40 protein-coding genes, 3 tRNA genes and 1 riboswitch are annotated in these 45980 nt (G+C 69.9%); of the genes, 17 read left to right on the top strand and 26 right to left on the bottom strand.

What is annotated here, in order from left to right; translation table 11 throughout:
• Positions 1-152 precede the first annotated feature (152 nt).
• Positions 153-449, top strand: a complete 297-nt coding sequence (locus VG296_RS15565; RefSeq protein ID WP_325566435.1) for a type II toxin-antitoxin system VapB family antitoxin — start codon at positions 153-155, stop codon at positions 447-449.
• A 34-nt stretch (positions 450-483) separates the two neighbouring features.
• On the top strand, positions 484-1227 hold the full coding sequence (locus VG296_RS15560) for a LytR C-terminal domain-containing protein (protein ID WP_325566434.1): 744 nt from the start codon (positions 484-486) through the stop codon (positions 1225-1227).
• 68 nt (positions 1228-1295) lie between these two features.
• Here VG296_RS15560 and VG296_RS15555 read toward each other — a convergent pair whose 3' ends face one another.
• The 7 genes from VG296_RS15555 to VG296_RS15525 all read right to left on the bottom strand — a co-directional run bounded on the left by VG296_RS15555 (position 1296) and on the right by VG296_RS15525 (position 4485).
• A complete protein-coding gene (locus VG296_RS15555) occupies positions 1296-1877 on the bottom strand; it encodes a hypothetical protein (protein ID WP_325566433.1) in 582 nt (193 codons plus the stop codon).
• Entirely contained in the window at positions 1877-2203 is a 327-nt protein-coding gene (locus VG296_RS15550; protein WP_325566432.1) for a hypothetical protein, read from the bottom strand. The genes VG296_RS15555 and VG296_RS15550 overlap by 1 nt, the downstream gene beginning before the upstream one ends.
• Positions 2204-2268: 65 nt before the next feature.
• Positions 2269-2353, bottom strand: a tRNA-Ser gene (locus VG296_RS15545).
• Positions 2354-2363: 10 nt separating this feature from the next.
• Positions 2364-2804, bottom strand: coding sequence for a nucleoside deaminase (locus tag VG296_RS15540; RefSeq protein ID WP_325566431.1), 441 nt, complete (start codon positions 2802-2804; stop codon positions 2364-2366).
• A 41-nt stretch (positions 2805-2845) separates the two neighbouring features.
• Positions 2846-3430, bottom strand: coding sequence for a hypothetical protein (locus VG296_RS15535; protein WP_325566430.1), 585 nt, complete (start codon positions 3428-3430; stop codon positions 2846-2848).
• A 64-nt stretch (positions 3431-3494) separates the two neighbouring features.
• Positions 3495-4019 carry a tRNA adenosine deaminase-associated protein gene (locus VG296_RS15530; protein WP_325566429.1) on the bottom strand — a complete coding sequence of 175 codons (525 nt, stop codon included), beginning with the start codon at positions 4017-4019 and terminating at the stop codon, positions 3495-3497.
• A 172-nt stretch (positions 4020-4191) separates the two neighbouring features.
• Positions 4192-4485, bottom strand: a complete 294-nt coding sequence (locus VG296_RS15525; protein ID WP_325566428.1) for a hypothetical protein — start codon at positions 4483-4485, stop codon at positions 4192-4194.
• Between the two features lie 95 nt (positions 4486-4580).
• Here VG296_RS15525 and upp point away from each other — a divergent pair, with 95 nt between their 5' ends.
• From upp to VG296_RS15510, 3 genes are all read left to right on the top strand, one after another.
• Complete coding sequence (gene upp / locus VG296_RS15520; RefSeq protein ID WP_325566427.1) at positions 4581-5222, top strand: uracil phosphoribosyltransferase; 642 nt, start codon at positions 4581-4583, stop codon at positions 5220-5222.
• Between the two features lie 273 nt (positions 5223-5495).
• Positions 5496-5705 (top strand): hypothetical protein, encoded by a 210-nt coding sequence (locus VG296_RS15515; RefSeq protein ID WP_325566426.1) that lies wholly within the window; start codon positions 5496-5498, stop codon positions 5703-5705.
• A 12-nt stretch (positions 5706-5717) separates the two neighbouring features.
• Positions 5718-6515 carry a PH domain-containing protein gene (locus VG296_RS15510; protein ID WP_325566425.1) on the top strand — a complete coding sequence of 266 codons (798 nt, stop codon included), beginning with the start codon at positions 5718-5720 and terminating at the stop codon, positions 6513-6515.
• Positions 6516-6615: 100 nt separating this feature from the next.
• Here VG296_RS15510 and VG296_RS15505 read toward each other — a convergent pair whose 3' ends face one another.
• Positions 6616-6876 carry a DUF6295 family protein gene (locus tag VG296_RS15505; protein WP_325566424.1) on the bottom strand — a complete coding sequence of 87 codons (261 nt, stop codon included), beginning with the start codon at positions 6874-6876 and terminating at the stop codon, positions 6616-6618.
• A 5-nt stretch (positions 6877-6881) separates the two neighbouring features.
• Positions 6882-7622 carry a dienelactone hydrolase family protein gene (locus tag VG296_RS15500; protein WP_325566423.1) on the bottom strand — a complete coding sequence of 247 codons (741 nt, stop codon included), beginning with the start codon at positions 7620-7622 and terminating at the stop codon, positions 6882-6884.
• Positions 7623-7807: 185 nt separating this feature from the next.
• Between VG296_RS15500 and VG296_RS15495 the strand changes: the two genes are divergently transcribed.
• Entirely contained in the window at positions 7808-9904 is a 2097-nt protein-coding gene (locus VG296_RS15495) for an LppU/SCO3897 family protein (protein ID WP_325566422.1), read from the top strand.
• Here the strand turns inward: VG296_RS15495 and VG296_RS15490 are convergent.
• Both VG296_RS15490 and VG296_RS15485 read right to left on the bottom strand, forming a co-directional pair.
• Positions 9901-12186 carry an FdhF/YdeP family oxidoreductase gene (locus VG296_RS15490; protein ID WP_325566421.1) on the bottom strand — a complete coding sequence of 762 codons (2286 nt, stop codon included), beginning with the start codon at positions 12184-12186 and terminating at the stop codon, positions 9901-9903. The two genes, VG296_RS15495 and VG296_RS15490, sit on opposite strands and share 4 nt — an antisense overlap.
• A 138-nt stretch (positions 12187-12324) precedes the next feature.
• A tRNA-Arg gene (locus VG296_RS15485) sits at positions 12325-12397 on the bottom strand.
• A 412-nt stretch (positions 12398-12809) separates the two neighbouring features.
• Here VG296_RS15485 and VG296_RS15480 point away from each other — a divergent pair.
• The 5 genes from VG296_RS15480 (at position 12810) to VG296_RS15460 (ending at position 19184) form a co-directional block, all read left to right on the top strand.
• Positions 12810-13787: an RIO1 family regulatory kinase/ATPase gene (locus VG296_RS15480; RefSeq protein WP_414641098.1), complete on the top strand. Its 978-nt coding sequence runs from the start codon at positions 12810-12812 to the stop codon at positions 13785-13787.
• A gap of 113 nt (positions 13788-13900) precedes the next feature.
• Positions 13901-14488 carry an NUDIX hydrolase gene (locus VG296_RS15475; RefSeq protein ID WP_325566419.1) on the top strand — a complete coding sequence of 196 codons (588 nt, stop codon included), beginning with the start codon at positions 13901-13903 and terminating at the stop codon, positions 14486-14488.
• 69 nt (positions 14489-14557) lie between these two features.
• A tRNA-Ser gene (locus VG296_RS15470) sits at positions 14558-14647 on the top strand.
• Between the two features lie 293 nt (positions 14648-14940).
• The gene (locus tag VG296_RS15465; protein WP_325566418.1) at positions 14941-18078 is read left to right on the top strand and encodes a PAS domain-containing protein; all 3138 of its coding nucleotides are present in this window, start codon (positions 14941-14943) and stop codon (positions 18076-18078) included.
• A gap of 242 nt (positions 18079-18320) precedes the next feature.
• Positions 18321-19184: a hypothetical protein gene (locus VG296_RS15460; RefSeq protein ID WP_325566417.1), complete on the top strand. Its 864-nt coding sequence runs from the start codon at positions 18321-18323 to the stop codon at positions 19182-19184.
• 42 nt (positions 19185-19226) lie between these two features.
• Here the strand turns inward: VG296_RS15460 and VG296_RS15455 are convergent, their stop codons facing one another.
• The 3 genes from VG296_RS15455 to VG296_RS15445 all read right to left on the bottom strand — a co-directional run bounded on the left by VG296_RS15455 (position 19227) and on the right by VG296_RS15445 (position 21523).
• Positions 19227-20057, bottom strand: coding sequence for a DUF1906 domain-containing protein (locus VG296_RS15455; protein WP_325566416.1), 831 nt, complete (start codon positions 20055-20057; stop codon positions 19227-19229).
• 151 nt (positions 20058-20208) lie between these two features.
• A complete protein-coding gene (locus VG296_RS15450) occupies positions 20209-20949 on the bottom strand; it encodes a class I adenylate-forming enzyme family protein (protein ID WP_325566415.1) in 741 nt (246 codons plus the stop codon).
• 115 nt (positions 20950-21064) lie between these two features.
• Entirely contained in the window at positions 21065-21523 is a 459-nt protein-coding gene (locus VG296_RS15445) for an SseB family protein (RefSeq protein ID WP_414641096.1), read from the bottom strand.
• Positions 21524-21585: 62 nt separating this feature from the next.
• On the opposite strand from VG296_RS15445, the gene VG296_RS15440 reads away from it, so the two are divergent.
• From VG296_RS15440 to VG296_RS15430, 3 genes are all read left to right on the top strand, one after another.
• Complete coding sequence (locus VG296_RS15440; protein WP_325566413.1) at positions 21586-23415, top strand: acyl-CoA dehydrogenase; 1830 nt, start codon at positions 21586-21588, stop codon at positions 23413-23415.
• A gap of 116 nt (positions 23416-23531) precedes the next feature.
• Positions 23532-25244, top strand: a complete 1713-nt coding sequence (locus VG296_RS15435; protein ID WP_325566412.1) for a TIGR03767 family metallophosphoesterase — start codon at positions 23532-23534, stop codon at positions 25242-25244.
• Between the two features lie 31 nt (positions 25245-25275).
• Positions 25276-26577, top strand: a complete 1302-nt coding sequence (locus VG296_RS15430) for a M18 family aminopeptidase (protein ID WP_325566411.1) — start codon at positions 25276-25278, stop codon at positions 26575-26577.
• A gap of 33 nt (positions 26578-26610) precedes the next feature.
• On the opposite strand, the gene VG296_RS15425 is transcribed toward VG296_RS15430, so the two are convergent.
• Together VG296_RS15425 and VG296_RS15420 are read right to left on the bottom strand one after the other, a co-directional pair.
• Entirely contained in the window at positions 26611-28359 is a 1749-nt protein-coding gene (locus tag VG296_RS15425; RefSeq protein ID WP_325566410.1) for an NHL domain-containing thioredoxin family protein, read from the bottom strand.
• 45 nt (positions 28360-28404) lie between these two features.
• The gene (locus tag VG296_RS15420; protein WP_325566409.1) at positions 28405-29202 is read right to left on the bottom strand and encodes a carbon-nitrogen family hydrolase; all 798 of its coding nucleotides are present in this window, start codon (positions 29200-29202) and stop codon (positions 28405-28407) included.
• A 17-nt stretch (positions 29203-29219) separates the two neighbouring features.
• Between VG296_RS15420 and VG296_RS15415 the strand changes: the two genes are divergently transcribed.
• Positions 29220-29762, top strand: coding sequence for a DinB family protein (locus VG296_RS15415; protein WP_325566408.1), 543 nt, complete (start codon positions 29220-29222; stop codon positions 29760-29762).
• 57 nt (positions 29763-29819) lie between these two features.
• On the opposite strand, the gene VG296_RS15410 is transcribed toward VG296_RS15415, so the two are convergent.
• From VG296_RS15410 to VG296_RS15390, 5 genes are all read right to left on the bottom strand, one after another.
• The gene (locus VG296_RS15410; protein ID WP_325566407.1) at positions 29820-31205 is read right to left on the bottom strand and encodes a dihydrolipoamide acetyltransferase family protein; all 1386 of its coding nucleotides are present in this window, start codon (positions 31203-31205) and stop codon (positions 29820-29822) included.
• Between the two features lie 21 nt (positions 31206-31226).
• Positions 31227-32204 carry an alpha-ketoacid dehydrogenase subunit beta gene (locus VG296_RS15405; protein WP_325566406.1) on the bottom strand — a complete coding sequence of 326 codons (978 nt, stop codon included), beginning with the start codon at positions 32202-32204 and terminating at the stop codon, positions 31227-31229.
• 100 nt (positions 32205-32304) lie between these two features.
• Complete coding sequence (pdhA, locus tag VG296_RS15400) at positions 32305-33486, bottom strand: pyruvate dehydrogenase (acetyl-transferring) E1 component subunit alpha (protein WP_325566405.1); 1182 nt, start codon at positions 33484-33486, stop codon at positions 32305-32307.
• A 110-nt stretch (positions 33487-33596) separates the two neighbouring features.
• The gene (gene hisC, locus VG296_RS15395) at positions 33597-34709 is read right to left on the bottom strand and encodes a histidinol-phosphate transaminase (RefSeq protein ID WP_325566404.1); all 1113 of its coding nucleotides are present in this window, start codon (positions 34707-34709) and stop codon (positions 33597-33599) included.
• A gap of 71 nt (positions 34710-34780) precedes the next feature.
• The gene (locus tag VG296_RS15390; RefSeq protein ID WP_325566403.1) at positions 34781-35557 is read right to left on the bottom strand and encodes a nuclease-related domain-containing protein; all 777 of its coding nucleotides are present in this window, start codon (positions 35555-35557) and stop codon (positions 34781-34783) included.
• 124 nt (positions 35558-35681) lie between these two features.
• Here VG296_RS15390 and VG296_RS15385 point away from each other — a divergent pair, with 124 nt between their 5' ends.
• Positions 35682-36512: a metallophosphoesterase gene (locus tag VG296_RS15385; RefSeq protein WP_325566402.1), complete on the top strand. Its 831-nt coding sequence runs from the start codon at positions 35682-35684 to the stop codon at positions 36510-36512.
• Here VG296_RS15385 and VG296_RS15380 read toward each other — a convergent pair.
• The gene (locus tag VG296_RS15380; protein WP_325566401.1) at positions 36478-38400 is read right to left on the bottom strand and encodes a DUF262 domain-containing protein; all 1923 of its coding nucleotides are present in this window, start codon (positions 38398-38400) and stop codon (positions 36478-36480) included. The genes VG296_RS15385 and VG296_RS15380 overlap by 35 nt on opposite strands.
• A 168-nt stretch (positions 38401-38568) precedes the next feature.
• Entirely contained in the window at positions 38569-41139 is a 2571-nt protein-coding gene (locus tag VG296_RS15375; RefSeq protein ID WP_325566400.1) for an MGH1-like glycoside hydrolase domain-containing protein, read from the bottom strand.
• Between the two features lie 508 nt (positions 41140-41647).
• Here VG296_RS15375 and VG296_RS15370 point away from each other — a divergent pair.
• Positions 41648-42649, top strand: coding sequence for a helix-turn-helix transcriptional regulator (locus VG296_RS15370; protein WP_325566399.1), 1002 nt, complete (start codon positions 41648-41650; stop codon positions 42647-42649).
• 416 nt (positions 42650-43065) lie between these two features.
• Here the strand turns inward: VG296_RS15370 and thiC are convergent, their stop codons facing one another.
• The 3 genes from thiC to VG296_RS15355 form a co-directional block, all read right to left on the bottom strand.
• A complete protein-coding gene (gene thiC / locus VG296_RS15365) occupies positions 43066-44655 on the bottom strand; it encodes a phosphomethylpyrimidine synthase ThiC (RefSeq protein WP_325566398.1) in 1590 nt (529 codons plus the stop codon).
• A riboswitch (TPP riboswitch) is annotated at positions 44652-44760 on the bottom strand. (Overlaps the previous gene by 4 nt.)
• 64 nt (positions 44761-44824) lie before the next feature.
• A complete protein-coding gene (locus tag VG296_RS15360) occupies positions 44825-45037 on the bottom strand; it encodes a hypothetical protein (RefSeq protein ID WP_325566397.1) in 213 nt (70 codons plus the stop codon).
• A 255-nt stretch (positions 45038-45292) separates the two neighbouring features.
• On the bottom strand, positions 45293-45856 hold the full coding sequence (locus VG296_RS15355; RefSeq protein WP_325566396.1) for a MarR family winged helix-turn-helix transcriptional regulator: 564 nt from the start codon (positions 45854-45856) through the stop codon (positions 45293-45295).
• Positions 45857-45980 lie beyond the last annotated feature (124 nt).

Raw genomic sequence — 45980 nt, 5'->3', positions numbered from 1 at the left:
CCGCTGGCACGGTAGCGCCTCGGCGCCCCCGCGCGGTACCCGTTGGTGGGATAGTCGGCCATTCCGGTTGCGCACGAGCGGCGGCGCGCGGGATTCTGGCAGCCGCATAACTTGGACACCCGCACGAGCGAGCAGGTCGGCAGGATTAGACAGTGATCTTCAAGAGAGTCGGCGAGGGACGGCCGTACCCCGACCATGGGCGCACGCACCGCGCCTGGGCCGAGGTGTCGCCGCGTCAGATCCGGCTCGACCAGCTCGTCACCACGAAGCGGCAGCTCGATCTCGACGCGCTGCTGGCCGACGACTCCACCTTCTACGGCGATCTGTTCGCGCACGTGGTGAAGTGGCACGGCGAATTCTTCCTCGAGGACGGGCTGCATCGAGCCGTGCGTGCCGCTCTGCAGCAGCGCACAGTACTCCATGCGCGCGTACTTGACCTCGATCTGTGAATACTCTGAGCGACCGTCCGGGTACTTTCGGTGCATGGACTCGAATCCCCAGCCCGAAGACCGCCAGAACCCGGACCCGGAGCACGCCGAGGGGCCGGCATCCGAACACGCCGTACGCTCGCCCGGCGAGATCGGCGGCAAGAAGTTCCGGGTCGGGGTCGACGACGCCTACGTACCCTTCCGCAACCGGACCAAGAGGCGTCGCAAAACCCTGGCCCTCGTCCTCGGCGGGCTGCTGATCCTCGGGGTCGGCGCGTACGGCCTGGTGAACCTGGTCACCGCGCCGGAGCAGAACACGGCGGACGCCTCGTGCAAGGCGGGTTCCGCGCACGCGCTCGGGGCCGACGCCCAACTCCCGGCGGTCGCGGCCGCGCCTGCCGCCGCGGGTTCGGCGACCGGAGCGGCGAAGTTCACGCTGAACGTCTACAACTCCACCCAGCGGCACGGCCTCGCCGCGCACACCGCGACGGAACTCAAGCAACGCGGCTTCGTCATCGGCCAGGTCACCAACGACCCGCTGAAGGCGAACCTGGCCATCGCGGCCCAGGTGCGCGGCGGGAAGTCGCAGGCCGCCGAGGAGCGCCAGGTGGCGGCCGAGGTTCCGGGCGCGCAGATCCAGACCGACAGCCGCAACGACCCGAGCGTCGACCTCGTGCTCGGCACCGGCTTCACGTCGCTGGCCAGCACCCAGCAGGTGACCTCCGCGCTTCAGGCCGCCGCCGTGGCAGAGGCCAGCGCGTCCGCCGCCGCCGATGACGCCGCCCACTGCGCGCACTGACGACCGAGGCTGACGGACGACGGGCGGCAGGCGGCAGGCGGCAGGCGGCAGGCGACGAAAACTCAGCGCTAGCGGTAACCCCGCTTCAGGAGGTATTTCGCCCCTGAGGCGAATCCCTCGGGGCTGAGCACCTCGAAGCCGAAGGCGTCGGCGAGCCGGTTGGTCGTGTTGAACGCGGTGCAGACCGCCAGCGCGTCCTCGACCTGCCGGGGCGTGACGCCCGCGGCCAGCACCTCGCGCATGTCCGCGGAGCTCACGGTGCCGGCGGCGATCAGCTTGCCGAGCATCCGCAGCGTCGCCCGGAGCGGCTCCTCGACGGGGGCCGAGTCCAGGTCGTCGAGCACGGCCACGACCCGCGGCGTGTCCTGATAGGCCTGGCTCGCTGTCGCGGTGTGCGCGCCGATGCAGAACGCGCTCTCGTTCACCTTCGACACGTAGGCCGCCATCAGCTCCCGGTCGGCGACCGACCAGGCGGACGGCCCGCGCATCGCCTCGTGCGTGAACTCCTTCGCCCGGGAGCCGTAGAAGTCGGGCCGGTAGAAGACCAACTTGGCGGCGTCCGGCACCGGTTGCCGAGAGAACAGCCGGATGACCGTGAACAGCAGCTTGGTCGACGGGCTGTACCCGCGGTTGAGGACGTCGAGCCGCATCAGCCGACCTTCCCTTCGGCCGTTACTTCTGCCAGGGTCGCCAGTCCCGCCTCGTACAGCCGCGTGGACTGGCCGACCGCGGCGCATACCACCAGCTCGAAAAGCTGGTCCTCGCTGAAGCCCGCAGCCTTCGCCGCGGCGAAGTCCGCCTCGGTCACCCGCGTCGGCCGTGCGACGACCTTGCCGACCAGCGCGTCCAGCGGCGCGGCCAGGCCGACATCGCCGAAGGCGCGGACCCGCTGCTCCGCGGACGCGCTGCCCTCGCCGTTCAAGACGCGTTCCACGAGGGCCCGATATGTCGCCTGCTTGATGTCCTGATCCGGCATGCTTCCAGGATGCGGCAAACAGCACGGAGCCGGTAGTCAGACGGGCTGACTACCGGCTCTTGGAGCGGTGACGGAGGGATTTGAACCCTCGGTGGCTTGCACCACAAACGCTTTCGAGGCGTTCTCCTTAGGCCGCTCGGACACGTCACCGGGGAGAACATTACCCGATGGGTCGCCGTGAGGCGAAAAACTTATCAAGCAGGGCGCCGGCCTCTGCGGCGAGGATTCCGGAGACCACTTCGGGGCGGTGGTTCAGGCGTTGGTCGCGCGGGAGATCCCAGAGCGAGCCGACGGCGCCGGCCTTGGGATCGGCGGCGGCGTAGACGATCCGGTCGACGCGGGCGAGCACGGCGGCGCCGGCGCACATGGCGCAGGGCTCGAGCGTGACGACGAGGCTGCATCCGGACAGCCGCCAGCTGCCGAGCGCCCGGCCCGCCGCACGCAGGGCGAGCACCTCGGCATGGCCGACCGGGTCGTTCTCGGCCTCGCGCACGTTGCGGCCGCGGCCGAGCACCCGCCCGGCCTCGTCCACGACCACGGCGCCGATCGGCACGTCGCCGCCCGCGGGGGCGAGGGCGGCCTCACCGAGGGCCACCCTCATCCACCCGGCGTACCGCTCGGCCAGCCAGGACGGCAGCGCGCTCAGCGGACCGCCTCGAGCTCCTCGGCCGCGCCGAGCCAGCCGGCGATCTCGGACAGCGCGTCGGCCGGGGTCAGCCGTCCGTCGCACAGCGAGATCAGCGCCTTCGCGGTCCGGCCGAAGTCCGCCAGCAGCGCCGCGTCGCCCGCGGGGCCGCTCGGCGTGCTGGGGCCGGTGTACTCCTCGTCCTCGAGTTCCACCTCGGCCTCCTCGTCGAGGTCCGCGTCCGCCTCGACGGCCGCCACCTCCTCCGGAATCGCGGCGAGGGCCGGCTCCACCACCGGCGAACCGTCCGGGCCGACCGGCAGCAGGCTGCCGGCGGTCAGCAGGTCCGCGTAGCCGGAGCGGCTCACGCCCGCGAGGTCGGAGGCGAAGACCCGCGGGTCCTCGTCGAGGTCGAGCCGGACGACCGCGAACCAGGCGTCCTCCCGCTCCAGCAGGACGACGGCCGTGTCCGGCTCCTCGTCCTCGCAGGCCTCCCGAATGAACTCGACGAGGCCGATGCCGTCGTCGACCTCGTCAAGGTCGACGTCGCGCGCCTGCCACTCGTCCGTGTAGCGCGCAAGCAGAGCTGCGAAATAGGCCACGGTCTGCCCACTCTCCCCTCTCTCCGACACGTACTCACGTACTGTTCGTGCTGCTCGTTGTAGTTCAGTATCCGTCTGCCGGGCCGAATCCCGGGTTTGCGCAATCGGTGAACTGGCGTGCGAACCCGATGCGTCCAGCCAAGTGTGCCACCAGATCGGTCAGTCTCAGTGCTCGTTCATCCAACAGCTGCTCGCAGGCCAACTGGAGTTCCAGCGGTTCGAGCCCGAGGTCGGCGAAGATCGCGTCGTCGCCCGCCGGACCCTGACTATGATCCTTCGTCAGCCCGAGCCGCTCGAGCACCTGCGCGGCCACCGGGTCCTCCTCGGCCGCGGACCGCTCCGAGATGAACAGCAGCTCCTGCCGGCCGACCAGGCGCAGGGCGATGAAGTACTCGTCGCCGAGGCCGAGCAGGCCCAGGGTCGGGCCCTCGGACTCCTGCTGCCGGACGGCGGCGACGAACAGGTCGAGGTCCTCGGCGACGTGCGGGGGCAGCGGGGCGGCCGCCCAGCGCCCGTCCTCCTGGTACACGGCCACCGCGAAGTCGACGAACTCCTCGTCGAACGGCGCCTGCTGCCCGGCCTGTGCCATGCCCGTCCTTCCGGCCTCCCGACGCCGGCGGCCGCCACGCCACGCCTCATCACGTGACGTCACGGCGCGGCCACGTCGTCTGCTCACTGCATCGTCGCAGAAAGAGGCGCCAAGCGGCACTGGTTCGGGCGCGCGGACTGTTACCAGCGCGGGCGCAGATCAGTCGGCCGGGTCAGTACCGGAAGGTACGGAGCAGCCGGGCGTGCAGCTCCGCGTTGCGGGCCTTGCGCGGCGCGACGCGCTTGCGCAGCTCCTTGGCCTCGGCGAGTTCGGCGAGGAAGACGGCGCGGCGCAGCCCGCGATCCTCGGACTGCTGCGGCGTGTCGGAGCCGGTGGGGGGGTTCGCGGCGGGCCTCGGCGGATTCTTGGCCGGGTTCGCGCCGGAATTCGACGGGGGATTGCCGCGGGCCGCCGCCCGCTGCCTCGCCGCCTGCTCGGCCGGACCTGTGCCACGTCGCTCGCTCATGGTCACCCCGATTCCTTCCTCAAGACCCTACCCCTGCTGACCGGGACGGCAACCCGAAAAAGCCTTCGCCGCCGGGGCCGCATACACTCTTCGGCATGCGTATCCACGTCGCCGACCATCCGCTGATCGCCCACAAGCTCACCGCACTGCGCGACCAGCAGACCGACTCACCGACTTTCCGCCGGCTGGCCGACGAGCTGGTGACGCTGCTCGCCTATGAGGCCACGCGGGACGTCCGGGTATCCCCGTTCGAGATCGTTACACCTGTGGCGCCCACCACAGGCGTGCGGCTGGCCGCGCCCAAGCCGCTCGTCGTGCCGATCCTGCGGGCCGGCCTCGGCATGCTGGACGGCATGGTGCGGCTGCTGCCGACCGCCGAGGTCGGCTTCCTCGGCATGGTCCGCGACGAGGGCACGCTCACCCCGTCCACCTACGCCACCCGCATGCCGGACGACCTCTCCGGCCGCCAGTGCTATGTGCTCGACCCGATGCTGGCCACCGGCGGCACGCTGATCGCCGCGGTGAACCTGCTCGCCTCCCGCGGCGCCGAGGACGTGACCGCGATCTGCCTGCTGGCCGCGCCGGAGGGCATCGCGGCGATGGAGAAGACGCTGGGCGACTCCAGTGTGCCGGTCACGGTCGTCACCGCCGCGATCGACGAGCGGCTCAACGAGCACGGCTATATCGTGCCTGGCCTCGGCGACGCCGGAGACCGCCTCTACGGCGTGGCGGGGTAGCGCGCGAGAGGCGCGTCAGGGTTCTGAAAGGGCGCGCGGAACGATCACCGTGCTCCCGAAGGCTCCCGGGGGCCGTACTTCGCAGAACTCGATGACGGCGGCCGATTCCGCGGCCACGTGGGTCCCTATGGCCTGGCACGTCAGTATTGTGACGCGGATTCCGGTTTCCGAGGGCGGTCCCGTCGGGTAGGGCGTAGAGGGAGGAACAGCCCGAACCGCCGAGCACGGGGTGGGCCGATCTTCCGGTGTGCGAACGATAATCAGGCTACGCTGGTGGCGAACATCAGCAGAGTCGGAGGGGACGAGGAGAGGCCCATGCCGAAGGCAAAGCCCGCCATCCAGTGGGGCATCGTGATCTTCCTAGTCTTCTATATAGTCCATGACCCGAGTTCCTCGACGCGGCTGGTGGGGAACGCGTTCGACTTCATCTCGAACACGGTCCACACCCTGTTCTCGGTGTTCTCGTTCCACTCGACCGCCTGAGGCCCGATGTCCATGACGGACTTCTCCCAGACGCCTGCTACCGAGGCGCCCGGGTGGATCAAGAAGTACCTGGACCCGAGCGAGAAGCTGGTGTTCCACGCCCGTTTCCACCCGGCCACGCTGCTCGAGCCGGTGTCCGTGTTCGTGCTCGGCCTGGTCGCGACGAGCTATGCCGACCTCGCGGTCCGCTCCACCTCGGGGCGCAGCCGCGAGGTGCTGGTGGTGGTCTGGGTGGTGTGGGCGGCCTGGGCGCTGTCCACGATATGGGACTTCAAGACGCTGTCCGGGTTCTATACGGGTTCCGCGGTCGCCCGGCTGTTCTCCTTCCTGCTCACCGCCGGCTTCATCGCGCTGTTCGGCTACATCGGCAAGACGCGCGGCGTGGGCTCGGTGTTCTGGTTCGCGCTGCTGCTGTACGCGCTGTGGGTCTTTCTGCAGGTGCTGCTCTACCTCAGCCACTACATGGTGCTCACCAACAAGCGGCTGATCGTCGTGGAGGGCATCGTCAACCGCGAGGTGAAGTCGCTGCCGCTGGAGAAGCTGTCGGACATGATCTACCAGCGCACCGCGCTGGGACACGCGCTCGGTTACGGCACCTTCAACCTGCAGGCGCCCGGCGCGTCCATCAACCTCGGCCGGTTGAAGTACGTGAGCAAGCCGGACAACACCTATCTCCAGGTCTCGCACCTGCTCTGGTCGGCGAAAGCACCGGACCCGAAGAAGATACGGCTGGACGGGCAGGTCGCCGAACGGGGTCCGGACGGTCCGATGCCGCGGAACATAAGCCTCAGCGGCGAGATGGACGGCTGAGTTCTCGTTCACAGACATGACAAAGGCAGGCGGAGGAGAGATCCACCCCGCCTGCCTTTGTCATACCTCTGACTGAGTTGCCGCTCGTGCCGCTGAGCCCTCAGACGAGGCCCGGCGGCACCTGGTCCAGCGTGCGCAGGATCGCCGTGGCCAGCTCCCGCGCGGTTTCCGCGGTCAGCTCCACCGCGACGCGCGCGCCGGCGCCCCGTCCCGGGTTGCGGAAGTCGATGTTGAGGGTGTGCTCGGCCGGGGCGTGCACCGGGTGGTCGAAGTAGACCGAGGTCTCGGTCAGCGTGAACCAGCCGTCGGCGCCCTTGCCGCTGCCTTCCGTCTCCACCATCTCCGTGATGTACGTGCACATGGCGATCAGGCCCCGAGGTGCTTGCCGTAGAACGCGGAGATGCGCGCCCAGCCGTCCTTGGCCGCCTCGGGCCGGAAGCTCGGGCGGTCCACCGCGAAGAACGCGTGGCCCGCGTCCTCGTAGGAGTGGAACTCGAACTCCTTGCCGGCGTCGGTGAGCAGCTTCTCGAACTCGGCGACCTGCTCCTGCGTCGGGTACTTGTCATCCTTGCCGAACAGGCCGAGGATCGGGCAGCGGGCCTCGGTGACGCGCTCGTTGAGGGCGTTGATCTTCAGCGGCCAGCCCTCGGGCACGGTGCCGGTGACGTAGGCGCCGTAGCAGTCCACCGCGGCGTCGACGTCCACGGTGATGGCGGCCAGCACGCTCTGCCGCCCGCCGGAGCAGTAGCCGATGGTGCCGACCTTGCCGTTGGAGTTCGGCAACGAGCGCAGGTAGTCCGCGCCGCCCTGGACGTCGATCGTGAGCCGCTCGTCCGGCACGCCGCCGTTCGCCCGGCCGGTGGCCGCGGCGTCGTCCGGCGCCGCGCCCGGCGCGTCCCGCCAGTAGAGGTTCGGCATGACGGCGTTGTAGCCCATCGCGGCGAAGCGGCGGGTGATCTCCTTGGACGGCTCGTCGTAGCCCGGCATGTGATGGATCACGACGACACCGCCACGCGGCGCGGCGTCCTGAACGAGCGCCGCGTAGGCCTCGATCTCGCCGTCCCCGGTGCCGATGGTGATGGTCTGGGAAAGGAAGGCATCGCTCATGCGCCCAGTCTTAGACTAATTAGGCTGGCTCAGCAACTACGGTGCGGGTGCGTCACGAGGAATGTGATGTGAATGACTGAGCCGCGCCCCGGGAGTCACCCGCGCGCGGGGACCGGTCCCCGCGCGCGGGTGCGACGATCCGCTCGAAGTCCGGAGCAGGAGAGTCCGCATTCGAAGGTGGGGCCATGGACCCGAGCGACGCGAGCGCCATGCGCGGTGCCAGAACCGTCCGGCGCGCGGACCTGGTCCTCGGCGACCGGCTCGGCCGCGGCGGGCAGGGCACCGTGCACCGCGTCGCGGGCAGACGCGACGGTGTGACGATCGCCCTCGGGCCCGGGCGCGACATCGACGGCTGGGAGTCGGTGTACAAGGAGTACCGGTCCGAGGTGCTGCCCGAGCTCGACCCCGCGGCCCTGGCGGCGATGGTCGATCTGCAGGCCGCGGCGGGGCCCTATGCCGGCGACGCGCGGTGGCTCGCGAACCAGACCGCGTGGCCCTCGGCCGTCGTCGAGGAGGGCGGTTCCGTCCGCGGATTCCTGATGCGCGCTGTCCCCGACCGGTTCCACTTCGACTTCCGCGCGCTGACGTCCGCCGACGAACGCCGTCTGGCGAACTTCGAGTACCTGCTGAACGACGACGCGTACGTCGGCGGCGTCGGCCTCCAGGTCAGTGAGCGCGACCGGGTCGAGCTGCTGCGCGACCTCGCGGGGACGCTGATTCGCCTGCACCGCATGGGGATCGCGGTCGGCGACCTGTCGCCGAAGAACCTGCTGTTCGCCACCGTCCCGCAGCCCGAGTGCTTCCTGATCGACTGCGACGCGATGCGGCTCGCCGGCGCCAGTGTGCTGCCGCAGGCCGAGACGCCCGACTGGCAGTTGCCCGCCGCGGAGGAGCGGGCAACTGCCGTCGGGGACGCCTACAAGTTCGCCCTACTCGCCATCCGCTTGTTCGCGCGGAACCAGACGACCACCGACGCGTCCGCGCTGGCGACGTTCAGCCCCGAACTCGGCGACCTGGCCCGCGCGGGTCTCGACCCGGATCCGACCCGGCGTCCCACGCCGGTGCAGTGGGCCGAGCAGCTCGGCGCGGCGGTCGCGAGCGCCTCGACGGTCACCACGCGGACGGTGACGCAGGCGGCGACGAAAATCACGACACAGCAGGCGACGCAGACCACGACGAAGGTCAGCACAAAGGTCGCCAAGACATCGAAACTGCGGGTCACGGCTGGCGGCAGTCACGGATGGCAGCCTCCGCAGGCAGGTCAGGGCCAGCAGGCCGGACAGCGTCGCCCGCCGGTGCACCCGTCTCTGCCCGTGATCGGCGCGCCGAGCGCTCCGGGGGCAGCGATCAATCGCAGCGGCGTGGTCGGCACGATCGTCGGCGTCGTGATCCTGATCCTGGTCATCGTGCTCGCGGTGAACCAGCATCCGAACTCGACGCCGTCGTCCACCGCGGCCACCGCGACCGCAACCGACACCGCAACCGACACGACCAACGACACCTCGACCGACCGGCCGTACGACACCAGCACCACCACGGATGACGGCTACACGCCGGACTACTCGACAACCGCCGCCGCCCCCACGACACAGGCCGAGGACGCCGTAGCGCAGGCCGTGGTCGGCTCGTGCTTCTACGACTACGGCACGAGTACGACGCCGAACCTGGTCTCGACGTCGTGCACGACCGGCGCGTTCGAAGTGGTGCGGATCTTCAATGACACCACCAGCCTGAGCAGCTGCGACAACGTCGCCGACAACGATGAGGCCGTGTCGTCACCGGCCGACGATCTCGTCCTCTGCCTCAGCTACCAGAACTCCGGCGGCGACGCCTTCCACGCGGCGCAGGGCGACTGCGTCTACGGGCAGTCCGGGTCGAGCTCGGAGTGGGACACGGAGTCCTGCGAGACCGGGAACTTCAAGGTACTGGCCGTCTACCGAGGCACCACCGACTCGAGCAAGTGCAGCTCGTGGCCGCACTACGTCCAGTGGAAGGATTTCACGGTCGGTGGCGATTCCGGCCTGGACGTGCTGCTGTGCATGTCGATGAACTATCCCGACGACGCCGGCTACGCGACGCAGAACGAGTGCCTGTCCAAGACCGGCAGCAACTCCCAGCCGCACTTCACCAACACGGGCTCCTGCAGCAACTCGAACGTGTACGTCACTGGGCGCACCAATAAGTACGACGACCCCGGCTTCTGCGGGAACGACGGAGCCACCTGGTGGCAGAACTCCGACTACCCGGCGCTCGCCTACACGGTCTGCTGGCGGTACCGCTAACTCTTCTCCAGGCGCACCGGCACCGACTTGGACGCGGGTGTGTTGCTGGTCTCGGCGACGAAGTCGAGCGGGACCAGCACGTTGGCCTCGGGGAAGTACGTCGCGACGCAGCCCTTGGCCGTCGGGTAGGCGACAGCGCGGAACCCGCTCGCGCGGCGCTCACCGTCCTTCCACACGCTCACCAGATCGACCTTGTCACCGTCCCGCATGCCACGAGACTCCAGGTCGGCGGGGTTGACGAACACGACCCGGCGTCCGCCGTGGATGCCGCGGTAGCGATCGTCGTACCCGTAGACGGTGGTGTTGAACTGGTCGTGCGAGCGCAGGGACTGCATCAGCAGACAGCCGTCCGGAACGTCGGTCGCGGTCATCTCGTTGACCGTCAGCCGGGCCTTTCCGGTGGCGGTGGGGAATTCGCGGGAGTCGTGCGGCGGCCGGGGCAGCAGGAATCCGCCGGGCTGGCGCACCCGATCGTCGTACGCGTGGAATCCGGGCACGACGCGCTCGATGTGCCCGCGGATCACGGAATAGTCGTCGCGCATCGCGCGCCAGCCGAGCTCGTCGCCGAACATCGCCTCGGCGAGCCCGGTGACGATCGCGACCTCGCTGCGCACCGTCGGCGCGGGCGGGAGCAGGCGGCCGCGCGAGGCGTGCACCATGCTCATCGAGTCCTCGACGCTGACGAGCTGTTCGCCACTCGCCTGCACGTCGCGCTCGCTGCGGCCGAGGCAGGGCAGCAGCAGCGCTTCGCGGCCGTGCTGCAGGTGCGAGCGGTTCAGTTTGGTGGCGATGTGCGCGGTCAGCGCGCAGTTGCGCATCGCCGCCTCGGTCACTGCGGTGTCCGGCGTCGCGACCGCGAAGTTGCCGCCGAGCGCGACGAACACGTCGACCTTCCCGTCCCGCATGGCGCGGATGGAATCGACCGTGTCCGTGCCGTGCTCGCGCGGAGGTTCGAACCCGAACTCGTCGCGCAGGGCGTCGAGGAACGTGTCCGGCATCTTCTCCCAGATGCCCATGGTGCGGTCGCCCTGGACGTTGCTGTGCCCGCGGATCGGCGCCGGTCCGGCGCCCGGGCGGCCGATGTTCCCGCGCAGCAGCAGGAAATTGACGATCTCTCGGATCGTCGGCACGGAGTTCGGGTGCTGAGTCAGCCCCATGGCCCAGCAGACGATCACACTGCGCGCCGAGATCACGTCGTCGGCGGTCCGCTCGATCTGCTCGCGTGTCAGGCCACTGAGTTCCTCGATCCGCGGCCAGCCCAGCGACTCCCAGTGCGCCTTCGCCGCGTCGAGGCCGTCGCAGTAGCGCTCGAGGAATTCGTGGTCGAACACGCTCCCGGGCAGTGTCTCCTCGTGCTCAAGCAGAACCTTGTTGATGCCGCTGAACAGGGCGAGGTCGCCGTTGAGCCGGATCGGCAGCAGCCGGTCGGCGATCTGCGTGCCCGCCAGCAGGCCGCGCGGCGTCTGCGGGTTGTGGAAGCGGGTGAATCCGGCCTCCGGCAGCGGGTTGATCGCGATGATCCGCGCGCCGCGTCGCTTGGCACGCTCGAGCGCGGTCAGCATGCGCGGGTGGTTGGTGCCGGGATTCTGGCCGGCGATGAGGATCAGTTCGGCGGAGTGCTCGATGTCCTCCAGCGTGACGGTGCCCTTGCCGATGCCGATGGTCTGGCTCAGCGCGGCGCCGGACGACTCGTGGCACATGTTCGAGCAGTCCGGCATGTTGTTGGTGCCCAGCCGCCGGGCCAGGAGCTGGTAGACGAAGGCGGCCTCGTTGCTGGCGCGTCCGCTCGTATAGAACAGGGCGCGGTTCGGATCCGGCAGCGCCGTCAGCCGGTCGGCGAGCAGCCGCAGCGCGTCGTCCCAGTCGATCGGCGCATAGTGCGTCGCATCCGGCGCCAGGTACATCGGCGCGCTGAGCCGGCCGTGCCACTCCAGTTGGTGGTCGTCCATCGCGCGCAACTGCTCGATCGAATGCTCGGCGAAGAACTCCGCGTCGACGCGCTTACGGGTGGCCTCCCAGGACACCGCCTTGGCGCCGTTCTCGCAGAACTCGGCGGTCTTCCGGTCGCCGGGCGCGGGATCGGGCCACGCGCAGCTCGGGCAGTCGAACCCGTCGGCCTGGTTCAGCCTGCTCAGCGCGCGCAGCCCGCGGACCGGGCCCATCTCCTCGTACGCGTACCGCACACTCTGCGCGACCCCCGGAATCCCGACCGCGGAACGCTTCGGCGGCTCGACCCGCGGCTCGTCGGCGGGCGCGGGCATGTTGGTATCGGTGTCGGCCATCGCGGAACCTCGCACTTGATCCTTTGGTGCTGTTTAGTCCAAAATAGCGCCCTTTCGTAGAACCGTGCGGCCCCCGCGCACAGCAAAAAGGTCAGACGGGCCGAGGGCCCATCTGACCTGGGGTGCTGCTCTGTGCTGTGCGCCCGATAGGATTCGAACCTACAACCTTTTGATCCGTAGTCAAATGCTCTATCCGTTGAGCTACGGGCGCAGTTCGACTCGCCTCGGGCCTTGGCCCGCGGTTGCCGACTGGTCGAGTGTACATGGTTCCGGGGGGAGGTCCGCAAACCGAATAGTCGGCGGGCGGACGGGGCGGGGGCGGGGCGGGGAAAACCGGTTGCCGGGGGGCGACCGGGCTCGGGACACTACGAGGCGAACGACTGTCGCAGGCGCAGTCCCGGATCCAAGGAGGTGCCCCATGGCCGACATGGCCGCGGTCACCGAGCCGCTTCACACCTCCATTGGATCTTGGAAGGATTACTCCAGTGCCATCGCACGACAGTTCCCACCCCGCGGACGTCGGCGGCGCCGCGGCTGAGCCGGACGCCGACGACCCCTATAACAAGTACGACAAATACCTCGCGGATTCGTACCTCGACACCGAGCGGGTCCGCGGGCGCAGCCTGCTGAGCGAGCAGGAGCAGAAGGCCGAGCGGAAGCTGCTGCGGCGCGGGCGGCTGACCGACCGCGAGCGGGACCGGCTGGCCGCCGGGCGCGAGGACAAGCTCCACGAGCCGACGCTGCCGCCGGGCGCGGATCGCTGGTCCACCTGGGGTGACGGCGAGCTCGGGCCGGAGCCGCGGCCGGACTGGCTGGTCATCTCGGACGGGGCCGTGGACAGCCGGCTCGGCGTGGTGAAGACCGGCAAGGAGGCGGACGTGCACCTGGTAGAACGCTGGGTGCCGAGCGAGGACTCCTACGGTTTCGGCGAGGACGCGGACACGGACCAGGACCAGGACGTCAACGCCGCTCCGAGCGCGTCCGCGCTGGCCAGCTGCCTGCTGGCCGAGAAGATCTATCGCGGCAACGACCACCGCAACTTCCACCGCGACGCCGGCTACCTCGACGGACGGCGCACCCGGGAGTCGCGGCTGGACCGCGCCGTGTCCAACCGGACCCGCTTCGGGCTCAAGGTGATCGCCGAGCAGTGGGCCGTCGCGGAGTTCGCCGCGCTGGGCACGCTGTGGGCCGCGGGCGCGCCGGTGCCCTATCCGGTGCAGCGGGTCGGCACCGAACTGCTGATCGAGTTCATCGGGGACCCGGACGGAGCGGCCGCGCCACGGCTCGCCGCGCTGCGTCCCGATCTCGACGAGCTCGCGGACCTGTGGGGCCAGTTGCGCGCCGGCCTCGGCTACGTGGCCAGGGCCGGGTTCACGCACGGCGACCTTTCCGCCTACAACATCCTGGTGCACCACGGCCGGCTGGTGCTGATCGACCTGCCGCAGATCGTGGACCTGGCCGCGAACCCGCACAGCGGCGAGTACCTCAGCCGCGACATCGCCAACGTGACCTCGTGGTTCGCCGCGCGCGGACTGCCGGACGCGGACCGGCGCGGGGCCGAACTGCTGGACGATCTCCGGTACGAGGCGAGGCTGAGCTGAGGCTGAACCGAGCGGGTCAGACGCCGACCGCTGGGCCGGATCTGACGCGGCGCCGCGGCGGATTGTTCGCGAAAACGGCCTTGACGCCGCGTCAGACCGTAAGCTGTGGCGGCATGGGCATGCCCGCTTCCTCGAGCAGAGACGAGGCGACGATGACGATCGCGTTGGAGCACATCGAGACCACGGTGCGCGGCTACATCGACCGGTACCCCTCGGAAGGCGCCGCGCTGGCGGCGATCCTCGAGACGCTGGCCAAGGGCTTCGACTTCACCTCCCGGCGGCGCTACCCGGCGCACGTCACGGCCGGGATAGTGCTGGTCGACGAGCAGGACCGGGTGCTGCAGATCAAGCACGGCGTGCTGGGCCGCTGGCTCACCCCGGGCGGACACTGCGAGCCGGAGGACAAGTCGCTGGCCGGCGCCGCGCTGCGCGAGCTGGCCGAGGAGTGCGGGGTCGGCGCCGAGGACGTGGAGCGGATCGGCGGGGACGAAGCGCTGCCGGTGCACATCGGCGTGCACGGCATCCCGGCGAACGACGCGCGGTCCGAGCCGATGCACCACCACTTCGACTTCCGCTACGCCTTCCGGATGCTGCCCGGCGCGACCGTGCGGCTCGGGCACGAGGCCTCCGACCTGCGCTGGACCCCGTACGCCGAGCTCGCCGCGGCGGATCTGGCCGATCACGAGCTGCCGAAGGACTGAGCCCCGCGGACCGGGCGAGGAAAGATTTTGGTGCCCGGCGACCGGTTGGGTATGCTGTCCCGGACAGTTGGAGGCTTCGCCTAGTCCGGTCTATGGCGCCGCACTGCTAATGCGGTTTGGGTCTCAAGCCCATCGAGGGTTCAAATCCCTCAGCCTCCGCTTCCTGGAAACGCCCGCCGCGCGCGGGCGTTTTCCGTTGCGCGGCAAGGGAATCCCAGGTCTCTTATCAAGTGACTAATATCCACTCGGATACGGACAGTGGCGTGCCGTCCTGCTCAAAGATCGTGGATAGGGGTTCACACGGTAACGGAACCGGGGTAGCCTGCCGCGCGAACGCTACTCCCGGGCCGTGGCGACTCGTCGCGCTGTGGAGAGATTCTCCCGCCAGCGGCCGACATATGGGATAGTCGGACCCACGGCGGAACGCACGAGCGCGATGGAGGGACGTCCCGGTGGGCCCGACAAACCGAACCCCGGTCCGGGGCGCCGCTCGGCTCGCCGCGATACTCGACGCGCTGCCCGACGCGCTGCTGCTGGTCGACGCCTCAGGCGCCGTGGTCAACGCCAACACCGCCGCGCTGACCCTGTTCGAGGGCGAGAGCGCGGAACGCCTGCTGGGCAAGGCGATCGCGGAACTGCTGCCGGGATTCGGACGCACCGTGGCCACGCCCGGCGCCGGTCCGGCCGCGCTGCCCGCGGGCTCCGCTCCGCTCGATCCGCGCGATCTCGTCGGCGCCGCGGTGCGCCGTCCCCCGGAGCGGATGGCCGCGCGGCGCACGGACGGCAGCGTCTTCCCGGCCGAGGTCACCACGGCCGAGCTGACCGAGGAGGACGAGTCCGAGCTGACCCTGCTCGTGGTCCGGGACCTGACCGGGGTGCTGGACGTCGAGGCGGAACTGCGCCGGCAGCAGCGGCAGATCGAGCTGATCCTGCGCGCCGCCTCCGAGGGCATCATCGGGGTCGATCACGAGGGCCGGATCGTGCTGGTCAACCCGGCGGGCGCGAAGATACTGCGCTATCGGGCGGCCGATCTCGGCGGACAGAACGTGCACGAACTGCTCACCCACTCCCGCGCGGACGGCACGCCGCTGCCGGAGTCGGAGTGCCCGCTGCTCGACAGCGTGCGCACCGGCGCCAAGCACCGCGCAGTGGACTGCGTGCTGTGGCGCAGCGACGGCGGCCCGGTCTATGTGGACCTGACCACGGCTCCGGTGTACGAGGGCGAGAACATCATCGGCGCCGTGATGACCTTCGTGGACAACAGCGCCACGCGCAGCTCAGCGCGGCAGGCCGCCGAGCTGACGAACGTGCTGGACAAGGACCTGCGCGGCTCGCTCGTCGACGTGGCCGCGCGGCTGCGCGAGATCCTCGAGTACGCCGAGTCCGAGTACGCGGCCAGCGGCTACGGCTCCGCGACGCTGCCGATGCTCGAGGAGGTCGGCGCCGATGTGGAGCAGCTGACCACGCTGGCCGCGGACGTCGTCGACTTCCAGCAGTCGGTGCTCGGCAGCCTGGAATATGAACCCGAGCTCGTGCAGCTCGGCGACGTCGTGGTGGCCGCGGTCGATGCCGCGGCGCCCGTCGCCGCGGCATCCGGGGTCGAGATCGCCGCGCACTGCGCCGAGGTCGAGGTGGACCTCGACGCCGAGCTCTTCGTCAAACTGCTGATCCACCTGCTGGCCGACATGGTCGCGGTCTCCCCGGTCGGGGGCAAGATCGTGGTCACCGCGGCCCGGCGCGGCGCGCTGGCCAGGATCGAGATCCGCGGCCCGCACACCGGCGGCGGCCCGCTGCACCTGCCGATCGCGCAGGCCATCGCGAGCCGGCACGGCGGCACCGTGACCACGCACCGGATCGCGGGCAAGGGCAACACGCACGTGATCGAGGTGCCGGTCACCCAGCCGAACCGGCCGGACCGCCCGGCCAAGCCGGACCAGCCGAAGACCGCGGAGGGTCCGGTGCGTTCCGCGCTGCCGACCCGCGTGCGCGGAGCCTCCCGCACCGCGATCGGGAGCACGGGCGCGCGCCCCGCGGCGGTGGGCTCGGCGGCTCGGGCGGCGATCGCCGAGGCGGCGCCCGCGGCGGTGGCGAACGACGCCGAGGCCGAGCAGGAGCAGGAACAGCCGGAGACGAACGAAGCGGCCGCGGTGCCGGAGGCGAACGGCCGGCAGCCGGTCCAGCCGCCGCGCCGCCGCCGGGCCGCGCCGCCGCAGGACACGGACTTGCAGGCCCGGATCCCGGCGCAGTCCAGATCCTCGCTGACCCGCTCGATCGCGGACCTGCGGCCCACCAGGCCGATGCCGACCGGCGACGTCTGGTCGAAGCCGGACCGCAGCCTGACCTCGGAACCCGCGCCGGCGGAGCTGGCCCAGTCCGACACGCAGTGGATCGTGCCGCTGCGCGAGGACCAGCTGGAGCAGAGCTCGGGTTCGCTCGAGACCTCCGCACCGACCACGCCGGAACCGGTCAAGCCGGTCGTCCAGCCGACGCCGCCCGCGGCGCCGGAGCCCGTGCGGTACGCGCCGCCCTGGCAGCCCGCCGCCGAATCGCAGGAGCCTGACGAGCCGGAGCCGGACGCCACCCAGCGCATGCCCATGCCCGAGCAGATGCAGCCGCCGTCCTACGTCGCGGCCACCCACTCCGGCCAGCCGCGCGGCCGACGCCGTGGCGCGCAGTCCGACGCCGATCTCGGCGAGTCCTCGCCCTCGCTGCCGCAGGTCACCGTGCCGACGCCGGTCCCGCCGCCGTTCGCCGCGGCCGCCCCGCGGCCCGCCGAGCCGGCGCGGCAACCGGCTCAGCAGCCTGAGTTGCCCCCGGCACGCCGGACGTACGCGCTGCCCGCGGCCGCCGAGACCAAGCCGGAACCGCAGCCCGAGCCCGAATCCGAGCCGGAGTCCGCGGCACCGAAGCTGCTGCTCTGGCCGGACCCGGACCGCGACACCAGCGCGCTGCTGCGCGAGCGCGGCTACGACCCGGTCTCGCTGGGTCAGCCGGACCAGTTGCCGACGCTCACCGCGAACGGCACCGGCGCGCCGCATCCCTTCGCCGTGTTCGTGGACCCGATCTCGGCGCCGATCACCCGCCGCGGGCTGCGCGAGGTGCGCGCCGCCGCGACGAAGGCGGGCCTGCCGCTGCTGGTGACCGCCGGCATCGGGCGCTCGCCGGACGGACACGACCTCGGCCCCGATCCCTCGCTGCTGCTCACCGCGCTGTGCCCGAGCGACGTGCGGCTGCCGCGGGTGCTGCTCGTGGAGGCCCGTCCGGACCTGGCCGACGCGATGACCGACATCCTGGAGCGGCAGGGCATGCAGGTGGCGCACGCGACCACGGACGCGGAGAGCCGGGAGTCCGCGGTGGCCTCCCCGCCCGATCTCGTGCTGCTCGACCTCATGCAGATCCGGCGGCGCCGGGTCGGCGTCGTGGACTGGCTGCGCGACCGCGGCCTGCTCTCCCGCACCCCGCTGGTGGTCTACACGGCGGAGGGCTCCGACGCGGGCGGCCTGGAGACCCTGTACCTGACCGAGCGCGCCACCGACGTCGAGCCGGCGAACCGTATCGGCGATCTGCTGGCCAAGATCGCCCCCTTATAAAGGTTCTCTTAAGGATCGTCGAGCACAGCGAGATCTGTCCCAATTGCCACGGTTAGCCGGGTCGCGAACGTAGCGATGGGACAACAGCACGAGTGGGGGACTGTTGGAAACCGTACTTGTTGAGTACCTTCGGACCAGATACCTTGCGCACTCCCCCTACACGCCGGTATCCACCCCGACAAGCGGCAAGTCTGAGGCGGCGTCATGATGCACCCACGAATCCTCCGCGCGACGGCAACCGTATGAGTCTGCCGCCGTACGACCAGTCGATGCGCGAACTCGAGCGGCAGTACCAGGTGGTACTCCCGGACTCGGTGGGCCAGCCTGCTCTCGGCTTCCGCGAGGGCGTATGGTTCCGCGTCAACGCCGGCAACCCGCGCCCGGTCCTCATCCGTTCCGCGATAATCCTGTGCCCGCACGCCGCCGGCTCGATCGTGCAGATCGCCTGCTGGTGGATGCGCGAGAACACGCACACCTCGCGCGCCCTCGACCTGGCCACCGAGCTCGCGCTGTGCGTGGGCGAGCTGGCCAGGAAGGCGATCGAGGACGACCCGCTCGGGATGAGCCTGGACGACCCGCTGTCCAACAGCCAGCAGAACGCCGTGGCCGGCTTCGGCGCGGTCGTTCCGCAGAACCCTGCCGCCGCCCCGCTCGGCACGACCGGCGGCTACGCCACGGCCGGGGCCTACGACTCGGGCTACGCCTCGGGCGGCTATCAGACCTCGAATGACCCGTACGGCTCGCCCTACGGCGGGGGCGGTGTGCCGGCCGCCGGAGCGACCACGGTGCTGCCGCAGGTCCCCGCTGACGGCTACGGGATGCCCCCGGCGCAGCGCGGACCGGCGATTCCGCCGCGCGGCCAGGGCGTGCCGGGCGGCGGTCCCGGCGGCAGCGGCGGCTACCCGCAGCAGCGTCCGGCGCAGCAGCCGGGCGGCGGACAGCCGATGCGTCCCCAGCCGCAACAGGGCCGGGGCGGCTACCCGCAGCAGGGCCAGGGCGGGCGTCCCCCGCAGCGGCCCACGCCGCGTCCCGAGCAGCAGTACGAAGAGGACCCGTACGGCCGCCCTCAAGGTCGGCCGCCGCAGGGACAGAACGGAAGCTGGTAACGGACGGCCGAACGCGGCTGACGGGTCGTCAGCCGAGTTCGGCTAACGCAGCCGCGCCACCGGTCCGTCCAGAAAGTCGCTGTCGATCTCGATCGCGACGCCGCCGTGCTTCTCCACGTGCCCGCCCTGATACTGCTTGATCCGCTGGTGGCGGCTCCACATCGGATCGGGCACCGAGCCGTCCGCCGTGCGTTCCTGCCGGTCCCAGCGCGCGATCCAGATCGCGTCCGGCGCGGCGAACGAGGACCGCGTCTCGACCGCCTCGGTGAGCGTCACCATCCCGGACGCGGCCGAGCCGTAAACGCCGGAATAGAAACCTCGCGAGTGCAGCCCGCGGGTCCACGCGTTCAGATAGGCGGTCACGGTGTTCACGCAGCCCTGGTCGGCCTGCTTGAAGGCCTCGAGGTCGAAGTAGATCGGGCTGCCGCTACGCATCCCGTACGCACCGGCCTGGTTCACCGCGTCGGCCGCCTCCGCCGCGCCCTGCTGCGCCGCCTGGGCCGGAGCCATCTTCTTCAGTTTCTTCCCGGTCGCGCACGGCGCCTGCAGCCCGACGTAGATCGGGATCAGCGACCAGCCCTGCGCGGAGACCGCGTTCACCCAACCCGGCGTCAGGTTCCCGCTCGGGCAGGCCCGGTCCCCGCCGCCGATATAGACACCGACGGCCCGGTACGGCGAGGTCCGGTACCAGGTTTGCATCGCCCCGGCGGACGGCGCCGAACACGAGTCGAAGCCCGGCACGCTCACCACGGGCGGCCTCGCGGTCGCGGCCGAGGCGGGTGCGGTCACGGCCGTGGCGCACAGCAGCACGCTGGCGAGCACGAGGCCACGGGCGGGGGCAGAGGTCTGGCGGAGTAGGCGCGGCGTTTCCACCCTCGGAACATAGGTGGTTTGTGTGCCTAATCCGGACGAAGGCGCGCGTGTCGTCCACTGATCCACTCAAATGACCATCTGCCCGCGCACGGATCGGACGGCCGTCGTACGATACGCCGTCAGATCCGCGCCGATCCGCCGATCCGCGCCGTCAGATCCCTTCGATCGGCTCCGAGTGCTCCAGGATGGTGCGCAGCCCCTCGCGCAGTCCGTGCAGCGCGGCGGCCATCCCGGCGATCCGGAACAGCGGCTCGGAGACCACCTTGCTCTCCCCGACCGCGGGCGGCTCGGCGGCCACGGCCAACTGCAGCGTGCGGTGGCTGAGCGCCAGGTGCTCGCCGTCCGCCTCCTCGACCTGCAGGATCGGGTCGTCCACGTGCGGATGGAACTGCGCGGCCTCGTACATGCCCTCGCCGGTCTCGTGCAGTTCGAGCCAGAGCTCGTAGTCGTCGGTGGCGTACGGCTCGCCCTTCGGCCGGCCGATCATCACGACGGAGTCGAGGTCGTCGAGCTGCGGACGGATGCGCTCGAGCATCTCGTTCAGCTCGACGGCCACGAAGAGCACCTTCACCTGGCGCACCCGCAGGATCTCGGCGATCTCCTCCTCCGGCAGCCACCAGTTGACCAGCACCGCGGTGGTGCCGGTGAGCGCGGCCGCGAACAGCGCCTCGATGCACGCCGGGTGGTTGGGCGAAAGGACGCCGATGCGGTCCCCGGGCCGGACCATGGCCGCGCGCAGGCCGGTGGCGGCGCGGCGGACCCGCGAGTCCAGCTTCCGCCAGGTGAGCTTGTGCGAGCCGTACTGCAGCGCGGTGCCGAGCGGCGCGCGGCCGAGCTGGTGCTTCAACAGTTCGCCGAGGAGGCCTGACGGCGTGGCGGAGCTCATAGACATAGTCACTCCGTTGATGTTTGACGCGGTGTCAGTAAGGTAGCCCGCGCGCGCCCCCTTTGGCTACGGCTAACGCGCCCCTGTTAACTACAGTGCGCCACCCGCGGTCACGCAGTGATCAGCCGTACATCCGCTTCATCGTGTAGTCGATCATCTGCTCGACCGCCTGCGCGTCGAAGACCACCCGGTGCTCGCCCTCGATGTCCAGGATCATCCCGTAGCCGCCGGGCAGCAGATCCAGCACCTCGGCGCCGGTGACCACGAAGTGCCGGGACTTCTCGCCGGAGTAGCGGCGCAGCTCGACCACCGAGGAGAACATCGGGATGACCGGCTGCGGGGTGTCGTGCAGCGCCAGAAAGCCGGGCCGCTCGCCGCGCGGACAGTAGATCTTCGACACGGTGAACACGGCGTGGAAGTCCTCGGGCCCGATCGAGCCGGTCGCGAACGCGCGGATGGCGTCGGCCAGCGAGGGCTGCAGGATCTGCGTCCCGGCGTTCTCGTCTCCCGGATACCCGTACACGTTCGTAGAGCCTACGTGAGCGGGCGCACCTTGCGCGAAGTTACCGGTGGGTAGCATGATTGGTTACCACCGGGTACAACTTCAGGGCAGAGACGGCCCCCAGCGCAAAGGACCAGTTCATGGGCCACTACAAGGCGAACCTGCGGGATATCGAGTTCAACCTCTTCGACGTCTTCGGCGGCTCGGAGACCTTCGGTTCCGCGGACTACCCCGAGGTAGACGTGGAGACCGCGCGCGACGTGCTGGCACAGCTCGAGAAGCTGGCGCTGAACGAACTGGCCGACTCCTTCGTCGAGTCGGACCGCAACCCCCCTGTCTTCGACCCGACCACCAGCACCGCGCCGCTGCCCGAGTCCTTCAAGCGCTCCTACAAGGCGTTCATGGACACCGAGGTCTGGCGGCTCGGCCTGCCGGACGACATGGGCGGCACCGCCGCTCCGCCGGCGCTGATCTGGGCCATCGGCGAGCTGGTGCTCGGCGCCAACCCGGCGGTCTGGATGTACGGCTGCACCGGCCCGTTCGCCCGGATCGTCTACCAGAACGGCACCGCGGAGCAGCGCAAGGTCGCGCAGCGGATGGTGGAGAACGGCTGGGGCGCCACGATGGTGCTCACCGAGCCGGACGCCGGTTCCGACGTGGGCGCGGGCCGCACCAAGGCGGTCCAGCAGGAGGACGGCAGCTGGCACATCACCGGCGTCAAGCGCTTCATCACCTCGGGCGAGCACGACCTGTCCGACAACATCATCCACCTCGTCCTGGCCCGCCCCGAGGGCGCCGGCCCGGGCACCAAGGGCCTGTCGCTGTTCATCGTGCCGAAGTACGAGTTCGACTGGGAGACCGGCGAGCTCGGCGCGCGCAACGGCGCGTACGTCACCAACGTCGAGCACAAGATGGGCCTGAAGGTCTCCAACACCTGCGAGCTGACCTTCGGCGAGAAGCACCCGGCCAAGGGCTGGCTGGTCGGCGAGGTGCACAACGGCATCGCGCAGATGTTCCAGGTCATCGAGATGGCCCGGATGATGGTCGGCACCAAGGCCATCGCCACCCTGTCCACCGGCTACCTCAACGCGCTCGAGTACGCCAAGAACCGCGTGCAGGGCGCCGACCTGGCCGAGTCGGCGAACAAGGGCGCCCCGCGGGTGACCATCACGCACCACGCCGACGTGCGCCGCGAGCTGATGCAGCAGAAGGCCTACGTGGAGGGCATGCGCGCGCTGGTCTTCTACGCCGCCTCGTTCCAGAACAAGATCTGGGCGGCGAACGCCCGCGGCGAGCGCGACGAGCAGGCCGAGCGGATCAACGACTTCCTGCTGCCGGTCGTGAAGGGCTACGGCTCGGAGAAGTCCTACGAGCAGCTGGCCCGCTCGCTGCAGACCCTCGGCGGCTCCGGCTTCCTGCAGGACTACCCGATCGAGCAGTACATCAGGGACGCCAAGATCGACACCCTCTACGAGGGCACCACGGCGATCCAGGGCCTGGACTTCTTCTTCCGGAAGATCGTCAGGGACCAGGGGCAGGCGCTCAGCCACGTCAAGGGCGAGATCGACGCCTTCCTGGCCGCGGCCCCCGGCGGCGAGACCCTCGCCCCGGCGCGCGAGCACCTGGCGGCGGCGGTGGCCGACGTCGAAGCGATCCTGAACACACTGTTCACCCAGGCGGCGAAGGCGATGGAGGAGCCGCGGCAGATCCACGTCGCCGCGCAGTCCACGACCGCGTTCCTGTACGCGGCGGGCGACCTGATCTGCGCGTGGCTGCTGCTGCGCCAGGCCGCGATCGCCCAGGAGCGGCTGGCCGCGGGCGCGCCGGAGCGGGACGTGAACTTCTACAGCGGCAAGATCGCGGCGGCCAAGTGGTTCGCCGCGAACGTGCTGCCGCAGCTGAGCGCGACCCGCGGCATCGTGGAGGCGACCGACCTGTCGCTGATGGACCTCGACGAGGCGGCCTTCTAGGACCAAAGGCTCTAGGAGAGGCCGCGGGCCGCTACCGGCGCCGTCGTGCGGGACGGCGCCGGTAGCGGTGGATCTTCACTTGTATGGGAGCTGATTCGTGGGGGTAGTGTTCCCCCGTGACTGAATCTGAGTTCAGTACGGTGGCACCGGTGGCGCCGCGGGGGACCACGATCGAGCGCACGCTGATAGCCGGACCCGCGGGCGAGGGGGGATTCCGGCCGATCCTGCCCGGTCCCGGGGAGCCGCACGTCCTGCGCACCGAGCTGATCGCGCGGCCCGTCGGCGCGAGCGCGCCCCGTCCGCTGCTCGCCTTCGCGCAACTGACCGACGTGCACCTGGTCGATCACCAGTCCCCGGCGCGCGTCGAATTCCTCGACCGCTACAACGATCCGGGCTCGCGCTTCGCCGGCCTGGCGAACGTCACCGGCTCGTACCGCGCGAACGAGATGCTCTCCACGCAGGTCGTGGACGCGATGGTGCGGCGGATCAACGAGATCGGCCTCGGCCCGGTCTGCGGACTGCCGCTCGCCTTCACCGTGAGCACCGGGGACAACGCGGACAACAGCCAGTACAACGAGTTCCGCTGGTTCGTCGACGTCCTCGACGGCGGACCGCTGCGCCCCGACTCCGGCCGACTCGGCACGTACGAGGGCGTGATGGACTGGGTGCACTACGACGCGCACTACTGGCACCCGGAGGGCACGCCGTCCGGCCAGATCGAGGACCGGCCGCGGGCGATGCACGGCTTTCCGATCATCAGCGGTCTGCTGGAGAAGGCGCTCGCGCAGTTCACCGCCGACGGGCTGCGGATGCCCTGGTACTCGGCGTACGGCAACCACGACTCGCTGCTGCAGGGGAATCTGCCGCACATCTACGGCAGCTGCGAATACGCGACCGGCGACCACAAGGCCGTCGAACTGCCGACCGGGACGAGCCTGGTCCGCATGGCGATCGACCTGTTCCGGCTCTCCCCGCACGCGATCGAGACGCTGTTCTCCGGCGATTTCCGCACGGTGACTCCGGATCCGGATCGCAGGCCGCTGACGCGCGCGCAGGCCGTCGAAGAGCACTTCCACACGCTCGGCGCGCCGGTCGGGCACGGCTTCACGGAGACCAACCGGGCCGAGGGCACCGCGTACTACGGCTTCGACGCTCCGGGCGGGGACGGCTCGACGACCCGCTGCCTGGTGCTGGACACGGTGAACCCGGTCGGCGGCGCGAACGGCTCGCTGGACGAGAAGCAGTTCCGCTGGCTGGAGGCCGAGCTGCTGGCGAACTCGTCGCGCTACCTGGACGAGGAGGGCCACGTGGTGGACGGTCCGGGCATCGACCGGCTGGTCGTGCTGTTCAGCCACCACACCGTGGCGACGATGGACAACTGGCTGACCGAGCCCGAGCCGGACAAGCACCGGGTCCTCGGCCCGAAGGTCAGGGATCTGCTGCTGCGCTACCCGAACGTGGTGCTGTGGGTGAACGGCCACACGCACGTCAACGGCGTCACCCCGCACGCCCGGCACCCCGAGTCGGTGGCCGGCGGGTTCTGGGAGGTGAACACGGCCTCGCACATCGACTGGCCGCAGCAGGCGCGGCTGATCGAGCTCGCGGACAACGGGAACGGCACGCTCTCGGTGTTCGGCACGATCATCGACCACGCCGGTCCCGAGCAGCCGTCCTGGGACCTGTCGTCGCCGGTGGAGCTGGCCGGTCTTTCGCGGCTGCTCGGCATCAACGACTGGCAGCAGCGGGCCCGGCCGGAGCCGGGTTCGGACGGCCGGCGCGGCGCCACCGGGGACCGCAACGTCGAACTGCTCGTGCCGAAGCCGTTCTGAGCTTCGCACACCGGTTGACTACGCTGGTGCCATGGCCACGAAATTCGACCGCGCCCACACCGATGACCTGCTCGACTTCCTGCGCGCCGCGCCGACCCCGTTCCACGCGGTGGCGCAGGCGGCGGACCGGCTGGAGCGGGCCGGATTCCGGCGGCTGACCGAGACCGAGTCCTGGGCCGACGGCGCGGCGACCGGGGCGAAGTACGTGCTGCGCGGCGGGGCGCTGGTGGCCTGGTACCTGCCGGAGAGCGCCGAGGCCGCGCGCCCGTTCCGCATCGTCGGCTCGCACACCGACTCGCCGAACCTGCGGGTCAAGCCGGTGCCGGACCGTGGCGTGTTCGGCTGGCGGCAGGTCGCGGTGGAGGTCTACGGCGGGCCGATGTACAACTCCTGGCTGGACCGCGACCTCGGCCTGGCCGGCCGCCTCGTGCTGCGCGACGGCAGCGAGCACCTGGTGAACGTGGACCGACCGCTGCTGCGCGTGCCGCAGTTGGCCGTCCACATGGACCGCGGCGTGAACGCGGAGGGCGTGAAGCTCAACCCCCAGCAGCACCTTTCGCCGATCTGGGGCCTCGGCGACGCGCACGAGGGCGACCTGATCGCGTTCGTCGCGGCCGAGCACAACCTGCGCGCCGAGGACGTGCTCGGCTGGGACCTGATGACCTACGACCTGGCCCGGCCCTCGTACCTGGGCCGCGAGGCCGAGTTCGTGGTCAGCGGACGCCTGGACAACCTCGTGTCCGTGCACGCGTCGGTCGCCGCGCTGGCCGCCGCGGTCGCCGACGGCGGACTCCCGGCCGACGCCCCGATCCCCGTCCTCACCGCGATGGACCACGAGGAGACCGGCTCGAACTCGACGTCCGGCGCCAGCGGCCCGTTCCTCGAGACGGTGCTGGAGCGCCTGATCGAGGTCCGCGGCGGCGGCGTCGAGGCCCGGTCCCGCGCATACGCGGGCTCGTTCGTCGCCTCGGCCGACATGGCGCACGCCGTGCATCCCAACTACGCGGAGAAGCACGACGGCTCGCATCGCCCCCGCCCCAACGGCGGCCCCGTGCTGAAGGTCAACGCCAACCAGCGCTACGCCACCAACGGCGCCAGCCGCTCCGTCTGGGCCCGCGCCTGCGAGAAGGCGGGCACCCCCTGGCAGACCTTCGTCTCCCGCAACGACCAGCCCTGCGGCACCACCATCGGCCCGCTCACCGCCACCCGCCTCGGCATCGAGACCTTCGACATCGGCGTCCCCGGCCTGTCCATGCACTCCGCCCGCGAACTCGTCGGCGCCGACGATCCGTGGATCCTGGCCGCCGCGCTCAGCGCGTTCCTCGAGGTCTGATTCGGCGGTCTGATTCGGTGGCCTGACTGACGCTCAGCCGCGCAGGATCAGCGGGAGCCGCGCCGCGCCGCCCTCGACCAGCCGGACCGGGATGCCCCAGTCCTGCTGGTGCAGGTGGCAGGCGGGGAACTCGCCGTCGTCGCAGGAGGCCGCCTTGGCCGAGACGTGCAGCACGCCCTCGGCGATCTCCGGATCGAGCCTGAGGGTGCGGCCGAGCTCGACGGTGCCGCCGGCGCCGTCGAGCAGCAGCTCGGCGGGGGAGGCGGAGACCTTGACGAAGGTGGACGGGCCGTAGCGGTCGTCCATCTTCTCGCCGGGCGGCGGCTCGAAGACGACTTCGAGTTCGAGCTCGCCCGGCGCGACCTCGGTCGCCGGACGCTGGGTGCGGTACGCGGTGGCCTCGACCCGCAGCGCCTCCTCGGGGAGCTTGACCCGGGTCAACCTGTGCGCGGCCGATTCGACGACGAGCAGCTCGCCCTCGGCGGTGACGAGTGCGTCAGAGGGCTCCTTCAGTCCGGTGATCAAAGTGCTGACCTGGCCGTCGGCGGGGTTGTAGCGTCGGATCGCGCCGTTGTAGGTGTCGCTGATCGCGATCGAGCCGTCCGGCAGTGCGGTGACGCCGAGCGGGTGCTGGAGCAGCGCCTGCGCTGCCTCGCCATCGCGCAGGCCGAAGTCGAACAGGCCCTGGCCGACGACGGTGCCGACCGTCTCGCCCTCCACCGAGCGCAGCGCCGAGGACTCCGAGTCGGCGATCCAGATCCGGCCGTCCGCCGCCGTCGTCAGCCCGGACGGCTGGGAGAACCAGGCCTCGCCGAGCGGACCGTCCACCAGCCCCTCGTTGGTCGTACCGGCCCACGCGTCGAACTTGCCGGAGGCCGGGTCGTAGCTCCACAGCTGGTGGATGCCGGCCGCCGCGACGATGACCCGGACACGATCGGCGTCCCAGGTCAGGTCCCACGGACTCGCCTGCACCGAGTCGCGCGTGTCGGCGACGGTGCGCACGCGGCCGGAGGCGAGGTCGATCTCGCGCAAGGCGTGGTTGACCGTGTCGGCGATGAGCGCGGTGTGGTCGTCGAGCAGCAGCAGGCCCTGCGGCTCGTTGAACCGCGCGCCATCGGCCGCGCCGTCCGCGAAGCCGCGTTCGCCGGAGCCGAAGCGCCGCAGCACGGTCGCCGCGTCGTCCGCGAGCTCGACGATCGCGTGGTGGCTGGTGTCCGACACCAGATACGTGCCCCCCGGCAGCGCGATGAGCTTGCCGGGGAAGCGCAGTTCGGTCGGCTCGGGCTCCGGCGCGACGTACGGCGAGTCCCCACGGCGCAAGGCACCCTTGGCGTCGAACTCGGCGACGAGCTCCGCGATCAGCGAACGCAACCCGTGCACGTGTCCCTCGCCGGACATCTGCGCCGCGACGTATCCTGCCGGGTCCACGACGGTGAGCGTCGGCCAGGCGCGGACCGCGTACGCCTTCCACGTGGTCAGGTCCGGGTCGTCGAGCACGGGGTGGTGCACGCCGTAACGCTCGCACGCCGCGATCAGCGCGTCATGGTCGGCCTCGTGCGCGAACTTCGGCGAGTGCACTCCGACCGTCACCAGTACGTCGGCGAACTCGGCCTCGAGCTCGCGCAGCTCATCGAGCACATGCAGGCAGTTGGCGCAGCAGAAGGTCCAGAAGTCGAGCAGCACGATCTTGCCGCTCAGGTCGGGGGCGGCGTTGTCGGCGGTGTTGATCCAACCGCCCTGCCCGACCAGCTCCGGGGCGCGTACGCGTGCATGTGAGGCCATGCCACTATCTAACCGCACCGGGATGATCACTCATTCCCGGATAGGTCAGAGCCTCCGGTCTCGCAGCACCGGGAAGCGCTCGCGGGTCGTCGGCACGTACTCCGGGTCGATCTCCGCGTACAGCGTGGTCGGTTCGGCGCCCGCTTCCGCGATCACCTCGCCCCACGGGTCGATCACCAGCGAGTGCCCGGTCATCTCGAGCCCGGCCTGCGTCCCGGCGGCCGCGCAGGCGATCAGGTACATCTGGTTCTCGATCGCGCGAGCCCGGCACAGCGTCACCCAGTGGCTCAGCCGCCGCATGGGCCACGCCGCGACCTGCACGACGGTCTGCACTCCGGCGTCCACGAACTTGCGGTACAGCTCGGGAAAGCGCACGTCGTAGCACGTGGCGAGTCCGACCTCCGTCAGCACGCTGTCATCGATGTCGCGCAGCGCGAACGTGGTGATGTGCTCGCCGGGCGACATCACGGCCGCCTCGCCCTGGTCGAATCCGAAGCGGTGGATCTTGCGGTAGCCGGCGAGCATCTCGCCCTCGGCGTCGAAGACCAGCGAGGTGTTGTACAGCTTGCCGTCCGGCGTGCGCTCCACGATGGACCCGCCGTGCAGCACGATCCCGCAGTCGATCGCCGCCTCGCGAAGCGCCTGCGCGGTCTCACCGTGCATCGGCTCCGCGGCCGTCGCCCACGGCTCCGGATCGAACGCCCCGTGCACCCACAGCTCCGGCAGCACGACGAGTTCCGCACCGTCCTCCGCCGCCTCATGCACCTTGGCCACCGCGAGCTCCCGCGCCTTCTCTGCGGGTACGGCCAAATCGACGTCGAGCTGCACCAGTGCGACCTTCATAGGTCCATCCTAGTGACATGACCGATACCGGCCCCGTCACCCGCGATGTCCTTCAGACCTTCGAAGACGTACGCTCGCGGCTGTTCGCGCGCGTCGAAGGCCTCACCGACGCCGAGTACCTCTGGGAACCCGTCCCCGACTGCATGACGCTCCGCGCGGACGGGGACGGCGTCTTCCGCGCCGACCCGCGGTCCGACCCCGAGCCCGTACCCGCTCCGGTGACGACGATCGGCTGGCGGATCTGGCACATCGGCGCCGACTGCCTGCGCGGCTACGGCCGCTTCTTCACCGGCGAGGCCCCCACGGACGTGCACATCTGGCCCGGCGCGGCGAAGGAGGGCATCGAGAAGCTGGCCGAGGACTGGGCTCTTTTCATCGCCCAGGTCGAGTCCCTCGGCGACGAACGTCTGCTGCAGCCCATGGGCGAACTCGGCGGGCCCTTCGGCCACGAGAGCTACCTGCTGCTCGCCCTGCACGCCCTCGACGAGGTGGCCCACCACGGCGCCGAAATCGGCGTGCTGCGCGACCTGTACCTGCACGGATACGTCAGCGAAGGATGAAAACACGCTGCCGGGCCGACGTCGCGCGTCGGCCCGGCAGAGAACTGAATCACTCGGTTACAGCAGGACCGCCGCCGGGTCCTCGAGGGCGCGGCCGACCTCGCGCAGGAACCGCGAGCCGAGCTCGCCGTCGACGAGGCGGTGGTCGAAGGACAGCGCAAGGGTCGTGACCCAGCGCGGCTTGACCTTGCCCCTGTGCACCCACGGCTGCTGCTTGATCGCGCCGAAGGCGAGGATCGCGGCCTCGCCCGGGTTGAGGATCGGCGTGCCGGTGTCGACGCCGAACACGCCGACGTTGGTGATCGTGATCGTGCCGCCGGTCAGGTCGGCGAGCGGGGTCTTGCCCTCGCGCGCGGTGGCCGTCAGCCGGGCCAGCGCTTCGGCCAGCTGACGCAGCGTCAGCCGCTCGGCCGCCTTGACGTTCGGCACGACCAGGCCGCGCGGGGTGGCGGCGGCGATGCCGAGGTTCACCGGGCCGCGCAGCACGATCTCCTGGGCCGTCTCGTCCCAGGACGCGTTGATCTCCGGGAACCGCCCGACCGCGCGGATCAGGGCCCTGGCCGTGATCAGCAGCGGGGAGACCTTCACGTCGCGGTACTCGGGCTGTTCGCGCAGCCGCTCGACGAGCTTGACCGTGCGGCTGACGTCGAGCGTCAGGAACTCGGTCACGTGCGGGGCGGTGAAGGCCGAGGCCACCATCGCCGCCGCGGTCGCCTTGCGCACGCCCTTGATCGGCACGCGCCGGTCCTCGGCGAGCGCGGAGACCGCCGGGGCCTGCGCCGGAGCCCCGCCGACCGCGGGTGCGGAAGCGGCACGCTCGACCTCCTCGCGGGTGATCACGCCGTCCTCGCGGGCTGGGGTGATCGTCGCGAGGTCCACGCCGAGGTCCTTGGCGAGCTTGCGCACCAGGGGCTTGGCGAGAACGTGCGTCGGGGCGACGGACGGGGCGGACGCCGCCTGCGCCGCCGGGGCGGGCACCGGTGCCGGAACGACCGGAGCGGCCGGGGCCGGAGCCACGGGCGCCGCGGAAGCGACGGATGCGGACGCCACCGGAGCGGCCGGGACGGCGCCGTTCTTCCTGGCGCGCCGCGTCGTGGCCGCCTGCGCCACGCCGTAGCCGACCAGCACGGGCTCCCGCTTCGGCGCCTCGGCCTTGGCGGACGGAGCGGCGGGCGAGGCCTTCGGCGCGTCCGGCGCGGCCCCCGCGACCTCGATGTCGATGATCGGCGTGCCGACGTCGACCGTCTGGCCGGCCTCCACCAGCAGGGCGCTGACCCTGCCCGCGAACGGCGAGGGCAGTTCGACGGCCGCCTTGGCGGTCTCGATCTCCACCAGGACCTGATTGACCTTCACCACGTCGCCGACCGCGACCGACCAGCCGAGGATCTCTGCCTCGGTCAGGCCCTCGCCGACGTCCGGGAGACGGAATTGCTTGATAGCCATGTTCTTCACTCCACTCGGCGGCTAGTAGGCGAACGCGCGGTCCACGGCGTCGAGGACTCGGTCCAGGTCCGGCAGGTAGATCTCCTCCACCCGGGACGGCGGGTAGGGGGCGTGGAAGCCGCCCACCCTCAGGACCGGCGCCTCGAGCCGGTAGAAGCACCGCTCGGTCACCTTCGCCGCGAGCTCGGCACCGAGGCCGAAGAACACCGGCGCCTCGTGCACCACCACCAGCCGGCCGGTCCGGCCGACCGACTCGGCGACGGCGTCCACGTCCAGCGGGGAGATCGTGCGCAGATCGACGACCTCGATGCTGCGGCCCTCGGACTCGGCCGCGGCGGCCGCGTCCAGGCAGGTGCGCACCATCGGGCCGTGCGCCGCCAGCGTCAGATCCGTGCCGGGACGCGCTATCGCCGCGCGATCGAACGGACGCGGGGCCTCACCGTCGACGTCGACCTCGGCCTTCTCCCAGTAGCGCCGCTTGGGCTCGAAGAAGATCACCGGGTCGTCGCTCTGGATCGCCTGCTGGATCATCCAGTAGCCGTCCGCCGGGTTCGAGCAGGACACCACCCGCAGGCCCGCGGTGTGCGCGAACAGCGCCTCCGGGGACTCGGAGTGGTGCTCGACCGCGCCGATGCCGCCGCCGGACGGGATGCGGATGACCATCGGCATCTTGACCGTGCCGAACGAGCGCGCCCGGAACTTCGCCACCTGCGTGGTGATCTGGTCGAAGGCCGGGAACACGAAGCCGTCGAACTGGATCTCGCAGACCGGCCGGAAGCCGCGCAGCGCGAGGCCCAGGGCGGTGCCGATGATGCCGGACTCGGCCAGCGGGGTGTCGATGACGCGGTCCTCGCCGAAGTCCTTCTGCAGGCCGTCGGTCACCCGGAACACGCCGCCGAGCTTGCCGATGTCCTCGCCCATGAGCACGACCTTCGGGTCGCTCTCCATCGCCCGCCGAAGACCGGCGTTGATGGCCTTCGCCAATGTGAGCTGAGTCATCGTTGTCCCTCCGCCAAGGGCATGACCTTCTGGTTCTCCGCCATGGCCCGCCGCGGCCCGGCGTTGATCGCGACAGTCGCGACCAAAGTGAGCTGAGTCATCAGTGCTCCTCCTCGGCGAAGCCGGCGAGATAGTCGGCCAGGAAGGCCCGCTCCTCCGCCACCTGGGCGTGCGGCGCGGCGTAGCTGTGCTCGAACATGCTCAGCGGGTCCGGGTCGGGCAGCGCCAGGCATCCGGCCCGGATCTGCGCGGCCAGCTCGTCCGCCTCGTCGTCGACCTCCTTGTAGAAGGTCTCGTCGGCCAGGCCCTCGCGATCGAGGTACGCGCGAAGCCGGACGATCGGGTCCTTGGCCTTCCAGGACTCGACCTCGTCGCTGGACCGGTAGCGGGTCGGGTCGTCCGAGGTGGTGTGCGCGCCCATCCGGTAGGTGAAGGCCTCGATCAGCATCGGGCCCTGGCCGGAGCGGGCGTGCTCCAGCGCAGCGCGGGTGACCGCGAGGCAGGCGAAGACGTCGTTGCCGTCCACCCGCACGCCGGGGAAGCCGAAGCCCGCCGCCCGCTGGTAGAGCGGCACCCGGAACTGACGGCTGGTCGGCTCCGAGATCGCCCACTGGTTGTTCTGGCAGAAGAACACCACCGGCGCGTTGTACGAGGCGCCGAAGACGAAGGCCTCGAGCACGTCGCCCTGGGAGGACGCGCCGTCGCCGAAGTAGGCGATCACCGCGTCGTCGCCGCCGTCGCGCTGCACGCCCATGGCGTAGCCGACGGCGTGCAGGGTCTGCGAGCCGATGACGATCGTGTAGAGGTTGAAGTTGTTGTCGTACGGGTCCCAGCCGCCGTTGTTGACGCCGCGGAACATGCCGAGCAGGTTCACCGGCGGCACGCCCTTGCACCAGGCGACGCCGTGTTCGCGGTAGGTCGGGAAGGCGAAGTCGCCCGGACGCATCGCGCGGCCGGAACCGATCTGCGCCGCCTCCTGGCCGAGCAGCGAGGCCCACAGGCCCAGCTCCCCCTGCCGCTGCAGCGCGGTGCCCTCGGCGTCCACGCGGCGCACCAGGAGCATGTCCCGGTACAGCGAGCGGGCCTCTTCGGCGCTCAGTTCGAGCGGGTAGTCCGGATGATCGATCCGTTCCCCGGTCGGCGTGAGCAGTTGGATGAACTCGGGCTCAGGCGAGCCACTGCCACTGTTCCGGCGGGTACCGCGGCCCTGTGGGGCGCGCTTCGTACTCCCGGATGCGGGGTTTTGGGTGGTGGATTTTTCCACTGCCCTGCGCCCAGTCATGCGGTCTCCCTCATCGTTGGCGAGGACCACGGGGGTCATTCCGAGGTCACGTTACCCACCAGTCACCACTCTATGAAGAGCCGGGACGGGCTCAGGAAGGCGCGAGGAGCCTAGAAGCCGGATCGCAGCAGGTCGAGGACCCGGTCATTGGCCTCTTGCTCGCCAATTGTCACACGGACCCCCTCCGGCGCGTACGGTCGGACCGTGACACCGATCGCCTCGCAGGCTTGGGCGAAGTCCACACTTCGCTCGCCGAGACGCAGCCAGACGAAGTTGGCCTGGCTGTCGTACAGATCCACGCCGTAGCGGCCGGCGAGGTCGATCTCGCGCAGCGCGGCGAGCACCCGGGTCCGCTCCTCGACCAGCGCGTCGACCCGCTCCATCAGCGCGGCCTGGGAGCGCAGCGACTCGACCGCGGCGGCCTGGGCGACCAGGTTCACGCCGAAGGGCACGGCGCAGGCGCGCAGGGCCGTGGCGACCGGTTCGGCGGCGATCGCGTAGCCGATCCGCAGTCCGGCCAGGCCGTAGGCCTTGGAGAAGGTGCGCAGCACGCAGACGTTGCTCCGATCGAGCGAGACCGCCACACCGTCGGGGTAATCCTCATCCCGGACGAACTCGATGTAGGCCTCGTCCAGCACGACGAGCACGTCCTCGGGCACCCGGTCGAGGAAGCGCTCAAGCTCCTCGCGGAGCACGATCGCGCCGGTCGGGTTGTTCGGGTTGCACACCAGGATCAGCCGGGTCCGCTCGGTCACGGCGTCGGCCATCGCGTCCAGGTCGTGCGTCTCGTCCGCGCGCAGCGGCACGGTCACCGCGGTGGCGCCGGCGATCTGCGCGACGATCGGGTAGGCCTCGAAGGAGCGCCAGGCGAACAGCACCTCGTCCCCCGGACCGGCCGTGACCTGCATCAACTGCTGGAGCACGCCGACCGATCCGGTGCCCACCGCGACCCGCTCGGCGGGCACCGCGGCGAAGCTCGCGATCTCCTCGATCAGCGCGGCCGAGCCGAAGTCCGGGTAGCGGTTGATCTCCTCGGCGGCGGCCGTCGCGGTCTTGAGCACGCCGGGCAGCGGCGGGTACGGGTTCTCGTTCGACGCGAGCTTGAAGGACGTGCCCTCGAACGGCGCCGGCGGCTTGCCCGCCTTGTACGCCGGCAGCCCGGCGATCGCGGCACGCAGCCGGACCCGCGGCTCCGAGGTCGAATCCGCACTGATTTCGGCCACGTCTGCTCCTTTGAGTTCCTAAGCTCCCGGGCACAGCGTACGTCGCGCGCGGCGCTGAGCAAACGCGGCGGTCAGCGGGCCGGCAGCAGCATCTCGGCCACGCTCGCGAGGTGCCCGGTGGCGGAGACCGACCAGCGCGGATAGGCCGAGCGCAGCAGTTCGGGAAGCTGCTCGGGCCGCACGACGATGACCCCGTACACCACCCGCGGCGTACCGGTGATCCCGTCGGCGTGGACGCAGATCACGGAGGTGACATCCACCACACCCACCTCGTCGTCCGCGGCCGCCGCGGCGGTCAGCGCCTTGCCGAGCTCGGCGGCGCTGCCCCGCATCGCGGCCATCGCCTCGTCCTGTTTCACATGGTTCACGAACAGGTCGAGCCCGAGCAGCCGAACGTCGAAGCCGTGCCACTGCTTCGAGTCGACCAGGAAGACCCCGCGCGGGCTCACCACCAGGTGTTCGACCTCGAAGGACTCCCCGGACGTCGCGGCGTAGAAGCGGTCGTGCAGGCTGCGCGCGCCGCCGCGGACCTGGAGCAGCCGCAGCGACTTGGCCGTGCCCGCCTCGGCGTCCGCCCGCTGCTTGAGCCGGTCCAGCGACTGCGGGTGCCGGAATCCGACATCGATGACGGCCGCGATCACCAGCCCGGTGACCAGCAGCCCGAAGAGCGAGTACTTGGTGCCGATCCCGGCGAGCAGGCCGACCAGCACCGCGGCCGGACCCCACCAGAGCGCGGAGAGCCACACCGAGCGCCGCTGCCGCGCGGCCCACTGCCGCCGGCCGTCCTCGTACTGCACGCGCAGGCTGCTCCCCGCCTGGTGCGGCTGCTCCACCCCTCGCCTGGCCACCCGGGCCCCGCCTCCGTCCGTCTGTGCCCCGCGCCGCCTCGGGGCTCGGATTCACGGTATCGCGGGTACCCGGATTCGGGGCGGGTATACCGTTTCTCGGTCCACTGCCGTTACCCTCGCATTCATGGTTGACCAGTCGGCATACGCGGTGGGGGACGTCCACGGCTGCCTCACCCCGCTGCGTGACGCGCTCGGCCGCGCGGGGTTCATCGACGGTGACGGGCGGTGGATCGCCGGCGAGGCGAGCCTTTGGTTCCTCGGGGACCTGACCGACCGCGGCCCGGACGGGGTGGGAGTCGTCGATCTCGTGATGCGCCTGCAGCGGCAGGCCGCGGAGGCGGGCGGCGAGGTGGGCTGCCTGCTCGGCAACCACGAGCTGATGCTGCTGGCCGCGCACCTGCCGGAGGGCTCGACCCGGTACTCGCCGCAGGCCGAGGAGATGGCCCATCAGATGTTCCGCGAGCGCTGGATGGGCAACGGCGGCAAGGAGGCCGACTCGGCCAGGCTGACCGACGAGCACCTGGCCTGGATCGCCGCGCTGCCCGCCATGGCGCTGCTCGGCGACCACCTGCTGATGCACGCCGACACGCTCGGCTACCGCAACTACGGCGGCAGCGTGGACGAGGTCAACGCGGCGGTCGCCGACATACTCACGGGCCCGGTCGACCTGGAGCAGATCGACGAGCTCACGCACATGATGACCAAGCGCTTCGCCTTCGCCTCGGACGACGGCGAGGCGGCCTGCTCGTTCCTGGCCGACTTCGGCGGTCGGCAGGTCGTGCACGGCCACTCTCCGGTCCCGCTGCTACTCGGCAAGGACCCGCACGAGGTGACCGGGCCGCTGGTGTACGCGAGCGGCTACGCCGCGAACTTCGACACCGGCACCTTCCTCGGCGGGCCCTGCTTCGTCGCCCCGCTGCCTACGGTTCCGATGGCGCTTCGCGCTCAGCGTTAGCGTTCACGGCACTGAGCCGCGCGGGAACTGCTGGAGACGGCTCGGTCCGGGTCGTGGTGAACCCGAGCCTGACGGGGTCCCAGATCAGCTCGCACAGCGTCCGGTAGAGCCGCTGCCGCTCGGTGATCGAGGTGATCCCGAAGGTGTGCGGGTACGGCCGGAACAGCTCCGTGAGCCCGTACCGCAGCATGAACCTGCGGAAGGACGGGTTGCGTTCGTAGCACAGCGGGTGCAGCGACTTCGCCAGCAGGTTCTGCGCCCGGTAGTGCTCGGCCTTGAGTGAGAACGGGTCGTCCCGGAAGGCCGCGTTGATCTCCTTGGGCAGCAGCAGCAGCGCGCCGATGCGGTTGCGCACGGAGCGGAAGCGCTCCGGCGTGCCGACCTCCTCGGCGTACGGGCCGAAGTGGTCCGCCCAGATGTGCTCGATCTCGTACGGCCGGCCGCTCGGCCCGAAGCCGAGGTAGTCGGCGATCAGGTCGGGCTGCCCGCAGCCGGTCTCCAGGAAGCCGGTCATCCGGGACAGCAGGTAGCGCACCTGCTTGCGGTTGTCCGAGCGAAGACCGAAGTTCTCCAGGCCCGCGAAGCCGTGCTCGATCTTGTTGATCTCCACGGACAGCAGGGTGCGCACGTCGTCCACGGTGGCCGCCTCGCGCAACGGCATTATCAGCCCGCTTATGTAGACGGCGAGGTCGTTCGCGGTGAGCGAGGCGTAGTTCGCCATCCGCCGGGCCAGCAGCAGGTCGCAGAACGCGGCGACCAGCCGGGACTTCTCCCGGAACGCGGCGTCCGTGTCGTTCGGCCCGATCGCCGCCATGATCAGCGTCAGCTGCTTGTCGAAGCCGTTGGCCGCGTTGTAGAACACCGGCTCGAAGCCGCGCACCGGCGCCGCGCTGGCCTCCACCAGCATCCGGTAGCGGTCGGCCAGCGGCCGGATGGTGTCCCGGATGAACACGCGGTAGTCGCGCGGCCTGGCCAGCCCCATCGCGTCCGGGTTCTGCCGCACCCACTCGTGGAAGGCCTTGTTGATCCGCTCCGCGGTCTCCTGGTCGGTCGGCGCGTAGCGGGCCCGCAGCACCGTCTTGACGAAGTCCCCGGGCGCCTGGTCGTCGGTCACCGCGAGCGCCGAGATGGTGCGCCGCCACACCGCGTTGAGCGCGCTGTGGTCCTTGTCCGCGCGGGAGAGCAGGAAGGACTTGAGCAGGTCCAGCGGCGTCAGCCGGGCCCCGCGGTCGTTCATCGACTCGAAGATCTCCCAGCCGTGGTCCCGGTCCCTGGCCGAGATCTCCACCAGGAAGACCCGCTCGAGCAGCCAGTCCACGAAGTACGGCAGCGCCGCGCCGCGCAGCCCGGTCGGCAGGTCCTCGAACAGGTCCCGGTAGCGCTGGCACATGTTCCGCACGGCCAGCGGCGTCTGCTCGGTCACCGGGTATTCGCGGCCTGCCCGCAGCTGACGCAGCGCCGGCTCGCGTTCGTCCACGTGCACGGTGAAGGTCGGCACGCCGTACTGCACGGTGCAGATCATGTTGTCCAGCACCGCGGCGCCCGCGTGCTCCTCGGCCTCGGTCAGCAGGTGCCGAAGCCGGATCAGCAACAGGAGCAGCGTGGTGAACCGCTGCTGCCCGTCCACCAGGAAGGACATCCCCGGCACCGGATAGGTCACGAAGGGTCCGAGGAAATAGGGCCGGTAGTCCGCGACGTCGGAGCGTTCGTGGTCTGGATTCCACTGCTCCAGGAAGCGTCCGGTCAAGTCGTTCAGGAGGTCCGTGACGTGCGTCCGGGTCCAGTCGTATTCGCGCTGATAATGCTCAAGGCCGTAGCGCCGGCCGGTGAACAGTTCGCGCACGGAGTGACCGCGCCCGTCGATCCGCTCCTGAGTCTGCTTTGCCACCTCGAATCGCACCCCGAAAGGAATCGTTATGAATTCCCGCGCACTCTTTCCGTAAGCGCCGGATCTTCACTCGCCGAATGCCCCAGTGCGCCCCTTGTCCGCCCTGTCCACAGGGCAGATGCCCTGATCAACTGACGTGAAAACCCAACATCAAGCCACGATTTCGTGTCAACTGCGGATTAATTCGGCGACAAGCGCGGTCCATCCGGTCTGGTGCGCGGCGCCGAGCCCGCGCCCGCTATCGCCGTGGAAGTACTCGTAGAACCACGGCCGCTCCGCCCAACGCGGATCGCGCTGGAACAGCGGTACGTCGCCGATCACCGGCCGGCGCCCGTTTCCGTCGGGGCGGAACAGGTCGATCAGGCCCCCGCGGAGTTGGCTGGCCAACTCGCGCCGGTCGATCTTCGTCGGGGTGCCGTCCAGCGCGTCGAGAATGTTCTCGATGGTGTGCACCATCAGATAGTTCATCGGCATCCACACCGGCCCGCGCCAGTTGGAGTTGCCGCCGAACAGTCCGGAACGGGATTCTCCGGGTTCGTAGTCCACGCTTGTGTGAATACCGTCGAGGTCTGCTTCGAAGGGCTTGTCGCGGTGTGCCAGGGAGAGCGAGCGCAGCCCGTACGGCGAGCGGAACTCGTCCGGGTCGGCCACCCGCGCCATGACGCGCTCGGCCTGCGCCGGATTCACGAGCGAGAAGAGGATTCCGCCCTTGGCGTGCGGCCGGCAGATCGCGCGCATGTACTCGGGCCGGCGCGTGGTGAACTCTTCCAGATGGCGGGAGAAGCGCGGCAGCCGGTCGAGGGTGGCCCGCTCGATGGGCAGCGAGGCGAGCAGCGGGATCACCCCCACCATGGACCGGACCCGGACGACGAGCTCCGAGCCGTTCCCGCGGCGCAGCCGGTCGTAGAAGAACCCGTCCTCCTCGTCCCAAAGCCCGCAGTCGTTGATCGCCGCCGCGATGTACGCGAAGTGCTCGGCGAACTTGCAGGCCATCTCCTCGTAGATCGGGTCGTGCAGGCCGAGCTCCATCGAGATCTCCAGCATGGACAGGCAGTAGAAGCCCATCCAGCCGGTCCCGTCGGACTGCTCGAGCACGCCGTCGACCGGCAGCTTGGAACGGTCGAAGGGCCCGATGTTGTCGAGCCCGAGGAATCCGCCCTCGAAGATGTTGTTCTCCTCGGCGTCCTTGCGGTTGACCCAGAAGGTGAAGTCGAGCAGCAGCTTGTGGAAGCAGGCCCGCAGGAAGTCCAGGTCGTGCCCGTTCGCGCGGTAGACGACCAGCGCGGCCCACGCGAGCACCGGCGGGTTCACGTCGTCGAAGTCCCACTCGTACGCCGGGAACTTGCCGTTCGGATGCTGATAGCGCTGGGAGAGGAAGGTGTACAGCTGCTGCTTGGCGAACCCCGGGTCGATGCCGACCATCGCCACGCAGTGGAACGCCAGATCCCACGCTGCGAACCACGGGTACTCCCACGGGTCGGGCATCAGGATGATGTCGCGGGCCCACAGGTGCGCCCAGGACTGGTTGCGGTCGTGCGCGCGGTGGGCGGGCGGCAGCGGCTGCGCGGGGTCGCCCTCGGTCCAGCGGTGGACGTCGTAGTGGTAGAACTGCTTGGCCCAGACCAGGCCCGCGTACGCCTGCCGCATGATCCGCGCGTCCTGCGCACTCGCCCCGGCCGGCGCCACCTCCGCGTAGAACGCGTCAGCCTCCTGCCTCCGCTCGACCAGAACGTCTTCGACGAGCGCTTCTTCCTCTTCCTCCGCGGTGAGCGTCAAATACACCACGCGCTCTTCTCCGGGAGCGAGTTCGAGCACGTAGTGCAGCGCGCCCTTGGTGCCCTCCAACTCCGGATTGACCGTCGCGGCGCCGTGCACGACGTGATCCCCGATGCCGTCCTTCGGATAGTCCGAGCCGTTCTCCCCGCGGAAGAGGAACTCGGCGTTCGTCTCGTTGTCGCACAGCAGCGGCTCAGGGCCCAGGCCGGAGGCGTCGGCCAGCGTGACCGGCGAGAAGTGCGGATGCCGAGCCGTCAGCCGCCCAGGCGCCCCGCTGACGCCCACCAGCCCCGCGTCCACCGCGTCCTCGATGTCCGACGCGCGCCCCCACGCCCACATGTTGCGCAGCCAGAGGTGCGGCAGGACGTGCAGGGTCTCGGTCTCGGGCCCCTGGTTCGCGACGGTCAGCCTGATGGCGTACGCCTGCGGCGAGGCCTTGGCGTAGTCGGCGGTGATGACGAAGTAGCGGTCCTCGTCGAACACCCCGGTGTCCACGAGCTCGAACTCACCGAGATCCTTCGACCGCCCCGCGTTCTCCGCCCGCAGCCGGGCATAGGGGAACTCACCCTGCGGGTAGTGGTAGCGCCAGGACAGCCACGAGCCGGTGGGAGTCGCGTCCTCGTACCACCAGTAGTCCTTCGCGTCCTCGCCGTGATTCCCCTCGGCGTTGCCGAGCCCGAAGGCCCGCTCCTTGAGAATGGGGTCACGACCGTTCCAGAACGCGAGCGCGAAGCACCAGTCCTGGTTCAGGTTCGACAGCCCGGCGAGCCCGTCCTCGCTCCACCGGTACACCCGGGACCGCGCATGGTCGAACGGAAAGTACGACCAGGCGTCCCCGTCCGCGCTGTAATCCTCGCGCACGGAGCCCCAGGCCCGCTCGGACAGGTACGGCCCCCACTCGCGCCAGGGAGCCCCGCCCTCGTCCGCTTCCGTCAACCGCCGCCGCTCGGGAGTCTCAACCACGCGACCAGTGTGCCCTGTGGTGAGAGATCCCGCGCGGGCGGGTGAACGTTACTGGCCCGAGCCGTCCTCAACGCAAGCGAAACAAGCCGAGGACACCGGGAGCGCCTCGGCCCGATGAACGCCGCTATGAGCGGACGTTGAAGTAACCGAGAAGATGCCACCTGCCCCGAGGGCGGCAAGTATGCCTACAGCCGCCAGGCCGCCTAGTAGTGCGCGGAACTTGGACATTTCAACCTCGAATCAGCGCTATACGAAGGCCGCGAGCTAGCTGCGCAGCTAAGCCGCGTGTACCGTCCACCACGAGGTACGCTCGCTAGCCCGACAGCAACATTCAGTGTGACGGACATACGCAAGGGCGGGCAGTCCCACTCCCTGGCAGGTACTTGCCAGCGATAATAGTGCCAGGCTTCAAACGGCATCCGCGCGGTACCAGCAGCACCGCAGAAAAACAAGGGGCATCCTCGACCAAAGGGAGCCAAAGGGACAAATGGGCGAAACATCGAACACGATGGGCGAGCAGGTCCTCGGTGCGCTCGGCTTGGACACCATCTGCGTACAGGTCTACCTCATGATGCATTCCGCACCCGAGGCGGACGCCACGCAGATAGCCGAGCGGCTCGCGATCGCACCGTCCGAGGTCGTAGACGCACTCGACGAACTCTCGGACCTCACCCTACTGCGCCCCGGACTGTCGCCGACCCAGAAATTACGGCCCGTCTCGATCGAACGCGCGATCCACACGCTTCTTCGTCAACAGTCAGAACAACTCAAGATCCAGAGCAGCTCGCTCTCGATGCTGCAGTCGGCGATGAAGGAGCTCCTGGAGTCCAGACCGACGCGGCAGGACGGATTCGGTCACGCGGATATTGAGACGCTGACCGGTGCCGAGCCGATCCAGTCCTGGATGGAGCGACTGATCTTCCGCGCGACGGAGAGCATCTGGTCCACGGTTCCCGGCAAGCCGATGCGCCCGGAGACGCTGGAGGCCGCGAGGCCGTTTGATGAGGAGGTGGCCCAACGTGGAGTGCCGGGGCGCAGCCTCTATCAGAACTCGGTTCTGTCCGACCGCCGCAATCTGGACTACGCGCGCTGGCTCAGCGGACTCGGCCCGGAGATCAGATCAGCACCCGTCGTACCGATCCGAATGACGATCGTCGATCGCTCGGCGGCCGCAGTCCTGTACTCGCAACCCCAGTTGCCCGTTGAGATGTTCGTCGTGCGTGAGCCGGCCCTCGTGATTCCGCTCGTCGAGCTCTACGAGATGAGCTGGGCCGCCGCCAAGCCTATTGACGGCCCTGACCCCAAGCATTCCCGTGAGAGGGAACCCACTCAGCAGGAGTTGGCGCTGCTCCGCTTCCTCGCGTCGGGAAGCACCGACGAGGCGGCGGCGAAGAAGTTGGGGGTCTCAGTCCGCACCGTGCGGCGAATAATGGCGGAGCTGATGGATCAACTGGGGGCGTCGAGCCGCTTCGAGGCGGGGCACAAGGCTACGCAGCGGGGGTGGCTGTAGCGCTGGGGAGTTGTGGAGCGGGGACGCTGGTGATTCGAGGATGATGCGCGAGGGGCTTGGCTCCGGGGGTGGGAGCCTGCCGCCCTGGGCGGGGCCAGTGTGGGCCCTTGGCCCCGCCACAGGGGTTCAGGCAGCGGCTTCGCGATGCCGCAACCGAGGCCGGGAATCTGGTGGGGGATCCGGCTCGTGGGACTGAGTCTGCCCTACCCGACATAGCTGACTGAAGGGTTCAGAAGTGGCACGACCCTGCATGGCATGAAGCTGTCAGCCGGACGCCAACCCCTGCATGCACCTTGCACGAAATGACTTCGGGGCCCCCGCGCTGACCAGCGCGGAAGCCCCGATACTTCAAAAGTCGTTAATAAGCGTTACGAACTGTTTCGGCGGCTCACCATGCCGCCGCCGGAACTTTGCCGTCACCGGCCGGCGACGGGCTGTTCGGAGGCCGTACCACCCGCGACCGAACCCTTGGCGGCGGTGCCGTGCAGCGAGCGGATCTCGTGGGTGATCTTCATCGAGCAGAAGTGCGGGCCGCACATGGAGCAGAAGTGGGCCTGCTTGGCCGGGGCGGCGGGGAGGGTCTCGTCGTGGAACGCGCGGGCGGTGGCGGGGTCCAGGGCGAGGTTGAACTGGTCCTCCCAGCGGAACTCGAATCTGGCGTCGGACAGGGCGTCGTCCCAGGCCTGGGCGCCGGGGTGGCCCTTGGCGAGGTCGGCGGCGTGGGCGGCGATCTTGTAGGCGATCATGCCCTGCTTGACGTCCTCGAGGTCGGGCAGGCCGAGGTGCTCCTTGGGCGTCACGTAGCAGAGCATCGCGGTGCCGTACCAGCCGATCATCGCGGCGCCGATGGCCGAGGTGATGTGGTCGTAGCCGGGGGCGATGTCCGTGGTGAGCGGGCCGAGCGTGTAGAACGGCGCGTCGTCGCACAGCTCCTTCTGCAGGTCCACGTTCTCCTTGATCTTGTTCATCGGCACGTGGCCCGGGCCCTCGATCATCACCTGGACGTCCATGCCGCGAGCCAGGCGGCCGAGCTCGCCGAGCGTCTTGAGCTCGGCCAGCTGCGCGGCGTCGTTGGCGTCGTAGATCGAGCCGGGGCGCAGGCCGTCGCCGAGCGAGTAGGTGACGTCGTACTCGCGCAGGATCTCGGTGAGGTCGGCGAAGCGCTCGTAGAGGAAGTTCTCCTTCTTGTGCGCCAGGCACCAGGCCGCCAGGATCGAGCCGCCGCGGGAGACGATGCCGGTCTTCCGGTCGGCGGTGAGCGGGACGTAGTCGGCGAGCACGCCCGCGTGCACGGTCATGTAGTCCACGCCCTGCTCGCACTGCTCGATGACAGTGTCCCGATACACCTCCCAGGACAGGTCCTCGGCCTTCCCGCCGACCTTCTCCAGTGCCTGATAGATCGGCACGGTGCCGACGGGGACGGGGCTGTTGCGCAGGATCCACTCGCGCGTCTGGCGGATGTCCTTGCCGGTCGACAGGTCCATGATGGTGTCGGCGCCCCAGCGGGTGGCCCACACCATCTTCTCCACCTCGTGCTCGATGGACGAGGCGACGGCCGAGTTGCCGATGTTCGCGTTGACCTTGACCAGGAAGGCCTCGCCGATCACCATCGGCTCGATCTCCGGGTGCCGCGCGTTCGCCGGGATCACGGCGCGGCCGGCGGCGACCTCCTCGCGCACCCGCTGCACGCTCACGCCCTCGCGCAGCGCGATGAACTCCATCTCGGCGGTCGTCTCGCCGCGGCGCGCGTAGCCGAGCTGGGTCGGCGCGCCGGACGTGCCGGCGGCGGCACGCTCGGCGATCCACGGGGCCCGCAGCTTGGGCAGTCCCGCCCGCACGTCGGTACGCAGGTCCTCGTCCGTGTAGGGGCCGGAGGTGTCGTACAGCAGAACGCTGTCACCTGTTGAAAGTTTGACTTCGCGCATCGGCACCTGGAAGGTGCCGAGCGCGTCGGTCAAATAGGTCTTGCGGAGCACATTGTCGTTTGACGGAGACAAAGCAGCCATGGCTGCACTCACACTCCCTACGCCGGCATTATCCGGACAGGTTCATGCGGTCGGCGTGAACGCCCTCTCAGCCCGGATCCGCCCCGAGCTCCCGCGGTTTTATTGGGTTGTCTCCGCCACCCTAGCGCGCCGGTCAATCCCCGTCAGCGCGCAGGGTGGGTGAGGTCGATCAGTAGTCGCGCTTCTTCTGCAGCTGCCGGCGACGGTAGGCCGGGATCGACATCATGAAGCGGTGGTAGCCGTAGTACAGCGCACCGACCGCGACGGCACCGATGGCGATGATCAGCAGCGAGTGCAGCGCCCAGCTGACGATCGAGAGCACGATCGCCCCGGCGATGAAGACTCCGGCGACCACGAGGATCGCCTTCAACACGAATGGCATTTCGCCTTCCCTACCCCTTCAGAGTCTGCTGACTGTTCCTACCGGGTCAACGAACGAGGCACCGGCCGCGTTCCGACCCAGATCCACGATATATCGCGAATGGGTCCCGCGCTACCAGGCCGGACCCCGAATTCCCCCTAGGGGTCGGACCTGCGGCGATGCCCGAGCACACGGCGCGTGCGCAGACGCCGCTTAGCCCGTCGGCTCGTCTAGTCGACGATCCGGCGGGCTGGGGCGGAGCGGGAACTGCGGGCCTTACTTCTTCTTGGCCCGGGCGGCGGTCTTCTTGGTCGCGGCCTTCTTGGCCGGACGGGTGGCCGCCACCTTCTTGGCAGGAGCCTTACGCGCGGGGCGGGCGGCCGCGGGGGCCTCGGCCTGCGCAAAGGTTCCCTTGCCGTCCGCGAACGCGGCACGGCACTTCTCCAGCAGCTTGCGCAGCGTGGCCTGGTCGGCCTTGGACAGCTGCCCGCTCAGCAGCCCCTCGACCTCCTCGACCTTCTTGTCCGCGCGCGCCAGCAGGGTCTTGCCGGTGCGGGTGATGGTGGTCTCCATCGCCCGTCCCTGACCGGGCACCGTGCGGCGCTCGATCAGACCCTTCACGGTGAGGTTCCCGAGCACCGTGGTCATCGTCTGGGGGGTCACCAGGCACTGGCGGGCGAGTTCCGCCCCGCTGATGCCCGGAGTCTCAGCGATCACCAACAGCGCCGAGTACTGCGGCACTGTCAGGCCCATCGGCCGAAGCACCGCGTCCTTAGCTCCGGAGAGCTCTTGCTCAAGGCTCTTGACCACGTGGCCGAGCCGATCATCCATTGCTGTCATAGCGTCGATCATATCCTGTGTCGCACAAAATGCCCGTTTTTGCGTCGGGCCCTGACGCGTACGGGTGATACACAGCGCCCTGCGAGCGCCACCCGGGTTGTGTGCAACAGCTTGCCACAGGTTC

It is taken from the genome of Actinospica sp. (assembly GCF_035552695.1).
Lineage (GTDB): Bacteria > Actinomycetota > Actinomycetes > Streptomycetales > Catenulisporaceae > Actinospica.
The sequence above is the reverse complement of the archived record's forward strand: the minus strand, read 5'-3'. Positions and strand labels throughout refer to the sequence as shown.

What these genes read in the sequence shown, in the direction of transcription:
- VG296_RS15450 (WP_325566415.1), bottom strand. Translation starts at nt 20,949, where the DNA reads ATGTCTATGAGCTCCGCCACGCCGTCAGGCCTCCTCGGCGAACTGTTG.
- pdhA (WP_325566405.1), bottom strand. Translation starts at nt 33,486, where the DNA reads ATGACTGGGCGCAGGGCAGTGGAAAAATCCACCACCCAAAACCCCGCA.
- VG296_RS15550 (WP_325566432.1), bottom strand. Translation starts at nt 2,203, where the DNA reads ATGCCGGATCAGGACATCAAGCAGGCGACATATCGGGCCCTCGTGGAA.
- VG296_RS15555 (WP_325566433.1), bottom strand. Translation starts at nt 1,877, where the DNA reads ATGCGGCTCGACGTCCTCAACCGCGGGTACAGCCCGTCGACCAAGCTG.
- VG296_RS15495 (WP_325566422.1), top strand. Translation starts at nt 7,808, where the DNA reads ATGGACCCGAGCGACGCGAGCGCCATGCGCGGTGCCAGAACCGTCCGG.
- VG296_RS15525 (WP_325566428.1), bottom strand. Translation starts at nt 4,485, where the DNA reads ATGAGCGAGCGACGTGGCACAGGTCCGGCCGAGCAGGCGGCGAGGCAG.
- VG296_RS15460 (WP_325566417.1), top strand. Translation starts at nt 18,321, where the DNA reads ATGAGTCTGCCGCCGTACGACCAGTCGATGCGCGAACTCGAGCGGCAG.
- VG296_RS15440 (WP_325566413.1), top strand. Translation starts at nt 21,586, where the DNA reads ATGGGCCACTACAAGGCGAACCTGCGGGATATCGAGTTCAACCTCTTC.
- VG296_RS15420 (WP_325566409.1), bottom strand. Translation starts at nt 29,202, where the DNA reads ATGAAGGTCGCACTGGTGCAGCTCGACGTCGATTTGGCCGTACCCGCA.
- VG296_RS15360 (WP_325566397.1), bottom strand. Translation starts at nt 45,037, where the DNA reads ATGCCATTCGTGTTGAAGGCGATCCTCGTGGTCGCCGGAGTCTTCATC.
- VG296_RS15540 (WP_325566431.1), bottom strand. Translation starts at nt 2,804, where the DNA reads ATGAGGGTGGCCCTCGGTGAGGCCGCCCTCGCCCCCGCGGGCGGCGAC.
- VG296_RS15490 (WP_325566421.1), bottom strand. Translation starts at nt 12,186, where the DNA reads ATGGCCGACACCGATACCAACATGCCCGCGCCCGCCGACGAGCCGCGG.
- VG296_RS15505 (WP_325566424.1), bottom strand. Translation starts at nt 6,876, where the DNA reads ATGTGCACGTACATCACGGAGATGGTGGAGACGGAAGGCAGCGGCAAG.
- VG296_RS15355 (WP_325566396.1), bottom strand. Translation starts at nt 45,856, where the DNA reads ATGACAGCAATGGATGATCGGCTCGGCCACGTGGTCAAGAGCCTTGAG.
- VG296_RS15500 (WP_325566423.1), bottom strand. Translation starts at nt 7,622, where the DNA reads ATGAGCGATGCCTTCCTTTCCCAGACCATCACCATCGGCACCGGGGAC.
- VG296_RS15410 (WP_325566407.1), bottom strand. Translation starts at nt 31,205, where the DNA reads ATGGCTATCAAGCAATTCCGTCTCCCGGACGTCGGCGAGGGCCTGACC.
- VG296_RS15415 (WP_325566408.1), top strand. Translation starts at nt 29,220, where the DNA reads ATGACCGATACCGGCCCCGTCACCCGCGATGTCCTTCAGACCTTCGAA.
- VG296_RS15430 (WP_325566411.1), top strand. Translation starts at nt 25,276, where the DNA reads ATGGCCACGAAATTCGACCGCGCCCACACCGATGACCTGCTCGACTTC.
- VG296_RS15560 (WP_325566434.1), top strand. Translation starts at nt 484, where the DNA reads ATGGACTCGAATCCCCAGCCCGAAGACCGCCAGAACCCGGACCCGGAG.
- VG296_RS15425 (WP_325566410.1), bottom strand. Translation starts at nt 28,359, where the DNA reads ATGGCCTCACATGCACGCGTACGCGCCCCGGAGCTGGTCGGGCAGGGC.
- VG296_RS15405 (WP_325566406.1), bottom strand. Translation starts at nt 32,204, where the DNA reads ATGACTCAGCTCACATTGGCGAAGGCCATCAACGCCGGTCTTCGGCGG.
- upp (WP_325566427.1), top strand. Translation starts at nt 4,581, where the DNA reads ATGCGTATCCACGTCGCCGACCATCCGCTGATCGCCCACAAGCTCACC.
- VG296_RS15475 (WP_325566419.1), top strand. Translation starts at nt 13,901, where the DNA reads ATGGGCATGCCCGCTTCCTCGAGCAGAGACGAGGCGACGATGACGATC.
- thiC (WP_325566398.1), bottom strand. Translation starts at nt 44,655, where the DNA reads ATGGCTGCTTTGTCTCCGTCAAACGACAATGTGCTCCGCAAGACCTAT.
- VG296_RS15510 (WP_325566425.1), top strand. Translation starts at nt 5,718, where the DNA reads ATGACGGACTTCTCCCAGACGCCTGCTACCGAGGCGCCCGGGTGGATC.
- VG296_RS15530 (WP_325566429.1), bottom strand. Translation starts at nt 4,019, where the DNA reads ATGGCACAGGCCGGGCAGCAGGCGCCGTTCGACGAGGAGTTCGTCGAC.
- VG296_RS15370 (WP_325566399.1), top strand. Translation starts at nt 41,648, where the DNA reads ATGGGCGAGCAGGTCCTCGGTGCGCTCGGCTTGGACACCATCTGCGTA.
- VG296_RS15385 (WP_325566402.1), top strand. Translation starts at nt 35,682, where the DNA reads ATGGTTGACCAGTCGGCATACGCGGTGGGGGACGTCCACGGCTGCCTC.
- VG296_RS15445 (WP_414641096.1), bottom strand. Translation starts at nt 21,523, where the DNA reads ATGCTACCCACCGGTAACTTCGCGCAAGGTGCGCCCGCTCACGTAGGC.